The 41,753-nt window shown below is 32.9% G+C and carries 29 protein-coding genes, 4 tRNA genes and 2 pseudogenes; 25 read left to right on the forward strand and 10 right to left on the reverse strand.

What is annotated here, in order from left to right:
• Positions 1-196: 196 nt before the first annotated feature.
• The 10 genes and pseudogenes from dnaE (at position 197) to B4G36_RS10350 (ending at position 8,088) form a co-directional block, all read left to right on the forward strand.
• Complete coding sequence (gene dnaE, locus B4G36_RS10300) at positions 197-4,597, forward strand: DNA polymerase III subunit alpha (protein WP_291063834.1); 4,401 nt, start codon at positions 197-199, stop codon at positions 4,595-4,597.
• A 109-nt stretch (positions 4,598-4,706) separates the two neighbouring features.
• Positions 4,707-5,024: a thioredoxin gene (trxA, locus tag B4G36_RS10305; protein WP_038331009.1), complete on the forward strand. Its 318-nt coding sequence runs from the start codon at positions 4,707-4,709 to the stop codon at positions 5,022-5,024.
• Between the two features lie 127 nt (positions 5,025-5,151).
• Positions 5,152-5,225, forward strand: a tRNA-Asp gene (locus B4G36_RS10310).
• A gap of 43 nt (positions 5,226-5,268) precedes the next feature.
• A tRNA-Asp gene (locus B4G36_RS10315) sits at positions 5,269-5,342 on the forward strand.
• Between the two features lie 48 nt (positions 5,343-5,390).
• Positions 5,391-5,464 (forward strand) — tRNA-Asp (locus B4G36_RS10320).
• Between the two features lie 57 nt (positions 5,465-5,521).
• Positions 5,522-5,598 (forward strand) — tRNA-Asp (locus B4G36_RS10325).
• Between the two features lie 93 nt (positions 5,599-5,691).
• Complete coding sequence (locus B4G36_RS10330) at positions 5,692-6,099, forward strand: NUDIX hydrolase (RefSeq protein WP_286495123.1); 408 nt, start codon at positions 5,692-5,694, stop codon at positions 6,097-6,099.
• Between the two features lie 233 nt (positions 6,100-6,332).
• Positions 6,333-6,759 (forward strand): annotated as a pseudogene (locus tag B4G36_RS14030) (RNA polymerase sigma factor).
• Complete coding sequence (locus B4G36_RS10345; protein ID WP_291063840.1) at positions 6,749-7,339, forward strand: hypothetical protein; 591 nt, start codon at positions 6,749-6,751, stop codon at positions 7,337-7,339. Before B4G36_RS14030 ends, B4G36_RS10345 begins: the two are co-directional and overlap by 11 nt.
• Before the next feature lie 122 nt (positions 7,340-7,461).
• A complete protein-coding gene (locus tag B4G36_RS10350; protein WP_286501053.1) occupies positions 7,462-8,088 on the forward strand; it encodes a hypothetical protein in 627 nt (208 codons plus the stop codon).
• A 21-nt stretch (positions 8,089-8,109) separates the two neighbouring features.
• On the opposite strand, the gene B4G36_RS10355 is transcribed toward B4G36_RS10350, so the two are convergent.
• Entirely contained in the window at positions 8,110-8,685 is a 576-nt protein-coding gene (locus B4G36_RS10355) for a hypothetical protein (protein WP_291063843.1), read from the reverse strand.
• A gap of 144 nt (positions 8,686-8,829) precedes the next feature.
• On the opposite strand from B4G36_RS10355, the gene B4G36_RS10360 reads away from it, so the two are divergent.
• Positions 8,830-9,540: a hypothetical protein gene (locus B4G36_RS10360; RefSeq protein ID WP_291063845.1), complete on the forward strand. Its 711-nt coding sequence runs from the start codon at positions 8,830-8,832 to the stop codon at positions 9,538-9,540.
• 86 nt (positions 9,541-9,626) lie between these two features.
• Here B4G36_RS10360 and ahcY read toward each other — a convergent pair whose 3' ends face one another.
• Entirely contained in the window at positions 9,627-10,940 is a 1,314-nt protein-coding gene (ahcY, locus tag B4G36_RS10365; RefSeq protein ID WP_280049878.1) for an adenosylhomocysteinase, read from the reverse strand.
• Between the two features lie 74 nt (positions 10,941-11,014).
• On the opposite strand from ahcY, the gene B4G36_RS10370 reads away from it, so the two are divergent.
• The 4 genes from B4G36_RS10370 to B4G36_RS10385 all read left to right on the forward strand — a co-directional run bounded on the left by B4G36_RS10370 (position 11,015) and on the right by B4G36_RS10385 (position 13,961).
• On the forward strand, positions 11,015-11,644 hold the full coding sequence (locus tag B4G36_RS10370; protein ID WP_291063847.1) for a 4'-phosphopantetheinyl transferase family protein: 630 nt from the start codon (positions 11,015-11,017) through the stop codon (positions 11,642-11,644).
• Between the two features lie 74 nt (positions 11,645-11,718).
• A complete protein-coding gene (gene pnuC / locus B4G36_RS10375; protein ID WP_291063849.1) occupies positions 11,719-12,402 on the forward strand; it encodes a nicotinamide riboside transporter PnuC in 684 nt (227 codons plus the stop codon).
• Positions 12,403-12,469: 67 nt separating this feature from the next.
• Positions 12,470-13,174 (forward strand): Bax inhibitor-1/YccA family protein, encoded by a 705-nt coding sequence (locus B4G36_RS10380; protein ID WP_052217477.1) that lies wholly within the window; start codon positions 12,470-12,472, stop codon positions 13,172-13,174.
• 70 nt (positions 13,175-13,244) lie between these two features.
• On the forward strand, positions 13,245-13,961 hold the full coding sequence (locus B4G36_RS10385) for a TIGR00730 family Rossman fold protein (protein ID WP_219033784.1): 717 nt from the start codon (positions 13,245-13,247) through the stop codon (positions 13,959-13,961).
• A gap of 54 nt (positions 13,962-14,015) precedes the next feature.
• Here the strand turns inward: B4G36_RS10385 and B4G36_RS10390 are convergent, their stop codons facing one another.
• From B4G36_RS10390 to B4G36_RS10410, 5 genes are all read right to left on the reverse strand, one after another.
• Positions 14,016-14,786 carry a sialidase family protein gene (locus B4G36_RS10390; protein WP_312193585.1) on the reverse strand — a complete coding sequence of 257 codons (771 nt, stop codon included), beginning with the start codon at positions 14,784-14,786 and terminating at the stop codon, positions 14,016-14,018.
• Positions 14,787-15,140: 354 nt separating this feature from the next.
• Complete coding sequence (locus tag B4G36_RS10395; protein ID WP_291063851.1) at positions 15,141-17,945, reverse strand: alpha-amylase family glycosyl hydrolase; 2,805 nt, start codon at positions 17,943-17,945, stop codon at positions 15,141-15,143.
• 88 nt (positions 17,946-18,033) lie between these two features.
• Positions 18,034-19,062 (reverse strand): SusE domain-containing protein, encoded by a 1,029-nt coding sequence (locus B4G36_RS10400; RefSeq protein ID WP_291063853.1) that lies wholly within the window; start codon positions 19,060-19,062, stop codon positions 18,034-18,036.
• Position 19,063: 1 nt separating this feature from the next.
• Complete coding sequence (locus B4G36_RS10405) at positions 19,064-20,689, reverse strand: RagB/SusD family nutrient uptake outer membrane protein (protein WP_291063855.1); 1,626 nt, start codon at positions 20,687-20,689, stop codon at positions 19,064-19,066.
• A gap of 10 nt (positions 20,690-20,699) precedes the next feature.
• Entirely contained in the window at positions 20,700-23,618 is a 2,919-nt protein-coding gene (locus B4G36_RS10410) for a SusC/RagA family TonB-linked outer membrane protein (protein ID WP_291063857.1), read from the reverse strand.
• A 221-nt stretch (positions 23,619-23,839) separates the two neighbouring features.
• Between B4G36_RS10410 and B4G36_RS10415 the strand changes: the two genes are divergently transcribed.
• From B4G36_RS10415 to B4G36_RS10460, 10 genes are all read left to right on the forward strand, one after another.
• Positions 23,840-24,859, forward strand: a complete 1,020-nt coding sequence (locus B4G36_RS10415; protein WP_291063859.1) for a LacI family DNA-binding transcriptional regulator — start codon at positions 23,840-23,842, stop codon at positions 24,857-24,859.
• Positions 24,860-25,021: 162 nt separating this feature from the next.
• Complete coding sequence (locus B4G36_RS10420) at positions 25,022-26,368, forward strand: MFS transporter (protein WP_286495101.1); 1,347 nt, start codon at positions 25,022-25,024, stop codon at positions 26,366-26,368.
• 5 nt (positions 26,369-26,373) lie between these two features.
• Positions 26,374-27,030: a beta-phosphoglucomutase gene (pgmB, locus tag B4G36_RS10425; protein ID WP_291063861.1), complete on the forward strand. Its 657-nt coding sequence runs from the start codon at positions 26,374-26,376 to the stop codon at positions 27,028-27,030.
• Between the two features lie 27 nt (positions 27,031-27,057).
• Complete coding sequence (locus B4G36_RS10430) at positions 27,058-29,355, forward strand: glycoside hydrolase family 65 protein (protein WP_286495099.1); 2,298 nt, start codon at positions 27,058-27,060, stop codon at positions 29,353-29,355.
• A 277-nt stretch (positions 29,356-29,632) separates the two neighbouring features.
• Entirely contained in the window at positions 29,633-31,486 is a 1,854-nt protein-coding gene (locus B4G36_RS10435) for a glycoside hydrolase family 13 protein (RefSeq protein WP_291063864.1), read from the forward strand.
• A 364-nt stretch (positions 31,487-31,850) separates the two neighbouring features.
• Complete coding sequence (locus tag B4G36_RS10440; RefSeq protein ID WP_291063866.1) at positions 31,851-34,028, forward strand: glycoside hydrolase family 97 protein; 2,178 nt, start codon at positions 31,851-31,853, stop codon at positions 34,026-34,028.
• A 69-nt stretch (positions 34,029-34,097) separates the two neighbouring features.
• Entirely contained in the window at positions 34,098-35,753 is a 1,656-nt protein-coding gene (locus B4G36_RS10445) for an alpha-amylase family glycosyl hydrolase (RefSeq protein ID WP_286495095.1), read from the forward strand.
• A gap of 25 nt (positions 35,754-35,778) precedes the next feature.
• Positions 35,779-37,167, forward strand: coding sequence for an alpha-amylase family glycosyl hydrolase (locus tag B4G36_RS10450; RefSeq protein WP_291063868.1), 1,389 nt, complete (start codon positions 35,779-35,781; stop codon positions 37,165-37,167).
• Positions 37,168-37,246: 79 nt separating this feature from the next.
• On the forward strand, positions 37,247-37,858 hold the full coding sequence (locus B4G36_RS10455; protein ID WP_291050761.1) for a PepSY-like domain-containing protein: 612 nt from the start codon (positions 37,247-37,249) through the stop codon (positions 37,856-37,858).
• A gap of 126 nt (positions 37,859-37,984) precedes the next feature.
• Positions 37,985-39,586, forward strand: coding sequence for a class I SAM-dependent methyltransferase (locus tag B4G36_RS10460; RefSeq protein ID WP_291063870.1), 1,602 nt, complete (start codon positions 37,985-37,987; stop codon positions 39,584-39,586).
• Between the two features lie 72 nt (positions 39,587-39,658).
• On the opposite strand, the gene B4G36_RS10465 is transcribed toward B4G36_RS10460, so the two are convergent.
• From B4G36_RS10465 to B4G36_RS10475, 3 genes and pseudogenes are all read right to left on the reverse strand, one after another.
• On the reverse strand, positions 39,659-40,675 hold the full coding sequence (locus B4G36_RS10465) for a hypothetical protein (RefSeq protein WP_291063872.1): 1,017 nt from the start codon (positions 40,673-40,675) through the stop codon (positions 39,659-39,661).
• A 308-nt stretch (positions 40,676-40,983) separates the two neighbouring features.
• Complete coding sequence (locus tag B4G36_RS10470; protein WP_291063876.1) at positions 40,984-41,181, reverse strand: hypothetical protein; 198 nt, start codon at positions 41,179-41,181, stop codon at positions 40,984-40,986.
• A 3-nt stretch (positions 41,182-41,184) separates the two neighbouring features.
• Positions 41,185-41,634, reverse strand: a pseudogene (locus B4G36_RS10475) (insulinase family protein); the annotation flags it as partial.
• Positions 41,635-41,753: the final 119 nt, after the last annotated feature.

Genomic DNA, 41,753 nt, shown 5'->3' on the forward strand with positions numbered 1-41,753 from the left:
AAATTCAGGGGGATATCCAGTTCAACGAAATAGAAAGACAAAATAATCAAAAGTGGTATTGTAATAGTATAAACGTAAAACATATTGGATATATATCTTTTAATAAAATTACATTTCATATAATAACTTTCTTAACTTATCTTAAGAAAATCTTCTCCTAAGATTTCGTAAATTTACAGATTCAAACGAAAACTCAATGTACTTAATATACGATACAGAGACAACTGGTCTTCCGAAAGATTGGAATGCGCCGATTTCTGACTCCGACAACTGGCCGCGTTGTATACAAATAGCATGGCAATTGCACGATGAAATGGGACAAATTATTGAACATCAAGATTATTTGGTTCGACCAGATGGTTTTGATATTCCGTATGATTCTGAGCGTATTCACGGAATTTCGACTGATTTGGCTACCGAAAAAGGTGTTCCATTAAAAGAAGTTTTAGATAAATTCAACGAAGTTTTAGGTAAAGCTAAATTCATTGTTGGACAAAATTTAGGGTTCGATATTAACATTATGGGAGCCGAATTTTATCGTCTGAATTATGAAAATAATTTAGCCGAAAAACCTGTTTTGGATACCTGTACCGAGGTGACTGCCGAGTTATTGAAACTTCCTGGAGGTCGTGGAGGTCGTTACAAATTACCAACGTTAACAGAATTACATCAATATCTTTTTGGTGTTCCATTTGGCGAAGCGCATAATGCAACTGCTGATGTGGAGGCAACTACGCGTTGTTTTTTCGAGTTGATTCGTAAAGGTATTTTTACTAAAAACGAGTTAGAAGTTGAAGACGAATATTTTGTTCGATTTAATGCAATTAATGAAACTAATATTCAACCAGTTGGACTGAATCACGTTAATCTTAAAAAAGCTTCGCAAGAAATTGCGAAAGCAAAATTCAAAGAAGAAGGAGGTGATGAGGTTATTGATATTTCGGAAGAAGTTTTAGCACAATTCGAGAAAGCAAAATTTGCACATTTACATAATCACACACAATTTTCAATTCTTCAATCGACTATTTCTGTAAACGATTTGGTGAGTGCTGCGGCAAAAAATAAAATGACTGCAGTTGCAATTACCGATCATGGAAATATGATGGGAGCTTTTCATTTTAATGCAGAAGTACAAAATCATAATAAAGCTGCAAAAGTAAAGAATGAAGAGTTAATTGCTGACGGAGCAGAACCAACAGAAGTTATCATAAAACCTATTATTGGTTCCGAATTCTTTGTTTGTGAAAATCATTTAGACAAAACAAAAAAGGATAATGGCTATCAAATTGTAATTTTTGCAAAGAACAAAAATGGTTATCATCATTTAGCAAAAATGGCATCGAAGGCTTATACTGATGGGTTTTACTACGTGCCTCGAATTGATAAAGCGATTATTGAAGAATATAAAGAAGATTTAATTGTTTTGTCTGGAAACTTACAAGGTGAAGTTCCAAACAAAATTTTGAATCTTGGTGAAAAGCAAGCCGAAGAAGCTTTACTTTGGTGGAAAGAGCAGTTTGGTGATGATTTTTACATCGAATTGATGCGCCACGGACAAGAAGATGAAGATCGTGTTAATCAGACTTTGATTGCATTTGCGCGTAAACACAATGTAAAAGTTGTTGCGACAAATAATACGTATTATATCAATCAAGACGATTCGAATGCACACGATATTTTGTTGTGTGTGCGCGATGCAGAAAAACAATCAACGCCAATTGGTCGTGGTCGTGGATTCCGTTTTGGTTTGCCAAATCAAGAATATTATTTTAAGTCGGAAGCAGAAATGAAACAATTGTTTCAAGACATTCCCGAAGCAATTATTAATATTCAAGAAATTGTTGATAAAATAGAAGAATACACGCTTTATCGAGATGTATTACTTCCAAAATTTGATATTCCCGAAGAATTTCATCACGCAGAAGATGATGAAGATGGAGGGAAAAGAGGTGAGAATGCTTATTTAAAACATTTAACCTACGAAGGTGCAAAAATTCGTTATCCAGAATTGACAGACGAAATTAAAGAACGTTTGGATTTCGAATTAGCCACAATTGAAAAAACAGGTTATCCTGGTTATTTCTTGATTGTACAAGATTTCATCGCAGCAGCGCGTAAAATGGGCGTATCGGTTGGACCAGGTCGTGGTTCGGCGGCAGGATCAGCAGTTGCTTATTGTTTATGGATTACCAATTTAGATCCGATAAAATACGATTTACTTTTTGAGCGATTCCTAAATCCTGATCGTGTATCTATGCCCGATATCGATATCGACTTTGATGACGAAGGTCGATCGTTGGTAATGGATTATGTGATTGATAAATATGGAGCAAATCAAGTAGCGCAAATCATCACTTATGGTACAATGGCGGCGAAATCTTCGATTAAAGATACGGCGCGTGTATTGGATTTACCATTGTTTGATGCGAACCGTGTTGCAGGTTTGATTCCGAATATGAAGTTATCTAAAATCTTCAATTTAGATGAAGCTGCATTAAAAGGAGCCTTAAAACCAGAAGAGTTTGATGCTGTAAGCGAATTAAAACGTTTATCGAATGGAGACGATTTAGCTGCGGAAACTATTCAGCAAGCAAAAATCTTAGAAGGTTCTGTTCGTAACACGGGAATTCACGCGTGTGGGGTAATTATTACGCCAGATGATATTACGAATTTCGTACCTGTAACAACAGCTAAAGATTCAGATTTATATGTAACGCAGTTTGATAACTCGGTTGCAGAAAGTGCCGGATTATTGAAGATGGACTTTTTGGGGTTGAAAACCTTAACCTTGATTAAAGATACCATCAAATTAGTAAAAGCGAGAACAGGAATCGAAATCAATCCGGATGAAATTCCGATTGACGACGAAAAAACATACGAGCTTTTCCAGCGTGGCGAAACGGTTGGGGTTTTCCAATACGAGTCACCCGGAATGCAAAAATACATGAAGGATTTACGTCCGACAGTTTTCGCGGATTTAATTGCCATGAATGCCCTTTATCGTCCTGGTCCTATCGAATATATTCCGTCGTTCGTTCGCCGTAAAAATGGTGAAGAACCAATTCAGTACGATTTGGATGCGATGGAAGAATATTTATCAGAAACCTACGGAATTACGGTTTATCAGGAGCAAGTAATGTTGCTTTCGCAAAAATTAGCAGGTTTCTCGAAAGGTGATGCCGACGTTTTGCGTAAAGCAATGGGGAAAAAGCAAAAAGCTGTCTTGGATAAAATGAAACCAAAATTTGTTGCGCAAGCTTCAGAAAAAGGGCATGATCCTAAGATTTTAGAAAAAGTTTGGACAGACTGGGAAGCCTTTGCATCCTATGCCTTCAATAAATCGCACTCGACGTGTTATGCATGGGTAGCGTATCAAACAGCTTATCTGAAAGCACATTATCCAGCAGAATATATGGCGGCTGTTCTTTCAAATAATATGAATGATATCAAGCAAGTGACCTTCTTTATGGAAGAGTGTAAGCGAATGGGATTAGCTGTACTTGGACCAGATATCAACGAATCCATTACAAAATTTAATGTAAACGAAAATTACGAGATTCGTTTTGGAATGGGAGCTGTAAAAGGTGTTGGGCAAGCCGCAGTAAACTCGATAATTTCTGAACGTGAAGCAAATGGTCCGTTCAAAGATATTTACGATTTTGTAAAACGTGTCGAATTGAGAACGGTGAACAAAAAAACAATCGAAAATTTAGTTTTGGCTGGAGGTTTTGATTCGTTCGAATTTCATCGTGGACGTTATTTTTTTATCGATAATACAACGACGAATCTGGAAAAATTAATCAAATATGGAGGAAATTATCAGGAGCAAAAAAACTCTTCTCAAACTTCTTTATTTGGTGATTTTGGAGGAGATTCTGTTGTAGAAGATGTGGTTCCGATGTTGCCAGATTGTGAGAAATGGAATATGTTACAACGTTTGTCGAAAGAGAAAGAAGTTGTTGGAATTTATATTTCTTCGCATCCTTTGGATGATTTCAAACATGAGTTGAAAATGGCTTCAAATTGTAGTATTTCTGATATCAATGCGAATGAAGATAATTTTGTCAACAAAGAAGTTTCAATTTGTGGAATGATGTCAAATATCCAACATAGAATTGCCAAAAATGGAAACGAATTTGGTATTTTTACGTTTAGTGATTACACCGATTCGATGGATATCATGGTTTTTGGGAGTGATTATATGAAATATAGACACTTTATGCAGGAAAATATGTTCTTGAATTTGAAATTGAATATCTCGAAAAAAGAATTCAAAGACAAAGAAGGAAATGTAACGCAAGGACGTGTGTATAAAAACATCACAAATATTTTGTTGTTGAATGAAATTGTGGAGAAACAAGCCGAAAAAATGACGGTTAAAATTGAAGTTCCAGAATTTTCGCAAGAAACATTTAGCAAATTATCAGATATTATGTTCAAATATCAAGGAGATAAATTATTAAAAATTCAATTAATTGATCCAAAAGATAATTTGAATAACTTAGATTTACCAGCAAGTAAAATCAAAATTAATATTTGCCGAGATTTGTTGAAAGAATTAGATGAATTGCAGGAAATTACATTCAAACTGAATTAATTATTCGTTTCATCTATCCAATAATTGATAGATAATATGAACGAAATTTTTCAACAATAAAATTTTATGTAGATTTGTAAACTTAAGATTAGATAAAAAATATAAGATTATGGCATTAGAAGTAACAGACGCATCATTTGCATCAGATATTATAGAGTCAGGAAAACCAGCAATGGTTGATTTTTGGGCTGTTTGGTGTGGTCCTTGTAGAATGGTTGGTCCAGTTGTGGAAGAGCTTGCTACAGAATATCAAGGAAAAGCAGTTATTGGTAAAGTTGATGTAGACACAAACCAAGAAGTTGCTGCGAAATATGGAATCCGCAACATTCCTACAATTTTATTCTTCAAAGACGGAGAAGTAGTAGACAAAGTTGTTGGAGTTGTTCCAAAAGAGCAATTAGTAGAAAAATTAAACGCGATTTTATAATAAATTAAATCGCTGATTTTGAAATAAAAGAATCTCGGATGCAAAATTTCCGAGATTTTTTTTGAAAAAAGTTTAGGTTTTATCAGAAAACCGCCTATATTTGCAATCCGAAATCGATACAGATTTTGATCCGGTAGTTCAGTTGGTTAGAATACTTGCCTGTCACGCAAGTGGTCGCGGGTTCGAGTCCCGTCCGGATCGCAAAAAGTTCGTTCTTTTACACAATATATTTTTTATAATTTCTGATCCGGTAGTTCAGTTGGTTAGAATACTTGCCTGTCACGCAAGTGGTCGCGGGTTCGAGTCCCGTCCGGATCGCAATTTTTTATAAAAATTCATAAAAAATATATCAATTTATAATTTTCTGATCCGGTAGTTCAGTTGGTTAGAATACTTGCCTGTCACGCAAGTGGTCGCGGGTTCGAGTCCCGTCCGGATCGCATCTATTTCTTTTTCTATTTTAGTGCGATCGAAAATTATAAATAAAAAAACAGACTGATCCGGTAGTTCAGTTGGTTAGAATACTTGCCTGTCACGCAAGTGGTCGCGGGTTCGAGTCCCGTCCGGATCGCCAACTTTTATAAGCTTCACTTATTGTGAGGCTTTTTTTTGCTCCAAACTTTTTATTTTTGCATAACGCATAACGCATAACGCATAACGCATAACAATGAATCATATTTATTTGGTGAATGCCTTGGTTACAGATGAAACGGGTAGAATGTTAGCTGTACGAAAAAAGAAATCGAAATTTTTTCAGATGGTTGGAGGAAAACGAGAACAAGATGAAGAATTATTAACCACACTTCGACGCGAATTTTTAGAAGAGATTAATGTTGATATTCTACAGCACGATGTTTCATTTTTAGGACAACATACTTCTATTGCCGTTAATGAAGTTAATACCGAAGTTTATGCAAATGTATTTCATGTTAAATTAAAATCATTAGAAACGCTTAAAATCGCTTCTGAGATAGAAGAAATGGCGTGGATAACGAAAGAAAACTACAAAGAATTTCAATTGGCTCATTTATTAGAAGAATTCAGTTTACCGATTTGGTTAGAAATGGAGTTTTAATTTTTTTTTTCAAAATTTTTGTAACGTTTTTACTTTATGTTTACTTACTAATAAACACTAAATAATTAAGCGATGAAATCTATTTTGGAAATAACAGTTGAAAATAATGTTATCATAATAGACGATGAACAAGTTGCGTTGAAAAAAATAAAGTAACGATTTTGGAAGCTAAACAAACCTTTTTTTTAGAATTAATCGATCAACACAAAGAGATTTTACACAAAATCGCTAAGATGTATATGGATAATTCTGAAGATCAAAATGATTTGATACAAGAGATTGTTTTGCAACTATGGAAATCTTTTGATCGTTTCGAAGGTAAATCTCAATTTTCAACTTGGATGTATCGCGTTTCGTTGAACACGGCGTTAACTTATTTTAGAAAAGAAAAAAGCAGATCGTCATACTTTTTTAGAAAATATTGATCAAGTAGATGAGATGGATTTTGGTGAAAAAGAAACACAACTCGAATTGTTTTATAAAGCAGTTCATGAATTGAATAAAGTAGAAAAAGCGTTGATTTTTCTGTTTTTGGAAGGACAAAATCACAAAGAAATTGGCTCTAATCTTGGAATTACAGAAGGAAATGCACGTGTGAAATTGAACAGAACGAAAGAAAAAATACAAATCATCATAAAAAAATACGGTTATGAATTTTGATGAATTACAAAAACAATGGGACAATCAATCTTCAGATGAAGTTAAAATTGATCCAAATCTTGAGTTTAATCAAGAAGCAAATACCATTATTGATAAAGTACGAAAAACCTTGAAGAAAGAGTTTTATTATCAATTATCAGGATTAATATTCTTGTTTTTCATGCCTTTTTTATTTGATGCGAATAGTCAATTAGTTTGGTGGGTTTTATTATGTGTGTCAGCAACATTTTTAGTTCCTTTTTATTATATTTTCAATTTTTATAAACGTTCTTATCATTTGGAATATAATTCGTTAAAAAATATAAATTGGTTTTATTATAATTACAAATCATCGATAGATATTTACAGTATTTATTCGTACATCATCTATATTTTAGTATTGATGTTGATAGGAATTTCTTATATGCAAAATGATAAATTTCTAAAATTTGAAAATGAATTTTATTTCTTTCTATACGTTTTTTTGACATTATTAGCGTATTCAGTAGTCTGTGTTTGGATGTTGAAATGGTGGATAAAAAAGTTTTACAAGAAAAATTTAGAAGAATTAGAAAATATACTAAATCAATTAGAAAAGTAACCAAAAGTTACTCTTCTTTTGTTAATGTAATGCGTTAAACTTTAACATGTCATTGTGTAACCTTTGTGAATTTTGAACATCTATATTTTATAAAATTGATAAATGATTTAAAAACCAAATAGATGACAAAAATTTACTTTCTTTTTTTATGTTTTATAACGTTTGCAAATGCACAAGATTATAAAAAAGATACGATAGAATTACATGAAACGATTTTGTATGATAAAAGCAAATTTCGATTAAAACGTGTTGGTTCGGATACCAAGACGAAATCAATTTTAATCGGATTAACGGCAGATATTAATTTTAGTAAAGATTCACTCCCTAAGTTTACCAAAGAATTTGCAATTCCAATAAATGCGCCTAAAAAAGAATTCACTTTTCAACGTATTAATTTCAATTTTAGCAATAGTTTGAAATTAGATTCTATTCTTTTGAAAGTTGATTTAACGGCAATGAATAATGGGAAACCAGCTCAATCAATTTTAGAAAAACCTTTTGAAGTTGTTGTAAAAAAAGAATATCAACAGAATGATGTCTTTTCGATGGATTTACGTGATTTGAATATTAAATATCAAGATGATTTTTTCATCAAAGTAGAATTATTAACAGAAGTTGAAAAGCCAATTTATTTTAGTGGAGCTTTGCTGGCTAAATGTTTATATAAAACGACTGATTCTGATGTGTGGATGAAAACACCATTAGGAATTACGCCTGCAATCAATGCTGATATTTTGATAAAAAGATAAAAGAGCTTTTCAGCTCTTTTATTATCGTGGTGTTCCCCAACCCCAAGGTGCTGGCGGAGTTTCAATTTCTTTTGTCAAGTCAAAATAGACATGGAATGGTGTTTTAGAGCCAGCTTTTTGCAAATTGTAACTAAACGTTTTATCATCTAAGGTAATCCACCAAATATTTGTCGAAGCATAATCTATTAACGTTGCAGTTTCTTGATCGGCAGGAAACATCTGAAAATCTTTGAAACCATAATTTGTATTTGTTCCTCCATAAAATGTAATCGTTTCTGAAGTTCCATTTTCGTGACGATGATCGTGTTTTAGCGTGATGACTCCATCTTTTTTAGTCAAAATCCACGTTCTCGAATAATTATCACCAACATTGAACGGAATTTTAATTTCGTTTGTAGAACAACTTTTTACATGCATTGTTAATTTTTTACCAGCAAAATCATCGCGCGTGATATGTTCGGGTAATTTGCCTTCGTAAGCTTTACCGCAATGTTTTTCGAGATTTTTCCAGAATATTTCTGAAGGTTTTTCGGTTTGTGCAAAAAGAGAAGAACAACCAATTAAAACGAATCCAAGTTGTAAACATTTTTTAATCATAATCAGTAATAAAATTATTCAATAATCTTTTAAAGATAATCTATTTAAAATAGAATATTTTTTTCTTTGATTAGATTATTAATGATTAACCATTTTTAAATGAAATAAATACTTATTTTAGAGTATAAATCCAAGTTCTAAAAAATGAAGAATATATTTTTGACAGTTTTTATCTTTTTGAGTAGTTTTTCTTTTGCGCAAGAGAAAACCTATCGATTTTTGTACGATTTTCATCAAGTTTATGAAACCAAGAATAAACAAACAGACATTTCTGCTGCTGTAAAAGAAGAATTGAATAAATCTTTTGAGTTAGAAGTTTTTGCGAATAAAAATCAATCTTTTATTAAGTTGATAGATGTTGTTAGAAATTCACAAGCAAATTTCTTTTTAGATATTAAACCAGAACCAAATTGGTTGTTAATTGACGAAGCGTCAAATTTGACTTATGAAAAAGCGACTAATCCAAACCAAAATTTTAAGTTTTTACAAGATTCAATTCAACGAATTCAAGTTCTACCTACAGGGCAAGAAAAAACTATTTTGGGAATTCGTGCGAAAGAATATAAAACTGAAACTGAGAAGTATGATTATACATTTTGGTTGGGTGATTTTGATGGAATTTCGGCAAGTCCAATTTATTTTCAGTTCAAAGATTTGGTTGTAGTAGAGTTAAAAATAATTTTCAAAGATGTTTTAGAAAACGGAAATAGAAGAGAAATAACGTATCAATTAAAAGATAAAAAAGAAGCGATATTTAATTTTAAAAAAAATATTCCTAAAAAATATACAACTAAAAAAGAGCTTGATAAATTGAATAGTGAAAATCAAGCCAATTCTGGTGTGGAAAAAGATTAACAAAAAAGCCCTCGCTTGTTCAGGGCGAGGGCATATAGTTAAGTGCTTTTTTCTTTTTTCAAATAAAAATTTCGAATTAAAATTAATTAATATCTATAATATTCTGGTTTAAATGGTCCTTCAACCGTTACACCAATGTATTCTGCTTGTTCTTGAGATAAAACTTCTAATTCTACTCCTAATTTAGCTAAATGCAATTCTGCAACTTTTTCATCTAAATGCTTAGGTAAAGTATATACTTCATTTTTGTAAGCTGATGAATTTGTCCACAATTCGATTTGAGCTAAAGTTTGGTTAGAGAAAGAGTTTGACATCACAAAAGAAGGGTGTCCTGTTGCACAACCTAAGTTAACTAAACGTCCTTCAGCCAAAATGATGATGTCATTTCCGTTGATGTTGTATTTGTCAACTTGTGGTTTAATTTCTTCTTTCGTGTTTCCGTAGTTTCCGTTTAACCAAGCCATATCGATTTCGTTATCGAAGTGACCAATGTTACACACAACTACTTTGTCTTTCATTTTCTCGAAATGCTCAGCACGTACAATTCCAAAGTTACCAGTAGTCGTAATTACGATATCAGCGTTTGCAACCACTGTATCTAATTTTTTTACTTCGTAACCTTCCATAGATGCTTGTAAAGCACAAATAGGGTCGATTTCAGTTACTGTAACAATTGCTCCAGCACCGCGGAAAGAAGCCGCTGTACCTTTACCAACATCACCATATCCACAAACTACAACACGTTTACCAGCGATCATCAAGTCAGTAGCACGTTTGATAGCATCTACTGCAGATTCGCGACATCCATATTTGTTGTCGAATTTAGATTTTGTTACAGAATCATTTACGTTAATTGCAGGCATAGGCAATGTACCTTTCTCCATTCTTTCATAAAGACGGTGTACACCCGTAGTTGTTTCTTCTGATAATCCTTTAATTTCAGCAACCAATTCTGGGTAACGATCAATCACCATATTCGTTAAGTCTCCACCATCATCCAGAATCATGTTTAATGGTTTGCGATCTTCTCCGAAGAATAATGTTTGCTCGATACACCAATCGAATTCCTCTTCGTTCATCCCTTTCCAAGCATACACAGGAATCCCAGCAGCAGCAATTGCAGCAGCAGCGTGATCTTGTGTAGAGAAAATATTACATGACGACCATGTAACATCAGCTCCTAAAGCAACTAACGTTTCGATTAATACTGCAGTTTGGATTGTCATGTGTAGACAACCTGCAATGCGAGCACCTTTCAAAGGTTGAGCAGCTTTATACTCTTCACGGATAGCCATTAACCCAGGCATTTCTGCCTCAGCCAACGTAATTTCCTTTCTTCCCCACTCAGCTAAAGAAATATCTTTAACTTTGTATGGAATGTATTGCGTTTTTGTATCCATCAATTGATATATTTAACTAACTTTTTTTTAAAGTTTATAAGGAACAAATTTACAAACAAATTTCGATTAATAAAATGCCCGTTATCGATTATATTAACGATTTTAAACATACCCGCATTATTACGTGGAATGTAACAGAATCGAATGAAGAATTGTTAGAATATCTTCATTTAGAGGATTATAGGATGGAAAAATATAATAATCTTCGACCTAAACAGGCCAGAGAATATCTTGGTTTGCGCGCTTGTCTAAAGAAATTGGACTTGGATTATGATGTAAATTATGACGAAAGAGGAAAACCTTTTTTACCTACAAATAAAGAAATTTCCATCACACATTCCTATGGATTGGTTTCTGTTGGCGTGAGCGAATATAATATTGGGATAGATATTGAATTGTCTCGACCAAGAAAAATTTTGAACATCAAACATAAATTTGCCCGTCCAGATGAAATAGCTTGGATACCTCAAGAACATGAAACTGAATATTTGCATGTAATTTGGGGAATGAAAGAAGGTTTGTACAAATTGAATGGTGGAAATCTTTGGAATTTTCTGAATCATTATCGTGCAGAAGAATTTGAATTGATAGAGAATAAACAATTTATTTGTTGGATTTCGGATGATGTGAAATCTCGTAAATATCATGCATTCTATAAAATGATTGGTGAATATTATTTGGTTTGGGTGTTGGATTATGAATAGATTGAAGTTAGAAATTATAATTACGAATTTAGATTTACGATTTAGAATGAATTATTTTAACTCACAACTTAAGAATGAACGATTTTATTGATTATATCCTTGCGCCTTACAAAACCTATTCTAAGTTGAATATCTTGCTCGAAACGATAGCAACTTTTTTCGGAATTATTTCAGTTTATTATACCTACAAACGCAATATTTGGGTTTATCCAACTACAATTATTTCAACATTTATTTTCATTTATTTATTTTTTAATTGGGGATTATATGGTGAAACAATTATTAATGTTTACTATACTTCAATGGCGATTTATGGTTGGATTTTGTGGCAAAAAAATCTCGAAGCAGATCATAAACATGTCGATGTTTCGTGGGCAACGAAGAAAGAATATCTGTACGCAACTTTACTTTTCGCGTTGAGTTTTATCTTTATTTTGACGATTTATTATTTTCGTCCAGTTATTCAAAATGGTTTTGATTTCAGTTTTATCAACCAATGTAAATTACATTATTCTAAAATTGATTTTGTAGACGCCTCGACAACCGCTATTTTTTTGATTGGAATGTGGATGATGGCGCGACGAAAAATTGATAACTGGTATTTCTGGATTATCGGTGATTTAATCATGATTCCATTAATGATTTACAAAGGAGCAGTTATCACTTCTGTGCAATATATTGTCTTATTGATTTTATCATTTATCGGATTAATCGATTGGATAAAATCAGTAAAAAACTCCCAAAAAATAGTGAGCTAAGAAATAATTTAAAATTAGTATTTTAGCCTTATAAATTGAATTTGAAAAACCTATAAAAATTACGAATATGGAAAATCAACACGTATATCAACAAAACCAATTGGTTGCAGAGGCAACGAGTGTAGAAAGGGCAAATTTCTATAAACATACTTACGGACACGTTGCTGGAGGAGTTTTGGTATTTGTTTTAATCGAATCTTTGATGTTAAAATCAGAAGCATTAGTAAGCTTTATGTTAAGTTTAACTTCTGGATATCTTTGGCTTATTTTATTAGCAGGTTTCATGGGAATTACATGGGTTGCACAAAAAATGGCGTACGGATCGATTTCAAAATCTAAACAATATTTAGGCTACTTTTTATATATAGTTGCTGAAGCTTTAATTTTTGTACCAATGCTTTACATCGCATTGTATTATGGCGGAACTTATGTGATAAAACAAGCAGCTGTAGTAACAGGTGGATTATTTGTAGGATTATCAGCTATTGTATTTTTAACAAAAGCAGATTTCTCTATTTTACGAGGAGCATTAACTATAGGATTTTTCTTAGCAATTGGATTGATTATTGCAGGAATGTTATTCGGGTTCGATCTAGGATTATGGTTCTCAGTTGGAATGTGCGCCTTAGCTGGTGGAGCAATTTTGTACAACACTCACCAATTAAAATATGAGTTCGGAACACAACAATATGTTGCAGCTGCATTGTCGTTATTTGCTTCATTAATGTTATTGTTTTGGTATATTTTGAGAATTTTTATGAGTAGAGATTAATCATTAAGAAACAATAAATTTGTATATTGAACCGTAGCATTTTTGTTGCGGTTTTTTTATTTAAAATACTATGACAGATAAAGAAAAAGAAGACGATAGAATACAATCTCCGTTTCGACCAAAAGATTGGAACGAGATTAGAATAAATGATTCTTGGGCGTTGTTCAAGATTATGGCAGAGTTTGTAAATGGTTACGAAGTAATGTCTAAAATAGGACCTTGCGTGTCTATTTTTGGTTCGGCACGTACTTCTCCAGATCATCCATATTATGCATTAGCAGAGGACATTGCGTATCGATTAACGCAAATAGGTTTTGGTGTAATTACTGGTGGAGGTCCGGCAATTATGGAAGCTGCAAACAAAGGAGCGCAAAAGGGTGGAGGAACTTCTGTTGGATTGGGAATTACATTGCCTTTCGAAACAGACTTGAACAAATATATCGACCGTGAATATGAAATTAATTTCGATTATTTCTTTGCACGAAAAGTAATGTTTGTGAAATATTCACAAGGATTTATCGGAATGCCAGGAGGTTTTGGGACGTTAGATGAATTGTTTGAGTCGATGACATTGGTACAAACGAAGAAAACAGGACGTTTCCCAATTGTGTTAGTTGGAACTGAATATTGGTCAGGTTTAATTGATTGGATCAAAGAAACAGTTTTGAGAGAAGGTTATATTTCTGAGAAAGATTTGGATCTTTTCCGTTTGGTTGATACAGCAGAAGAAGCAGTTGCTCACATCGAGAATTTCTACGAAAAATATAATATTAAGCTTAATTTTTAAGCAACAAAAAACCTCATCATTTGATGAGGTTTTTTTATATTTTTATGATTGAATTTATTTTAAATCAACTACTTCAAAAAACATATCTTGGTAATCATCAGCTTCATAAAAAATACCAACTTTATTTTTTGATATATTCGTTAAAACGGAATAAGCCGAAGAATTTGGTTCAATAGTTTTGATAAAATTCCATGTTTTCGCTTGATCTTTACTTACTTTCAATCCCAGATTTTGACGATCTTTTGAATCATGCAAATTACTAAACACAATATTTTTTCCTAAAACTAATGTCGATGCATTACAAATTGGATCAATTAATTGTTCTTCCATTTTAGAAACCCACGTTTTTCCTTGATCTTTCGAGATAAATATTTTACGGAAACCAGCATTTTGAACGCGCGCATTTAACATCCAATCTTTGTTCGGAAGTTGTACAATTTTTGTTTCGTCAGCTTTTTCTGCAACACTCGAAATTCGTTCCCACGTTTTTCCATGATCTTTACTTCCGAATACGTAAACACCGTCTTTCAATCGAACCAATGTATTCAAAATCCAACCTTCTTTTGTGTATGCGCCACGACCAGAAGTAATGAATTTAAAATCTTTTTTCCATTCCGTTGGCGTAATTTGGTCCGTAATATCAACAGGTTTTGACCACGTTTCTCCATTGTCAGCACTTTTTACAAAATGTAATCGAAATTCATTTTTCGCAATTTTATGATTCATGTAATTGTAAAAAAGATAAATTTCTTTTGTCTTTTCATCCAAAACCATTGATACATCAGAAGCAGATTCTTGATCTGGAAAATCGATAACTCGCTTGATTGCTGACTATGTTTTTCCCTTGTCATCACTTTTCCTAATCACAATATTGATATTAGGATTGTAAAGTAAATCGCCACAATTTGGAACACGCTCGTCGATTGCCGCAATCAATATTCCTTTTGCTGATGTAATGATACTCTGAATGCGATAACATTTGACATCCGATTGATTTTTGATTGTAAATAAAACTTGTTTGTTGGTTTGGGCAAATCCCAGCGTATAAGCGAAGGAAAAAATGGCAAGTAGAATTTTTCTTTTTTGTCATGGTGTAAATTAACCGACAAGTTATTGATTTTTCAACGATTTGTGAAAATGAAAAGCCATCAAAACGAATTTTAATGGCTTTTTTTAAAATTAATTTTTAATCAGTTTCGCCGACGATTTTCGATTTTTAGCTTCAATGTCAAGAATGTAAATACCTTTTGGTAATTCTTTGATGTTAAATTGATGTATTGCTGAAAATTTTCCTGAAAATTCTTTGACCAACTTTCCTGATAAATCATAAATTTTTACTTTTTCTGAATTAATATTTAATGAAAAAGAGGAAGAAACTGGATTTGGAGTTACAGAGATTTTTTCTGAATTAACCTCAATATTATCTGTTGATAAATTTGCTTTTGCATTCCCGAAAATTCTAAATTCACCTGGATTTAGATTAACTGTAAATGATGAATTTGTATTGGTGACATTCAGCGTTGTTTCGTCCATCAAATTGTACCAATTTCCTGTAAATGGAAAAAGTGGCGCAATTGCTTGAGTGCTTGTTGTGAAGTTTGCAATAACAATTACCTCATATAAATCAGACGACGATAATAAATTATTTGTAATCTGAATACGCGGTTTTAAATCTCCAGATGTAATTGTATAATTATCAGTTTCGAAAACTTTGTTGTTTAATTTAAGACCAATAATTTTTGACCAAACTTCATAAACAGATTTTCTATCGGCATTTGTTAAGTAACCAATTTCGCTTGGAATAGGTTTTGGATTGGTGCGACATCCGTCATTATTTGTTCCATCTTCGCAATGATTGATCGAATAATCATATCCTAATTCTCCAAATTGCCACAACATTTTAGGACCAGGAATCGTAAATAGAACGGCACCTAAAGCTTTTTGTCTTTCTAAAGAAGTTTTTAAATCTTTTACATTATAAGTTCCTGATGATGCACCATATTGTAAATTCTTGTACATCATTCTTTCTTCATCATGACTTTCTGCGTAGGCAACCAAATGTTTTTTCGTAAAACCTTTTACAGTATGCTTCAACCAATCAAAGTTACTATCCGAAGCATATCCCATTGTATTTTGATTAAAATTATTAGTCGCTTTACCCCAAAGCATAATTCCTTTACCTTCGTTAATGCGATAATTCGCCCATTCTGTTTCCTCTTGTGCTGAACCATTATTTCCTAAATGTTCAAAAATGATGTAGGAATTCGGATCAATTGTCCATTGCATATCTGCATATTTTTTTAAAATTGCTACACGATCAGCCTGATATCCGTTTGTACAAGTTTCATCAGAAGGTGTACAATTTTGTGTAAATCCTTTTGTTAAATCCCATCTAAATCCATCAATTTTGAACTCTTCAATCCAATGTTTTAATGTACGTTGTACATAATTTTGAGTTGGTGTTAATTGATGATTTAAATCGTATCCAACATTGTAACTATGTTTTGAGGTTTGATTAACATAAGGATTTGTAGTAGTTGGTTCTCCAAAACCATCATTGTCGGGATCATTCATCCACATTCTAACCAACGGAGATCGACCATAAACATGATTTAAAGCAACATCTAAAATGATTGAAATTCCATTTTGATGACACAAATCGATGAACTCTTTCATTTTATCTGCTGGTCCATAAGCTTTATCCAAAGCAAGATGATAAGCTGTATTATAACCCCAAGAAATATTTCCTTCAAACTCCATTACGGGCATAACTTCGATTGCGTTGATGTTTAATTTTTTGAAATAATCAAAATCATCAATTAAAGATTGCCATGTTTTTGTCGAATTGAAATCACGAATTAATAATTCGTAAATCATCAAATTCTCTTTATTTGGGCGATTGAAATTTGAAACTTTCCAATTGTATTTTGCTTGATTTGTTTGTAAAACCGAAACTTCAAATTGTTGTCCAGTAGGATATACAGGCATATTTGGGTAAGTTGCTGCGGTAATATACGGATCATCATAAGGCGATAAGACTAATGTTGAATAAGGATCTGCAGTTTTGATTCCATCACTTGTACGATATTGAAACGTATAGATTTCACTTGCTTTAAGATTAGATAATTCAATCCAATATAAATCCTTGTTAGTAGTATCTCGATTCATCACATATTGATCAGAAAGTTGCCAATTATTGAAACTTCCGATTACATGAATGAACTCTTTTTGTGGAGCGTATAAAACCAAATATGCTTTTGTAAAATCATTATTCAAATAATTAATTCCTTCATGTAAATTAGATGGAATGGCTACATCTTTAACCGTTGGTTTGATATTAACTGTAAAAGATTTGCTTATTGTTTGACCATTAAAAGTAGCACTCAACGTGTAATTCTGATTTTGTGAAATGGTATAATTTTTATCAAAAGATGTTGAATTATTTAATGCATCAATTTGAGTTCCGTTAGCAGATAATGTCCAATTAGCAGATTTTGTAGCTATCGCTTTGATGTTAAAACTTGATCCTGAAGAAACATTTGTAATTGAATTTTCGAGCGGATTAGTTAAAGTAACTTTGAAAGAACCTACCGAAATAGAAAGATCCGTAGTTTGTTGTTTTCCATCTGCACTTCTAAAAACAACATCTATTGCTGTAATATTTTTAGAAGTATCAACTCCATAGAATTGATAAATAGATGTAGGGATTTCTAATTTGTAGGTTGATCCAGAAACGAAAGTTAATTTGGGTTGAGTGGTATTATTTCCCCAACTTTCAATTATATTTTCCCATTGTTTTCCATCAATAGTTACGCCTGTATGCGCATAAATATCTCCTGAATAATTGGCAAGACCTGTTCCTGTTTTATCGAAGTTTATTACAACTGCTTGGTTTGCTTCGGGTGGTGAAGGAGTTGTTGTAATTTGTGCTTTGGTAAAAGATATTACCATTAAAAGCATTAAAATAGATAGAATGTTTTTCATGTTTTGTGTAGTTTTAGAAAAAAGCCATTAAAAAACGTAATTGAATTTTAATGGCTTTTAAAAAATTATTTGTTGATGAGAAAAAATTTTATTGAGCTTCTACTGTATAAGTTTTCTTGTTGAAATTAGCTGTGATTTTATATTTCCCAGCTTTTATTTTGATGTTAGCACCTCCTTCTTTTAAAGTACCTTCTGTATCAGCACCTCCAAAGTTAACAGCGTAACTAGGATCATTATTTAAACGGAATTTAAATTCTCCATCTTTTAATGTTGTAGTAATAGTCCAAGCATCTAAATTACCATCATAAGAAAGTTTTTCGTCTGGACCATCCCATCCGTTTGCTGTAGCGTCACCTACTAATCCCCAAGAATAGTTATCTAATTTATAAGTTAGATTTGTTAAGTCCATAGTTATTTTGTAAGTACCAGCTTCTACTGCGATGTTTTTACCTCCTTTTTCAAGCTTACCATTAGATCCACCATAATCTAACTCCCATTTGTTGTCTTGACGGAATTTGATTTCACCAGCTTTTAAATCTGTATACGCTACAAATACATTTGTAACATCAGTTTTCCAAAACGGAACGTCCGGTCCGTCCCAACCGTTAGGAGCTGCAGAACCAACAACACCCCAATTTGTAGATAAATCTGTTGGATATGGCGTTATTTTTAATATATTGACATTAGAAATTAACTGTTGAGAACCAGGAGTACCAACTGTAGAAACAATACGATATTCTATTTCTCCTTCTTTAAAAGGTTCTAATCCTAAAGCAATAACGGCTAAATTCAATTCTTTTACTGTAACATCAGCTGTTAATGTTGAAGTTGAAGTAAGAACTTGATGATTTTCAAAATTATCTCCTTTTACATCAATTTGTAATTCATATTTAGGAGGAGTATTTGTTCCATAATTTGCGGCACTCCAATTAAACGTCATTGCTGTATTTGCAGCATTTTCTTCTAATAATTTAATTGTTGATGAAGCAGGTGTTTCTACTTTCGGTGCAACAAAATTTGAGGGATCTAATTTGATGATATCTTCATCATCGTTACATGCGCTTAAGGCAAAAATACTCGCACAAGCTAACGAAATATATTTTATAAAATTTTTCATCTTAGTAACCTGGGTTTTGAGTTAAATTTTTGTTGATTGTAATTACATTAAATGGAATTGGATAAAGGCTTCTTGTTGCATCTACAGAAGTTCCGTTTTGAACGCCCCCTTTCCAAGGCCAATTGTAATTATTTGTAAACTTACTGAAACGAATTAAATCCGTTCTACGTGTTCCTTCCCAATACAATTCTCTTGATCTTTCAGCTAAAATGAAATCTAAGTTTAATTGTCCGTCAGTAATATTACCTGATGTATTTCCGTATGCACGAGTTCTTAATTGATTAACTAAATTCAATGCAGTTGCACGATCACCACCAGTTCCTCCACGTAAAACAGCTTCAGCATAGTTTAAATAGATTTCAGCTAAACGAATTACAGGAACATCAGTATCAGCAAATACAGCAGAAGGATCATTTCCTGCTGTTCCATTTGATTTTATATTAGAGAATTTCTGAACTGCATATCCTTGAGCAAAAGTACTTACACTTTCAATTTCATAACTTTGTCCATCTGTAAAAAACATTGCACGCTTATCTTTCCATGCGATAGGATTCCCTTCGGAATTAGTTTCCGAAATAGAGTTTGAGAACTGGTTAACTAATGCTTTTGTTGAACGAATACCTCCCCAGCCTTCATTAACACCATAATTATCATGTTGCATTTTTCCTCCAATAGCTGCTTTAATCAAAAATGTTGAGCCTCCATATGTTTTAGAATAATTTCCATCAAAATTTAAAACAAAAATAGCCTCTTCTTGTGCACCATTTGTATCATTGTCTCCAAGAAATAATTCATCATATGCAGAGCCATTTTTGTTAACATCATTTGTGTTAATTTTATAACCAGATTGTATTACCTGATTAGAATATGTGATGGCTTCTGTGTATTTTGCTTGACCAATCCAAGTTTCTGCATTTAAATATAAACGAGATAACAAGGCTTGTGCAGCTGTTTTATCTACTCGACTATATTCATTTGAGCGACTATTTGCTAAGTCATTATCAATTGCTTTTAACTCAGACTCGATGAAAGAAAATATTTCTTGACGATTACTCTGTGTTGGTAATTCTGATGTAATTTCTGTTACCAATGGTACGTTTCCATAAAAGTCCATTAAACTATAATAAGCATATGCTCTAATAAAACGTGCTTCAGCAATATATTGCTTAACTTCTTCAGATGTTTGAGCTAACGTTTCAGCATTCTTAATGTAGGAATTTGAGAATGAAACGGTTTGGGCTAATCTGTAATACATAGCCTCAACAAATGGGTTACTTGCACTCCAAGATATTGCATGCATATCTGGAACACCAACATCTCCCCAACCAATAATGGCTTCGTCTGTAGGTAAAACATTTACATTAAATAATAAACGTGTATATTGAGAAGCTCCTTCATCTATCCCTGAAATATCACTATCTCCATCTGGACCTTTTTGACCAGTTAAAGCTAAAGAAGCGTACACTTTTGCTAAACCAGATTTAGCAGTTGCTGGATCCTTAAAAACATCAAACTGTGTAAAAATATCTGGATCATTTGGTTTTAAATCCAAATCATCTTGACACGAAGAAATAGAGAATGCAAAAATTGCAGTTAATAAATATGTTGAAATTTTAAATTTTTTCATTGTTGTTTTCTTAGAAGTTAACATTTAAACCAAAGACAAATGTTCGTGGACGAGGATAAAATCTGTTATCAATTCCTCCAAACATCTCAGGATCTAATCCATTATAATTTGTAAATACAGCAACATTTTGAACAGCTCCGTAAAGACGAACATCCATTCCTTTGATGGCTTGTTTTAAATTATAACCTAATGTAATGTTATCAATTCGGAAGAAAGATGCATCTTGTACGTAATAATCACTCAATAAATTAGTATTTGTAATTGTTGAGAAACCTGCATTATAGTAATCAGTATGTACATTAGATAAATAGTTTTGCCCATTACCTGTAGCTTTCGCACTATATCCCTTTGCAGAAGCAACATTATTATAAGCATAATTCCCTAAACTTGCACGGGCTGTTGCTGATAAGTCCCAATTTTTATATCGGAAATATGTATTGAATCCCATTGTGATATCTGCATATGGACTTTTGTGAATATAACGATCTTTATCATTGATGATTCCATCTTTGTTTAAATCTTCGTAAGCACCTTCGATTGGTTTTCCGTTTACATCGTAAATTTGTTTGTACACATAGAAACTATATGGAGTATAATCTTCTCTATGAATTTGAATGTTATTTCCTGTTCCTCCGTCAATTCCTCCAACTAGATTATCAGTTGACAGGTTTTTAATTTTATTATCATTATATGCAATATTGTATCCAAATGACCAATCAATGTCTTTTGTTTTAATAATATCAGCATTGATGCTAAATTCAACACCTTTATTTTCCATATCACCGATATTTTTATCGATCATACTTCCAAAGTTAGTAAATGGATCTACGTATACTTTCGCAATTAAATCTTTCGTTTTCTTTTGATAGATATCTAAGCTACCATAAATACGATTTCTAAATAACGCATAGTCAACACCAACATTTAATGTACTCGAAATTTCCCATTTTAGATTTTCACTTAGCGGATCTGGTCTATATGTTTGATAAAATGTAGAACCAAATTGATAATAAGCAGTTGATTGAGAAACTTTATAACGCGTTAAGAATTGGAAATTTCCTAATCCGTTTACGTTTCCAACTTCTCCATAACCTACACGTAATTTCAAATCACTAACAGTTGAATTACCTTTTAAGAACTCTTCATTCGAAATATTCCAAGCAACTGCAACAGAAGGGAAATATCCCCAACGATTATTAGGGTTTAATTTAGAAGATGCATCTGCACGTAACGTACCTGTTAAAATATATCGATTATCGAAATTATAATTTACACGTCCATAATATGATAACAAAGTAGAATGATCGCGATCTACAAATTCAAATTCTGGATTACCTTTTTGTTCTAATTCACTATCGTAACTATGATTATATGTATTAAAATATTGATATCCATAACCAGCAACAACATTTACATTATGTTTTCCGAAATCTTTGTTGAAAGTTAAATAAGCGTCAAGTAATTTATTATAAAATTGAGCACTGAACGTTGTTTTTGATCCATCCCAATTTTGCTCCGATGAGGGTAAATTCTCTGTAGTTACTTTACGTCCATTTGCATTAGAAATATCATAACCAACATTAACCGTAGCAGTTACAGATGGTAAGAAATGTAATTTATAGTCCATTTTAGCATTTCCTACAAAACGACGAACTTCTGATGTATCACCAACTTCATTGATTAACGCAACTGGGTTTGTTGGAGCTAAACCATTTTTTATATTTCCAGAAGTCCAAGTGTGATAACCACCAAATAATGAATTACCTGAATAAACTGATTGAGTTGGATCATATTCTAGAGCTGCACCAATTGCATCACGATTAGCAAAATCATTTTCAATGTATGATCCTCTTGCGTTAAAATCAAATTTTAAGTGATTATCTAATAACGAAGGATTAAGATTAAAAGATGCAGTTGTACGATTAACATTATCTCCTTTCAAAATACCATCTTGATTTGTATTCGATACAGAAAAACGAGAAGGCATGTTTCCTCCAATGTTTCCCATTGCACTAAGGCTATGATCAAAACCTATAGCAGTTCTATAAATTTCTTTTTGCCAATCTGTATTTGCATTTCCTAGTTTAGCTACATCATCAGTTGTTCCAACAGATTTTACTAATTCACGGAACTGATTTGCATTCATCATGTCTATATAACCTTCAGGCTGATATATAGATGTGGTAGAATTATAACTAAATTTGAATTTTTTTCCTTTTCCTTTTTTAGTTGTAATCATTACAACACCATTCGCAGCTCGAGAACCATAAATGGCAGTTGCAGAAGCATCTTTCAAAATAGTCATCGTTTCGATGTCGTTAGGATTTAAGAAATCCAAAGGATTTCGAGAACCTCCAATATTTACTTCAGATAAAGGAACACCATCAACTACATATAATGGTTGAGAGTTTAATGATAACGAACTATTACCACGAATGATAATGTTTTGACCGTCACCAGGAGCTCCACCAGCAGATGTTACCACAACACCAGCGATTTTCCCTGTCATTAATTCTTGCGCAGAAGTGATTGATCCTTTGTTGAAATCTTCTGAATTTAATTGATTTACAGAACCTGTAACATCTTCTTTTTTTGCTGTACCATATCCAATTACAACAACTTCTTTCAAGTTTTCTGTCGTTTTAGACATACGAAGTTGTAATTGCGTTTGTCCCGCAAAAGTTATTTCTTGATCGTCATAACCAAAAAAACTGATAACAATTATATCACCATCGTTCGCTTCTAATGTAAAATTTCCTTTTTCATCAGAAACTGTCGATTCTCCTGTTGTGATGTTCGAAACATCTGCACCAGCTAAAACCGTGTTATTAGCGCTATCTTGTACTGTTCCTTTTATCGCAGTTTGTGCAGATAAAATAGCAGGGCTTGATAAAACTAATGCTAGAAGAGATTGTTTTAAAATCCTCATATATTTTTCGTTTTGTTTCGTTAATTAATTTATATTTTTACTTCTCATTACCAAATATAAGTTGTTTAATTGATTGATTGTGTATGTAATACACTAACTAGTTAAACGAAAACGTTTTCGTGTTAATAAATAATTAAATTAATTGTTATAGCATGTTAATTTTTAATAAAAAAGACGGAAATTAGTAGAATAAGATTGATGGTTAAGGTAGAAAGAAGATTATGAAAAAGAATTTGACATTAAAACAGATTGCAAAAGAGTTAGATGTTTCGATATCAACGGTTTCTAAGGCGTTGAAAAATAGCGAAGAGATTAGTGCTGTAACGAAACAAAAGATTCAGGCATTTGCAAAATTATACAACTACAAACCGAATAATATAGCATTAAGTCTAAAGAATCGTAAAACGAAAACCATTGCCGTGATTATTCCCGAAATCGTTCACGATTTTTTTGCGATGGTAATTAGTGGAATCGAAAATTTAGCCAATCAATATGGTTATAATGTCTTAATATGTTTGTCAAATGAGTCGTACGAACGTGAAGTGATTAATATGGAGATGCTTGCAGCGGGTAGTATAGACGGATTTGTGATTTCTCTTTCGAAAGAAACTCAAGCCAAAAAAGATTATCATCATATCAAAGAAATCATCAACCAAGGAATGCCAGTTGTGATGTTCGACCGTGTAACGCGTGAGGTTTATACTGATAAAGTGATTATTGATGATGTACTTGCGACACAAGAAGCAATTCAGTATTTTATAAGTAAAGAACGCAAGAAAATCGGTTTTATCACAACGCCAGATTATATAAGTGTTGGACGCTTAAGAACCGAAGGATATAAAAGAACGTTGGAAGCGAATGGAATTGAAGTTGACGAAAACTTGATTTTGCGTGTAGAAGACGAGAGTCAGTTGGACACTATGATTGATGAATTTTTCGAAAAAAATAATTTTGATGCAGTAATGGCAGTAAATGAATTATATGCCGTAAAAGTGTTGAGAGCAGCACTGAAAAAAGGAATCAAAGTGCCAGAAGAATTACATTTAATAGCTTTTACAGATGGTGTAATTTCCAAGAACTCAATTCCAAGCATTTCTACAGTCAAACAAAATGCATTCAAAATGGGTGAGATTGCAGCGCGTTTATTGATTCAAAAATTAGAGTCAGAAAACGAGCACGAGCATTACATTACCGAAGTTGTCGGAACAGAATTATTACACAGAGAAACTACAACGATTTAGTAAGTTTTTTTTGGTTAAATAATTGTTACAGTTGCAATAATCCCAAAAAAAAGTTTTAACATTGTAAACAAATCAAAACATATTTTTACTTCTCAAATTACAAAAATATAGTTTTGATAAGCATAAAACGCTTATCGTAAAATACATAAAAAAATTACGATAATGGGAAAGCGTAGATTAGGATTTCTTGAAATCTGGAATTTAAGTTTCGGATATCTAGGAGTTCAAATGGGTTTCGCCTTGCAAAACGCAAATGCGAGCCGTATTCTAAGTTCATTTGGTGCCGATGTGCACGAATTGTCTTGGTTTTGGATTGTTGCACCGCTAATGGGATTGATTGTTCAACCTATTATTGGTCATTATTCAGATAATACTTGGTCTAAATTTGGACGAAGAAAACCATACTTTTTAGTAGGAGCTTTATTGGCTTCTTTCGGATTAATCTTAATGCCACAAGCAGGTGCATTTACGGCATTGATGCCTGCATTATGGATGGGTGCTGGATTCTTGATGATAATGGATGCTTCATTCAATATCGCGATGGAACCGATGCGTGCATTTGTAGCAGATATGTTGCCTTCGGATCAACGTACATTAGGATATTCAATTCAAACTGTAATTATTGGTTTAGGAGCTGTTGTCGGTTCGTGGTTGCCTTATATTTTGAGCAACTGGTTTGGTGTTTCAAGTATTGCAGCGGAAGGAGAAGTTCCGTTTCACTTAATTTTATCATTCATTATTGGAGCAATTGCAATTATTGTAACCGTTTTAATTACCATTTTTACAACAAAAGAATATTCGCCAGAAGAATTAGACGCTTTCGAAAAAGCAGAAGGTAGAGAACCAATTGTTGAAGAAAAAGCAAGCTTAACACAGATTTTTACCGATTTTGGGAATATGCCAAAAACGATGAAACAATTAGGTTTAGTACAGTTCTTTACGTGGTTTGCATTATTCGGTATGTGGGTATTTGCTACGCCTGCAATCGCTCATCATGTGTACGGTTTGTCTTTGAATGATACACATTCAGAAACGTACCAAAAAGCAGGGGATTGGGTTGGAATTATCTTCGGAGTTTACAACGGAATTTCTGCAATATTCGCCTTCTTTTTACCAGCAATAGCCTTAAAATTTGGTCGAAAAACAACACATGCTATTTCATTAATTTGTGGAGGATTAGGATTAATTTCAATCTATTTTATTCACGATCCAAAATTATTAATCCTTTCCATGATCGGAGTAGGAATCGCTTGGGCAAGTATCTTATCGATGCCTTATGCAATTTTAGCGGGAGCAATTCCAGCGAAAAAAATGGGTGTTTACATGGGAATTTTCAATTTCTTCATTTGTATGCCTCAAATCATCAACGCTCTTTTGGGCGGTCCAATTGTAAAATATTTATATCACGATAATCCAATCTACGCCATTGTTACCAGCGGTGTTGCGCTAATTATTGCAGCACTTTTTGTAACGCGCGTAAAAGATGTGGATGAACCAATCAAAGCATAATCATTTTGAAAACTAAAGCATTTATTTTTGATTTAGATGGTGTCATCGTCGACACTGCAAAGTACCATTATTTAGCATGGAAAAAATTAGCGAATAATCTAAACATCGATTTTACGCACGAACATAACGAATTATTGAAAGGTGTTTCTCGTGTGCGATCATTAGAAATTATTCTTGGATTGGGAAATGTTGAAGCTTCTGATGAGCAGAAAAACGAATGGTTAATTCAGAAGAACAAAGAATATTTAGAATACATCGATAAGATGGACGATTCTGAAATTTTACCAGGCGTTATAGACGTTTTAAACTTTCTAAAAGAAAACAATCAACCAATTATTTTGGGATCAGCTTCTAAAAATGCACGTCCAATTTTAGAGAAAGTTAATATTCTAAATTATTTCGATGATATCGTAGATGGAAACGATGTTTCTAACGCAAAACCAGATCCAGAAGTTTTTATCGTTGGAGCGAAAAAAGCGAATCAAACAAACGAAAATTCAATTGTATTTGAAGATTCTGTTGCAGGAATTGAAGCAGCAAATGTAGCAGGAATGACAAGCATCGGAATTGGAGAAGCTTCGGTTTTGAATGAAGCGAAATACAACTTTAAAAATTTTACTGAAATCTCAGAGGATTTCTTGGTCGAATTAATCAATCAATAATTATACAAACTACATACAACTAACAAAATGAATCAAGATTATATCATCCCGAATGCGTGGTCAATTATCGAAGAAGGGTTTGAAAAAGATCGTGTAAAATCGTCTGAAAGTTTATTTTCTATTGGTAATGGAGCAATGGGACAACGTGCCAATTTCGAAGAATTTTATTCAGGTGATACATTTCAAGGAAGCTATATTGCCGGCGTTTATTATCCTGACAAGACAAAAGTGGGATGGTGGAAAAACGGTTATCCAGAATATTTTGCAAAAGTATTAAATGCGCCAGTTTGGATTGGAATTGACATCGAAATTAACGGTGAAAAATTTGATTTAAACACTTGTAAAGAAGTTAAAAATTTCCGTCGCGAATTGAATATGAAAGAAGGTTTATTGGATCGTTCATTTATTGCGATTTTACCTTCAGGATTAGAAATTGAGGTTTTTGTTCGACGTTTTCTTTCTGCTAATTTAGATGAATTAGGAGCAATTAAATATGACATCAAACCAATCAATGGTGATGCGAAAATTGTCTTCAAACCTTATGTTGATGCAGCTGTAAAGAACGAAGATGCGAACTGGGAAGAGATTTTTTGGGAACCAATTTTTTCTGAAATTAAAGGTGAACAAGGTTTTGTACAAGGGCGTACGTTCAAAACTCATTTTGAAGTCGTAACATTTATGCAGAATAAAATCTTGGTAAATGGAAGTTATCAACAAAATACACCAACAAGTGATGTTAAAACTGAAACAAAAGTAGAATTTACATATGAAGTTGAGGTAAAAGCGAATGATACCGCGACAATTGAGAAATTTGGAGGTTATGTTGTTTCGACAAATCATCCTAAAAATGAATTAATTAACGCTGCCGAAAATGTATTATCTCAAGCAAATGAACAAGGTTATGAACAATTGTTAATAAACCAAAAAGAAGCTTGGGCAAAGATTTGGGAAATGGCTGATATCACTATAGAAGGTGATACAAAAGCGCAACAAGGTATTCGTTTTAATATTTTTCAATTAAATCAAACGTATTCTGGAAAAGATGCGCGTTTAAATATCGGTCCAAAAGGCTTTACAGGAGAGAAATACGGAGGTTCTACCTATTGGGATACAGAAGCGTATTGTTTGCCATTTTATATGGTAACAAAAAATCAAGAAGTTGCGCGAAACTTATTAATGTATCGTTTTAATCAATTGGATAAAGCGATTGAAAATGGAGAGAAATTAGGTTTCAACAAAGGAGCAGCTTTGTATCCGATGGTTACGATGAATGGTGAAGAATGCCACAACGAATGGGAAATTACATTCGAGGAAATTCACCGAAACGGAGCGATTGCATTTGCGATTTACAATTATGTTCGTTTTACGGGAGATCAAACCTACATTCCTGAAGCTGGTTTAGAAGTTTTATTAGGAATTGCACGTTTTTGGAAACAGCGTGTGAATTGGTCAAACGAGAAAAAACAATATGTGATGTTAGGTGTTACGGGACCTAACGAATACGAAAATAACGTTAACAACAATTTTCATTCTAATTATTGTGCACAATGGTGTATGAATTATTTGTTGGAACAAGTTGAAAATGTCAAAACAAATTATCCAGAAGATTTTGCTCGTATCGCTGCAAAGAGAAATATTACTGATGCTGAATTAGCAGAGATGAAAGAAGTTGCATCGAATATTTATTTTCCTTTTAGCGAAGAATTAGGAATTTATTTACAGCAAGATGGTTTCTTGGATAAAGATTTAACACCTGTTTCTGAATTACCAAAAGAAGAACGTCCAATTAATCAAAAATGGTCTTGGGACAGAATTTTACGTTCGGCTTACATCAAACAAGCTGACGTTTTACAATCGTTCTATTATTTTGAAGATCAATTCTCAAGAGATCAATTAGAAAAACATTTTGATTTTTACGAACCATTAACAGTTCACGAATCATCATTATCACCTTGTGTTCACTCTATCCAAGCGGCAACGTTGGGGAGAATGGAGCAAGCGTATACATTTTATTTGAGAACTTCTCGTTTAGATTTAGATGATTATAACAAAGAAGTTCACGAAGGATTACACATCACATCTATGGCAGGAACTTGGATGTCGATTGTAGAAGGATTTGGTGGAATGCGTGTGAAAAACGATCAATTGTATTTTGAGCCGCGTTTACCAGAACAATGGGAAGGTTTTACATTTAAAGTAAATTTCCGTCATCAAATCCTAAAAGTTATTGTAAATAAAGGAGAAACAACATTTGAATTGGAAGGAACAGAACCGTTAGAGGTTTATGTTTTCGACCAGAAAGTAGTTGTTCAGCCTTCGATTTAATAAAGGGAATCTAATACCTTGAAGGCTTCGGTTTTCAGGGTATTTTTATTTAGAGTAGTACGTTTTAAGTTCTAAGTTTATTCTGAAAACCTATTTTAAAAAAGTCATCTTGAACTCATTTCAGGATCAAATGAAGCAGATAATGAGAAGATTAAACAAGTTCAGCTGGACAGAGAATTTAAAAAAGATTCTTCGATAAACTCAGAATGACAATTTCATTAATGTAGTAAAGTAAATTTCATACAGAGCTTGTCGAGGTATCAAAAAAACAAAAAACATGAAAAAAATACTATTATTATCATCTTTCCTATCAACATTTGCTTTTGCACAAATTCAAAAAGTGGAGCCAATGTTTTGGTGGAAAGGAATGAAAAATCCAGAAGTTCAAATTCTAGTTTATGGAAAAGATATTAGTAAATACAATATTGAATTATCGGATAATGTTAAAATTCAAAATTTACAGAAAACTGAAAATCCGAATTATGTTTTTGTAACGATTAATACGAATGAAGTAAACAAATCATCATTCAAAATTAACATCAAAAACAAAAACAAAATCGTTGATTCGTATACATACGAGTTAAAAAATCGTCAGCCAAATTCTGCAAATCGAGCATCTTTTACATCAAAAGATATGGTGTATTTGATTATGCCAGATCGTTTCGCCAATGGTGATGAAAGCAACGATTCGAAGAAAGAATTAACAGATAAAGCCAATCGTTCTATTCCAGATGGTCGTCATGGTGGGGATTTGCGAGGAATCATCAACAATTTAGATTATTTACAAAATCTTGGTGCAACAGCGGTTTGGTTAACGCCTGTTAATGAAGATAACGAAAAACAACATTCGTATCACGGCTATGCACAAACTGATTTTTATAAGATTGATGGACGTTACGGAAGCAATGAAGATTATCGCGAATTATCACAAAAATTAAATCAACGAGGAATGATGTTGATTCAAGATTATGTGACAAATCATTGGGGAATTTCGCATTGGATGATTCAGGATTTGCCTTCGCAAGATTGGATTCACAAATTTCCTGGAGGAAAAGATGGTTTTCGTCGTTCCAATTATCGTACAACAACCCAATTTGATAAAAACGCGGCAGAAGTAGACAAAAAAGAAGCTTTGAATGGTTGGTTTGATTATACAATGCCAGATATGAATCAATCAAATCCGTTGGTGCTAAATTATCTGACGCAAAATGCAATTTGGTGGATAGAATATGCAGAATTAGGTGGAATGCGTGTCGATACATATCCATATAATGATAAAGAAGGAATGGCAAAATGGGTAAAAGCAATTACGACAGAATATCCAAATTTCAATGTAGTTGGAGAAGCTTGGATGTATTCACCTGCGCATATTTCGTATTGGCAAAAAGATTCTAAAATTGCTGAAATCGATAATTATAATTCGTATTTACCTTCGGTAATGGATTTTCCATTGTTCTCAGAATTGCCAAAAGCAATCAAGGAAGAGGAATCGTGGGACAAAGGAATGATCAAATTATATAATTCATTTACCAATGATTTCTTGTATCCAAATGTCAATAATATGTTTGTATTTATGGAAAATCACGATACAGAGCGTTGGAATGAAGTGATGAATGGAGATGTGAATGATTACAAACTTGGTTTGTCCTTAATTTCGACTGTTCGTGGAATTCCTCAAGTATATTACGGTTCTGAAATCGGGATGCGAGGAGATAAAAGTAAAGGTGATGCAGCAATTCGACAAGATTTTCCTGGTGGTTGGAAGTCAGATAAGCAATCGGCTTTTATAAATGAAGGAAGAACTGCGGAGCAAAAAACGTTTCATGATTTTACAGCAAAACTTTTCAATTGGCGAAAAAATAAAGAAGTTATTCATTCAGGAAAAACGAAGCATTATATGCCACAGAGTAATGTTTACGTTTATTTTAGATACAATGATACCGAATCTGTAATGGTTATTTTGAATGCAAATCCAGAAAAACAGACGTTCAAATTAGATCGTTTTGCAGAATCATTAAACGGATTTACTTCTGGAAAAGATATTATTTCAGACAAAGTTTTACCAATCAATATAAACGGAGAAATCACAATTGATGGTAAATCTTCGATGATTATTGAACTTAAAAAGTAGTAGGTTTTAAGTTCTACGTTCTAAGTTTATTCTGAAAATGTATTTAAAAATGGCATTAAATCTATGATGTTAATAAAATTTAATAAGTGAAGAGTAAAAATGATTTAATGAGCGATAGCAAATTTTTAAATCATTCTCGAAACGGTTTAAATTTTTAGTCAAATAGATTTACGGCCTTGACTTTTTTGATTCGTTTTTGTGTCAAGACAAAAATGAATGAAATATAAAAGTCATCCTGAATTCATATCAGGATCACATAAAGTAGAGGATGATAAGCTGAAACAAGTTCAGCTTGACAAGAAATTTATTGCTTTAAGCATTAGGCGTAAAGCATAAAACAGACAATAAAACAAAAACAAGAAATATGAAAAACTTTAAGTTTATACTAGGGTTAGGAATCGCGATGATGAATATGGTTTATGGACAAGAGTTGAAATCTCCAAATGGAAATTTTGTGATGGATTTCTCTTTATCTAAAGATGGAAAACCTACCTATCAGTTAAAGTACAAAGGAAAAGATGTTGTAAAACCAAGTCATTTAGGATTTGAGTTTAAAACGAAACATAAAGAAATGGATTTTGCCGTTCAAGATCGTGTAGAAGATGAACGCGCAAAAGACATCGCAAACTTTTTTTCAGGTTTCAAAATTATTGATACTAAAACGTCAACATTCGACGAAACTTGGAAACCAGTTTGGGGAGAAGTAGACAAGATTAGAAATAATTTTAACGAATTAGCGGTGACGGTTTCTCAACCAAATACAGATCGACAAATGATTATTCGTTTTCGTTTGTTTAATGAAGGATTAGGTTTCCGTTACGAGTTTCCAGAACAAAAGAACTTAAAATATTTTGTCATCAAAGAAGAGCATTCGCAATTCGCAATGGCGGGAGATCACACAGCTTTTTGGATTCCTGGCGATTACGATACGCAAGAATACGACTACACGGAATCTAAATTATCAGAAATTAGGGGATTATTTGATCAAGCCTATATTGGAAATGCATCTCAACAATCTTTCTCAAAAACAGGTGTACAAACAGCTTTGATGATGAAAGCAACAAACGGACTTTACATCAATTTACATGAAGCTGCGTTGATTAACTATCCTGCAATGAGTTTGAATTTAGATGATAAAACATTAACATTCGAATCGTGGTTGACTCCTGATGCTTTGGGCGATAAAGGATATCTACAAGCACCTTTTAATACGCCTTGGCGTACAATTATTGCGAGCGATGATGCAAGAGAAGTTGCATTTAAAGGGCCGCAAATAATTTATAATTTAAATGAACCTTCAAAAATTAAAGATACTTCTTGGATCAAACCTGTAAAATACGTTGGAGTTTGGTGGGAAATGATTACAGGAAAAAGCTCTTGGGCTTATACAGACGATTTCCCCACAGTACAATTAGGTATAACCGATTATAAAAATGCGAAACCAAACGGAAAACATGGTGCAAATAACGAGCGTGTAAAAGAATACATTGATTTTGCTGCAGAAAATGGATTTGATGCTGTTTTAGTAGAAGGATGGAACGAAGGTTGGGAAGATTGGTTTGGTAATCATAAAGATTACGTGTTCGATTTTGTAACGCCTTATCCAGATTTTGATGTGAAAATGTTAAATGCTTACTCAAAATCAAAAGGTGTAAAAATTATGATGCATCACGAAACTTCGGGATCAATTCGTAATTACGAAAGACATTTGGATAAAGCATATAAATTCATGAACGATAATGGTTATACATCAGTAAAAAGTGGATATGTTGGTGATATTGTTCCTCGTGGAGATTATCATTACAGCCAAAATACAATTAATCATTATCAATATGCAATCGAAAAAGCGGCTGATTATAAAATAATGGTTAATGCACACGAAGCGGTTCGTCCTACAGGAGTTGCGCGTACATGGCCAAATTTAATTGGAAACGAATCTGCACGTGGAACAGAATACCAAGCTTTCGGTGGTTCTAAACCAAATCACGTAACGGTTTTACCTTTCACGCGTCTTTTAGGTGGACCAATGGATTACACGCCTGGTATTTTCGAAATGGATGTGAAAAAATTAAATCCAAACAATCATTCACACGTTAATTCTACGATTGCAAATCAGTTGGCTTTATACGTGACAATGTATTCTCCTTTACAAATGGCTGCTGATATTATTGAGCATTACAAACAATTTTATGATGCATTTCAATTTATCAAAGATGTACCAGTAGATTGGCAAGATTCTAATTATTTGGAAGCTGAACCAGGAAGATATTTAACAATTGCGCGTAAAGATAAAAATTCGAACAATTGGTTTGTTGGAAATGTAAATGGTGAAACGCCTCGTTCAACGAAAATTAAATTAGATTTCTTAGCTAAAGGAAAAAAATACGAAGCGAAAATCTATGCAGATGCAAAAGATGCGCATTACAAAACAAATCCACAAGCCTATAAAATCGAAACAAAAAAGGTTGATTCAAAATCTGTTTTAGATTTAACATCTCAAGCTGGTGGAGGTTTTGCAATTAGTATCAAAGAAATTAAATAAGTAATGAGTGATGAGTATTGAGAAACTTGTTACTCAATACTCAAAACTTACTACTCAAAACTTTTTAGTATGAAAAAAATACTTTTCACATTAGGAATAGCTTCATTGTTTTTAAGTTCTTGCTCAAAAACAACAACACAAGCTACGCAGACAAATCATTCAGAAAAACAACCATTTGTTTGGAATGGTGCAAATATTTATTTTTTATTGACTGATCGTTTCGAGAATGGAGATAAAAAGAATGATGTTAATTACGGGAGAACTGCTAAAACATCTAAATTAAGAGGTTTTGAAGGAGGAGATTTTCGTGGGGTAATCAATAAAATCGAAGATAATTATTTTTCAGATTTAGGAGTTAATGCGATTTGGATGACACCGATTGTGGAGCAAATTCATGGATATGTTGACGAAGGTCAAGGGAAAACATATGGATTTCACGGTTATTGGACAAAAGATTGGACGTCGATTGATAAAAACTGGGGAACTGAAAAGGAGTTGCAAGAATTGGTTGATAAAGCCCATGCGAAAGGCATTCGTATTATGTTGGATGCGGTGATTAATCACACAGGTCCAGTCACAAATTCAGATGGTGTTTTTCCTGCTGATTGGGTTCGTATTTCTCCACAATGTACCTATGAGTCTTACAAAACGACGATTGAATGTACGTTGGTAAAAAATCTTCCAGACATTTTAACGGAATCAGAAAATGATGTGATGTTGCCTCCGCAATTGTTAGCAAAATGGTCGCAAGAAGGTCGTTTAGACAAAGAAGTTGCTGAATTGAATGCTTTTTTCGCGAAATATAATCTTCCAAAAGCACCGAAATATTATATCATGAAATGGCTTTCAGACTATATTCGTAAGTACGGAATTGATGGTTATCGTGTCGATACGGTGAAACATACGGAAGAAAATGTTTGGAAGAAATTCGAAGAAATTTGTCAAGATGCGTTTGCTGAATATAAAGCGAATAATCCTATAAAAGTATTGGATCAAAATAAGTTTTTCTTGTTAGGAGAAGTTTATGGATATTCGATTAATGATGGTCAGCAATATAATTTTCCTGATAAAACGGTTAATTATTTCGAGAATGGATTTGATGCGTTAATCAATTTCGATTTGCGTTCAACTCAAAAAGAATCTAATCAAACTGTTTTTGATCGATACAATGATATTCTTCAAAAGAAGATGAAAGGAAAGTCTGTGATGAGCTACATTACCTCGCACGATGACGGTTCGCCTTTTGATAAAAATCGTCAAAATACTTGGGATGCAGGAACTCGATTGTTATTGGCGCCAGGGATTTCGCAAATTTATTATGGAGACGAAACGGCTCGTCCGTTAGAGATTGAAGGTGTTGATGGAGATGCAAATCTTCGTTCGAATATGAACTGGGAAGATATTAAACCAAATTCAGAAACGGAATCATTATTGAATCATTACCAAAAATTAGGACAATTTAGACGAAATCATCCAGCGGTTGGAGCAGGAAATCAAACAGATTTGCAAAATTCTCCGTATATTTTTACAAGAAAATATAAGACAGACGAAGTGGTGATTGGTTTGGAAATGCCAATTGAAAAAAAAACAATTAATGTAAGTTCTGTTTGGAAAGATGGTACCAAAGTTCGCGATGCTTATTCAGGTTTTTCTGGAAAAGTTGTGAACGGAAATTTAGAATTGAATACGACTTCCAATATTGTATTATTGGAAAAAGTGAATTAGTTTTTTGAGAAGTAATAGAAGAAAAATGATAAAAAAAATAGTTGGTTTAACCTTGATGACAACTTTGTTTTTAACAAGTTGTGAAAGCAAAAAAGAAACAAAGTCAGAAGACGTTAAAACTGAAAGGAAAGAACAAAGCATTTTGCCTTTTACGGCTGATATGGCAGAAACTTCTGTGATTTATGAAGTGAATGTTCGTCAGTTTTCACCAGAAGGAACTTTTGCAGCGGTTACAAAAGAGATTTCGAATATCAAGAAATTAGGGGTTAAAATCCTTTGGATTATGCCCATTTACCCAATTGGAGAAGAAAATCGAAAAGAAGGTTTAGGTTCGTATTATTCGATCAAAGATTATAGAGGAATCAATCCAGAATTTGGAAATGCCGAAGATTTTAAGAAATTGGTTGATGAAGCGCACAAAAACGGAATCTATGTGATTTTGGATTGGGTTGCGAATCACACGGCTTGGGATCATCCTTGGGTAAAACAACATCCTGATTGGTACGAACAAGATAAGAACGGGAAAATGCATTCTCCTTACGATTGGTCGGATGTTGTGGCGTTAAATTTCGATAACAAAGAAATGCGCAAACAGATGATTGCCGATATGAAATATTGGTTAGATGATTTCAAAATTGATGGTTTCCGTTGTGATATGGCGCACGAAGTTCCAACAGATTTTTGGAACGAAGCAAAACCTCAATTGGCAAAAGGTCGCGAAATTTTTATGTTAGGTGAAACAGAGAAACCAGATTTATTAGCAAATAATGCATTTGATGCTGCTTATGGTTGGGAAATTCATCATATCATGAATGATATTGCAAAAGGTAAAAAGAATGTTTCTGCGATTGATGCGTACATGGATTCGATTCCGAAAAAATGGCAAGCGGACGATTATAAATTATTATTCACATCAAATCATGACGAAAATTCTTGGGCTGGAACTGAGTACGAAAGAATGGGTGATGCGGTCGAAACATTTGCTGCATTAACGTATACTTTACCAGGAATTCCATTGATTTATAATGGACAAGAAGAAGATTTTAATCGTCGTTTAAAATTCTTTGTCAAAGATTCTATTGATCGTAATCCAACTTCAAAAATGCGTGGCGTTTATGAAAAGTTAGGAGAACTTAAAATCACAAATGAAGCATTTAATGGAGCGAAAAAAGCGGCTTCTTACGAACGTTTGAAAACATCTGATGATAAATCTATCTTAGCGTTCAAACGTCATAAAAATACGACAGAAGCTTATTTTATTGCGAATTTTACGAAAGCAAATAAAGAAATTATAGTTCCAATTAATGGTGTGTACAAAAACTTTATGAACAACGAAGATGTGACATTTGATGCAACAACAAAACTGAAATTAAAACCTTGGGAATACCTGATTTTAGTTCAGAAGAAAAAATAAATTCTTAAAAGCTGGTTAAATTTTTAATCAGCTTTTTTTATGGTATAATGCTTGTTGATAAACGTTTAAAATCCAAATCATGAGAAAAATAATTTTATCAACAGCAGTCATTTTAAGCTTAGTTTTCTCTTCGTGTGAATCGAAGAAAACAGAAAACTCAGAAGTTATCACAAGTAAATCTGAAGTTGCAGAACAGCCAATTGTTTCGGAAAGTGATATTGCGAATCATCCAGAGTCATCGACTTCACAAAATACTTATGAGGTTTTACAAGATAATGGTCAACAAAAAACGGTAAATATTGATCCAAATGAAACGGTGATTTCAGCAAATAGTTTACCTATTAATGCACAAAATTTTGTTTCGAAAAACTTTGGTAATATGGAGTTTGTGAATGCGATAAAAGAAGTTGAACGCAATATCACAACATATAATATTCAGTTAAAAGACGGAACAAAAATAGAATTTACAGATAATGGTGATTGGAAAGAGGTGAAAAATGGTTTAGGAAAAGCGATTCCGATTAAATTTTTCCCAGATAATATTCAAAAATATCTTCAAACTAAATATCCTAAAATTGATGCGAAATCAATTGAAATGGATACAAAAGATAAAGAAATAAAAGTTGAATTATTACAAAATAATGTCGATTTGAAATTTGATTTGAATGGTAATTTTATAAAAATTGATTAATCACATACATCAAAAACCTTGTCAATAGATGAGGTTTTTTTATTTCTATTTTTAAAATTTTACAATAACCTTCACATCAACATCTCGCAATTTTCAATATATTTATAGTAGAAAAAATCAACCAAAATGGATAAAAAATATTTGAGATCGTTAATTTTTAGACATCTCGATGGTTTGGTAACGGCTCCGGTATTAAGTGCTTTGGCTAAAAAAGGAGCTTTGCATTATATCGTCGAGCGTAAAACTATACAGTTAGAAGAATTGACAAACGAATTTCAGGCAAACGAAGGTTATCTAAATGTTGCTTTGCGTGTGTTGGCTTCGCAGAATATGTTAGAATATTCAGTGAATAATGCAGAAAATAGCGTCGAGATTCAAACCAATAAATATTCAGATAGAGCATTTACTAATATTGATATTTACCACGATTTAGCTGTTTTTTTAGCAGAAGATGAAGTCATCAATCAACATGATTTTTCGGATGAATTTTGCAAAAAATGGATCAAATTATTTGATAAATATAAAATCTATTTGATTACTGCTGATGACGAAGAGTTTCTTGAAAAACCTTTGCATTATCAAATTACCAAACATATCGAAGGCGTTTTAGTTGGGCCAATTATTGTGCGAATGGGAATGAGCGGTTTGTTTCATAAATACTTTATGGAAGCTTCTTTCAATCCAGATGAATTTCACAAAAATCCACAAACGTTCGAGAAAATTTTGGAACGATTAACCGAATTAGGTTGGTTTACAAAACACGAAAAAAACTATAAATTCACCGAAATAGGACTGTTTTTTGCGCGTCGTGCAACATCGTATGGCGTTACAGTTTCTTATTTGCCAATGTTTGCGAAGTTGAATGATTTGCTTTTCGGTTCACCAACAAAATTGCGTGAAATTACCGATGGTGAAGATGAGCAACATGTGAATCGCGAAATGAATGTTTGGGGTAGTGGAGGAGCGCATTCCACTTATTTCAAGGTGATTGATGAGTTTATTGTAGATATTTTTAATCGCCCGATAGAAGAGCAACCGAAAGGGATTTTGGATATGGGATGCGGGAATGGAGCGCTTTTGCAACATTTGTATGATGTGATAGAACGTCAAACTTTACGCGGAAAACATCTCGACGAATATCCACTTTTTTTGGTTGGTGCAGATTATAATCAAGCAGCGTTGAAAGTAACGCGTGCCAATTTAATTAAAAATGATATTTGGGCAAAAGTGATTTGGGGCGATATTGGTGATCCAGATCGTTTGGCAACAGATTTGAAAAATGATTATTCAATAGAGTTGAGTGATTTATTAAACATTAGAACATTTTTAGATCATAATCGAATTTGGGAAGATGTAGAAGATGTCAAAACAAATCGAATTAGTGCTTCTACTGGAGCTTTTGCATTTAGAGGAAAACGATTGTCAAATAATGATGTGGAACAAAATTTATTGAATCATCTCAAAAAATGGGCACCTTATGTAGATAAATTTGGTTTGTTATTGATCGAATTACATACGATTGCTCCAGATTTAACGGCGGAGAATTTAGGAAATACACCTGCAACAGCGTATGATGCAACGCATGGATTTTCGGATCAATATATTGTAGAAGTCGATGTTTTTCATCGAATTTGTCAAGAAACTGGTTTAGTTCCAGATAAAACATTGTTCAAAAAATATCCAAACAGTGAATTGGCAACTGTTAGTATCAATCTTTTGAAACGATAATATTTAAAAGATATATTAAATCAAAAAAGCTCAGCAATTGCTGAGCTTTCTTGGTTAGTCTTGTGTCAATAATTAGTTTAGGGTTATTTTTGCTTGACTAATCTTAAATCCATTTTCGTAAACATTGAACGTGTAAACTCCTTTTTGGAATTCCTCGTTTTCCCAATCAAACGTAATATTTTTTGTTTGTCCGTTTGTGTAATTAAAGTTGATTGCATCAGAGAAATTAACTGTATCTCCAGATCTCAATTCAATTTGTCCGCCTTGCGTATTTCCATATCTTCCTAATGTTCCGTCAGGATTATAGATAGCAACATATAATTTTTTGTCTCCAGATTCTGTTCTCGAATTACGATCTACATCAAAAGAAACACGAATTTTATCAATACGTTTTGCACGTGTTTTTTCAACTTCTTTTCCACTATTTCTTACACGAATTCCTTTGATTTGTTGATTAGAAACAGACAAAGTTGAACTTAATTCATTGATCTTTCCTTTCGAAATTGCATTGTCTTTTTGACGAACACTTTTTTCTGTTTCGTAGTTATATGTTAACTCTTTATTGTTTTCTCTTAAATTGTTGTTGTCTGTTGTTAAAGCAGAATTTTTATTATTTAATTCGTCAACGCTACGTACAAGAATTGCATTTTCTTTTTGTAAACGAGCAACTTCAGATTTGTAATTTTTTACACTTCCTTCTAAATCATTAATCATTTTACGAGCACGATTCATTTCCTCTGCAGTTGGATTGTCTTTATCTAAAATTTCTTGAATATCTTGATTCTTTAACTGAATCATATTTTCTTTATCGCCCAATAAATTGTTACGATCTTCTATGCGTGCTTTATATTGTGTATAGTCGTTTAAAATCGAATCATATTGTTTACGAATTTGATCTTTTTGACCTGTTTCATTTTTAAGGATTTGAGAGTTTAAAGATTCATTTTTTTCAAGATTTCCGATTTGATTTGCTTGATAAATATTATATCCTACACTTCCTGCTAATAAGATTCCGACTAATGCCAAAGGAACTACTAAACCATTTTTTCCTTTGTTTGTTGGTTGATTGTTTTCTTCTAATCCTTGCATATGAACTATTATTTAAGGTTAATTGTTTTTTTATTGTTTTTTGTGTTAAGAAATTATGATGCCAAAAACTTAGTATGATGTTAAAATGAGGATTTTTTAACAAATTTTTTCACATTTTAAACCGAAAATGAATAATTATGCAGATTTTTATTCTAAATAAATCATAAAAGAAAGCTTCAGAATAATCTGAAGCTTTCTTTTAATTAATATGAATTGTATTTACTTTTTATCAAAATTACCTGTGTAAACAGAAGTCAATTTATCCAAAGACATGTACTTTTTGAAAACCTCGTTTACTTGGTTTACATTCAATGATCTACTTTTTTCTCTAAATTATCAAATTCATCAAACGTAATTCCGTCCAATAAATAACCATTTGATAAGCCTAACAAAGTTCCGTCAGTTCCCAAAGAAGTTGTACGACCGTTTTTCCAACTTACAATATTTGTTTTCAATTCGTCCGCTGTGAAGCCATCTTTCAATGCTTTTGCAACTTCTTCTTTCAATGCTTTTTCAACCGCTTCACGTTTTGTAGGGGTTAAAAATGCATAATATCCCCAAGAAGAAACATCGTTTTTAGGATCGTTTGGAATCGAAACATATGAACCTGCACCATAGCTGATTCCTTCTTTTTCTCTTAATCACATAGGAATACGAGCAGATAAAAATCCTCCACTTCCAATCATTTCATTTGCCATTATCATTGCAGCATAATCAAGGCTTTCACGATTCATTTTGAAGTTAATTGATCCAACTGCAGCAGCATTTTCTTTGTCTGGAATGTTATAAAGTTTATCCTCTTTTTTCGTTGCTGTAAAAGTTGGATACGCTTTTTCGTACTTCGATTTGCTATTCCATTTACCAAAAGTATCATTTAATAATTTTTCAACTTTCGCTTTGTCATTTGTTCCAACAATAGAAACAACGCCATTTACAAAAACACAATTTTGTGCCCGCATTTGCCCTGCTCTGCCCGCATTTGTCCACTTTTGTCCAGTTGCTTTTTACACAATAATAGTAATATAACAAAATAAAAACCTCGCTAACCTCCTCTTTATAATAGCTAGAGAGAAGTTGA

The organism is Empedobacter sp. UBA3239 (assembly GCF_002362875.1).
GTDB lineage: Bacteria > Bacteroidota > Bacteroidia > Flavobacteriales > Weeksellaceae > Empedobacter > Empedobacter falsenii_B.

Coding starts and splice junctions, on each gene's coding strand:
- dnaE (WP_291063834.1), top strand. CDS start 197: ATGTACTTAATATACGATACAGAGACAACTGGTCTTCCGAAAGATTGG.
- trxA (WP_038331009.1), top strand. CDS start 4,707: ATGGCATTAGAAGTAACAGACGCATCATTTGCATCAGATATTATAGAG.
- B4G36_RS10330 (WP_286495123.1), top strand. CDS start 5,692: ATGAATCATATTTATTTGGTGAATGCCTTGGTTACAGATGAAACGGGT.
- B4G36_RS10345 (WP_291063840.1), top strand. CDS start 6,749: ATGAATTTTGATGAATTACAAAAACAATGGGACAATCAATCTTCAGAT.
- B4G36_RS10350 (WP_286501053.1), top strand. CDS start 7,462: ATGACAAAAATTTACTTTCTTTTTTTATGTTTTATAACGTTTGCAAAT.
- B4G36_RS10355 (WP_291063843.1), bottom strand. CDS start 8,685: ATGATTAAAAAATGTTTACAACTTGGATTCGTTTTAATTGGTTGTTCT.
- B4G36_RS10360 (WP_291063845.1), top strand. CDS start 8,830: ATGAAGAATATATTTTTGACAGTTTTTATCTTTTTGAGTAGTTTTTCT.
- ahcY (WP_280049878.1), bottom strand. CDS start 10,940: ATGGATACAAAAACGCAATACATTCCATACAAAGTTAAAGATATTTCT.
- B4G36_RS10370 (WP_291063847.1), top strand. CDS start 11,015: ATGCCCGTTATCGATTATATTAACGATTTTAAACATACCCGCATTATT.
- pnuC (WP_291063849.1), top strand. CDS start 11,719: ATGAACGATTTTATTGATTATATCCTTGCGCCTTACAAAACCTATTCT.
- B4G36_RS10380 (WP_052217477.1), top strand. CDS start 12,470: ATGGAAAATCAACACGTATATCAACAAAACCAATTGGTTGCAGAGGCA.
- B4G36_RS10385 (WP_219033784.1), top strand. CDS start 13,245: ATGACAGATAAAGAAAAAGAAGACGATAGAATACAATCTCCGTTTCGA.
- B4G36_RS10395 (WP_291063851.1), bottom strand. CDS start 17,945: ATGAAAAACATTCTATCTATTTTAATGCTTTTAATGGTAATATCTTTT.
- B4G36_RS10400 (WP_291063853.1), bottom strand. CDS start 19,062: ATGAAAAATTTTATAAAATATATTTCGTTAGCTTGTGCGAGTATTTTT.
- B4G36_RS10405 (WP_291063855.1), bottom strand. CDS start 20,689: ATGAAAAAATTTAAAATTTCAACATATTTATTAACTGCAATTTTTGCA.
- B4G36_RS10410 (WP_291063857.1), bottom strand. CDS start 23,618: ATGAGGATTTTAAAACAATCTCTTCTAGCATTAGTTTTATCAAGCCCT.
- B4G36_RS10415 (WP_291063859.1), top strand. CDS start 23,840: ATGAAAAAGAATTTGACATTAAAACAGATTGCAAAAGAGTTAGATGTT.
- B4G36_RS10420 (WP_286495101.1), top strand. CDS start 25,022: ATGGGAAAGCGTAGATTAGGATTTCTTGAAATCTGGAATTTAAGTTTC.
- B4G36_RS10430 (WP_286495099.1), top strand. CDS start 27,058: ATGAATCAAGATTATATCATCCCGAATGCGTGGTCAATTATCGAAGAA.
- B4G36_RS10435 (WP_291063864.1), top strand. CDS start 29,633: ATGAAAAAAATACTATTATTATCATCTTTCCTATCAACATTTGCTTTT.
- B4G36_RS10440 (WP_291063866.1), top strand. CDS start 31,851: ATGAAAAACTTTAAGTTTATACTAGGGTTAGGAATCGCGATGATGAAT.
- B4G36_RS10445 (WP_286495095.1), top strand. CDS start 34,098: ATGAAAAAAATACTTTTCACATTAGGAATAGCTTCATTGTTTTTAAGT.
- B4G36_RS10450 (WP_291063868.1), top strand. CDS start 35,779: ATGATAAAAAAAATAGTTGGTTTAACCTTGATGACAACTTTGTTTTTA.
- B4G36_RS10455 (WP_291050761.1), top strand. CDS start 37,247: ATGAGAAAAATAATTTTATCAACAGCAGTCATTTTAAGCTTAGTTTTC.
- B4G36_RS10460 (WP_291063870.1), top strand. CDS start 37,985: ATGGATAAAAAATATTTGAGATCGTTAATTTTTAGACATCTCGATGGT.
- B4G36_RS10465 (WP_291063872.1), bottom strand. CDS start 40,675: ATGCAAGGATTAGAAGAAAACAATCAACCAACAAACAAAGGAAAAAAT.